The organism is Pseudarthrobacter ribosi (assembly GCF_055412865.1).
Genome location: NZ_JBVAYZ010000025.1, coordinates 1 through 57671, shown reverse-complemented (window position 1 = coordinate 57671; position 57671 = coordinate 1). Strand labels below are relative to the sequence as shown.

At 66.8% G+C, this 57671-nt stretch carries 45 protein-coding genes and 1 pseudogene; 16 read left to right on the top strand and 30 right to left on the bottom strand.

Annotated features, from left to right (window positions below; translation table 11 throughout):
- Positions 1-41: 41 nt before the first annotated feature.
- Together ACZYZ5_RS18395 and ACZYZ5_RS18390 are read left to right on the top strand one after the other, a co-directional pair.
- Positions 42-1019, top strand: a complete 978-nt coding sequence (locus tag ACZYZ5_RS18395) for a glycosyltransferase family 2 protein (RefSeq protein WP_463903663.1) — start codon at positions 42-44, stop codon at positions 1017-1019.
- A gap of 62 nt (positions 1020-1081) precedes the next feature.
- A complete protein-coding gene (locus ACZYZ5_RS18390) occupies positions 1082-1942 on the top strand; it encodes a glycosyltransferase family 2 protein (protein WP_463903662.1) in 861 nt (286 codons plus the stop codon).
- A 371-nt stretch (positions 1943-2313) separates the two neighbouring features.
- Here ACZYZ5_RS18390 and ACZYZ5_RS18385 read toward each other — a convergent pair whose 3' ends face one another.
- Positions 2314-2895 carry a dihydrofolate reductase family protein gene (locus ACZYZ5_RS18385; protein WP_463903660.1) on the bottom strand — a complete coding sequence of 194 codons (582 nt, stop codon included), beginning with the start codon at positions 2893-2895 and terminating at the stop codon, positions 2314-2316.
- Between the two features lie 566 nt (positions 2896-3461).
- Here ACZYZ5_RS18385 and ACZYZ5_RS18380 point away from each other — a divergent pair.
- A pseudogene (locus tag ACZYZ5_RS18380) lies at positions 3462-3623 on the top strand (transposase); the annotation flags it as partial.
- 18 nt (positions 3624-3641) lie between these two features.
- Here ACZYZ5_RS18380 and ACZYZ5_RS18375 read toward each other — a convergent pair.
- Genes ACZYZ5_RS18375 through glf form a run of 5 tightly spaced genes read right to left on the bottom strand, consistent with a single transcriptional unit; the run spans position 3642 to position 10621 of the window.
- A complete protein-coding gene (locus ACZYZ5_RS18375; RefSeq protein ID WP_463903658.1) occupies positions 3642-5804 on the bottom strand; it encodes a glycosyltransferase family protein in 2163 nt (720 codons plus the stop codon).
- Positions 5801-6559 carry an ABC transporter ATP-binding protein gene (locus ACZYZ5_RS18370; RefSeq protein WP_463903657.1) on the bottom strand — a complete coding sequence of 253 codons (759 nt, stop codon included), beginning with the start codon at positions 6557-6559 and terminating at the stop codon, positions 5801-5803. The genes ACZYZ5_RS18375 and ACZYZ5_RS18370 overlap by 4 nt, the downstream gene beginning before the upstream one ends.
- Positions 6560-7429: an ABC transporter permease gene (locus ACZYZ5_RS18365; protein ID WP_463903685.1), complete on the bottom strand. Its 870-nt coding sequence runs from the start codon at positions 7427-7429 to the stop codon at positions 6560-6562. It abuts the gene before it with no gap.
- A 13-nt stretch (positions 7430-7442) separates the two neighbouring features.
- Complete coding sequence (locus ACZYZ5_RS18360) at positions 7443-9437, bottom strand: glycosyltransferase (RefSeq protein ID WP_463903655.1); 1995 nt, start codon at positions 9435-9437, stop codon at positions 7443-7445.
- Entirely contained in the window at positions 9434-10621 is a 1188-nt protein-coding gene (gene glf / locus ACZYZ5_RS18355; RefSeq protein ID WP_463903654.1) for a UDP-galactopyranose mutase, read from the bottom strand. The genes ACZYZ5_RS18360 and glf overlap by 4 nt, the downstream gene beginning before the upstream one ends.
- 243 nt (positions 10622-10864) lie before the next feature.
- Between glf and ACZYZ5_RS18350 the strand changes: the two genes are divergently transcribed.
- Entirely contained in the window at positions 10865-14806 is a 3942-nt protein-coding gene (locus ACZYZ5_RS18350; RefSeq protein ID WP_463903653.1) for an FtsK/SpoIIIE domain-containing protein, read from the top strand.
- 68 nt (positions 14807-14874) lie between these two features.
- Here the strand turns inward: ACZYZ5_RS18350 and ACZYZ5_RS18345 are convergent, their stop codons facing one another.
- Positions 14875-15366: a hypothetical protein gene (locus tag ACZYZ5_RS18345; RefSeq protein WP_463903651.1), complete on the bottom strand. Its 492-nt coding sequence runs from the start codon at positions 15364-15366 to the stop codon at positions 14875-14877.
- Positions 15367-15607: 241 nt separating this feature from the next.
- Between ACZYZ5_RS18345 and ACZYZ5_RS18340 the strand changes: the two genes are divergently transcribed.
- The gene (locus ACZYZ5_RS18340) at positions 15608-15856 is read left to right on the top strand and encodes a WhiB family transcriptional regulator (protein WP_003804966.1); all 249 of its coding nucleotides are present in this window, start codon (positions 15608-15610) and stop codon (positions 15854-15856) included.
- Between the two features lie 153 nt (positions 15857-16009).
- On the opposite strand, the gene ACZYZ5_RS18335 is transcribed toward ACZYZ5_RS18340, so the two are convergent.
- The 4 genes from ACZYZ5_RS18335 to ACZYZ5_RS18320 are packed head-to-tail and all read right to left on the bottom strand — an operon-like array spanning position 16010 to position 24446.
- Positions 16010-17479, bottom strand: a complete 1470-nt coding sequence (locus ACZYZ5_RS18335) for a sensor histidine kinase (RefSeq protein ID WP_463903650.1) — start codon at positions 17477-17479, stop codon at positions 16010-16012.
- A 36-nt stretch (positions 17480-17515) separates the two neighbouring features.
- Positions 17516-22390, bottom strand: coding sequence for an NAD-glutamate dehydrogenase (locus ACZYZ5_RS18330; protein ID WP_463903649.1), 4875 nt, complete (start codon positions 22388-22390; stop codon positions 17516-17518).
- 59 nt (positions 22391-22449) lie between these two features.
- Positions 22450-23805 carry a CpaE/TadZ family protein gene (locus ACZYZ5_RS18325; RefSeq protein ID WP_463903648.1) on the bottom strand — a complete coding sequence of 452 codons (1356 nt, stop codon included), beginning with the start codon at positions 23803-23805 and terminating at the stop codon, positions 22450-22452.
- Positions 23802-24446 (bottom strand): CpaB family protein, encoded by a 645-nt coding sequence (locus ACZYZ5_RS18320; RefSeq protein WP_463903647.1) that lies wholly within the window; start codon positions 24444-24446, stop codon positions 23802-23804. The genes ACZYZ5_RS18325 and ACZYZ5_RS18320 overlap by 4 nt, the downstream gene beginning before the upstream one ends.
- Before the next feature lie 148 nt (positions 24447-24594).
- Between ACZYZ5_RS18320 and ACZYZ5_RS18315 the strand changes: the two genes are divergently transcribed.
- Positions 24595-24810: a helix-turn-helix domain-containing protein gene (locus ACZYZ5_RS18315; RefSeq protein ID WP_307459933.1), complete on the top strand. Its 216-nt coding sequence runs from the start codon at positions 24595-24597 to the stop codon at positions 24808-24810.
- 33 nt (positions 24811-24843) lie between these two features.
- Here ACZYZ5_RS18315 and ACZYZ5_RS18310 read toward each other — a convergent pair whose 3' ends face one another.
- Positions 24844-25452, bottom strand: a complete 609-nt coding sequence (locus ACZYZ5_RS18310; RefSeq protein WP_463903684.1) for a hypothetical protein — start codon at positions 25450-25452, stop codon at positions 24844-24846.
- A 169-nt stretch (positions 25453-25621) separates the two neighbouring features.
- On the opposite strand from ACZYZ5_RS18310, the gene ACZYZ5_RS18305 reads away from it, so the two are divergent.
- Together ACZYZ5_RS18305 and ACZYZ5_RS18300 are read left to right on the top strand one after the other, a co-directional pair.
- Positions 25622-26398: a LysM peptidoglycan-binding domain-containing protein gene (locus ACZYZ5_RS18305; RefSeq protein WP_463903646.1), complete on the top strand. Its 777-nt coding sequence runs from the start codon at positions 25622-25624 to the stop codon at positions 26396-26398.
- A 103-nt stretch (positions 26399-26501) separates the two neighbouring features.
- A complete protein-coding gene (locus ACZYZ5_RS18300) occupies positions 26502-26993 on the top strand; it encodes an Rv3235 family protein (protein WP_463903645.1) in 492 nt (163 codons plus the stop codon).
- 153 nt (positions 26994-27146) lie between these two features.
- On the opposite strand, the gene secA is transcribed toward ACZYZ5_RS18300, so the two are convergent.
- The 7 genes from secA to mtrA form a co-directional block, all read right to left on the bottom strand.
- On the bottom strand, positions 27147-29882 hold the full coding sequence (gene secA / locus ACZYZ5_RS18295; protein ID WP_463903643.1) for a preprotein translocase subunit SecA: 2736 nt from the start codon (positions 29880-29882) through the stop codon (positions 27147-27149).
- A gap of 70 nt (positions 29883-29952) precedes the next feature.
- The gene (locus tag ACZYZ5_RS18290; RefSeq protein ID WP_463903642.1) at positions 29953-31221 is read right to left on the bottom strand and encodes a winged helix-turn-helix domain-containing protein; all 1269 of its coding nucleotides are present in this window, start codon (positions 31219-31221) and stop codon (positions 29953-29955) included.
- Between the two features lie 32 nt (positions 31222-31253).
- Positions 31254-31979, bottom strand: coding sequence for a ribosome hibernation-promoting factor, HPF/YfiA family (gene hpf, locus ACZYZ5_RS18285; protein ID WP_463903641.1), 726 nt, complete (start codon positions 31977-31979; stop codon positions 31254-31256).
- A 162-nt stretch (positions 31980-32141) separates the two neighbouring features.
- Entirely contained in the window at positions 32142-33089 is a 948-nt protein-coding gene (locus ACZYZ5_RS18280; protein WP_463903640.1) for a ComF family protein, read from the bottom strand.
- Positions 33090-33165: 76 nt separating this feature from the next.
- Positions 33166-34842, bottom strand: a complete 1677-nt coding sequence (locus ACZYZ5_RS18275; protein WP_463903681.1) for an LpqB family beta-propeller domain-containing protein — start codon at positions 34840-34842, stop codon at positions 33166-33168.
- 3 nt (positions 34843-34845) lie between these two features.
- Positions 34846-36645 carry an MtrAB system histidine kinase MtrB gene (gene mtrB / locus ACZYZ5_RS18270; RefSeq protein WP_463903680.1) on the bottom strand — a complete coding sequence of 600 codons (1800 nt, stop codon included), beginning with the start codon at positions 36643-36645 and terminating at the stop codon, positions 34846-34848.
- 340 nt (positions 36646-36985) lie between these two features.
- The gene (gene mtrA, locus ACZYZ5_RS18265; protein WP_024365603.1) at positions 36986-37660 is read right to left on the bottom strand and encodes an MtrAB system response regulator MtrA; all 675 of its coding nucleotides are present in this window, start codon (positions 37658-37660) and stop codon (positions 36986-36988) included.
- 183 nt (positions 37661-37843) lie between these two features.
- On the opposite strand from mtrA, the gene ACZYZ5_RS18260 reads away from it, so the two are divergent.
- The gene (locus tag ACZYZ5_RS18260) at positions 37844-38557 is read left to right on the top strand and encodes a DUF4166 domain-containing protein (protein ID WP_463903639.1); all 714 of its coding nucleotides are present in this window, start codon (positions 37844-37846) and stop codon (positions 38555-38557) included.
- A gap of 31 nt (positions 38558-38588) precedes the next feature.
- On the opposite strand, the gene ACZYZ5_RS18255 is transcribed toward ACZYZ5_RS18260, so the two are convergent.
- The 7 genes from ACZYZ5_RS18255 to mnmA all read right to left on the bottom strand — a co-directional run bounded on the left by ACZYZ5_RS18255 (position 38589) and on the right by mnmA (position 47386).
- Positions 38589-39626: a uroporphyrinogen decarboxylase/cobalamine-independent methonine synthase family protein gene (locus tag ACZYZ5_RS18255; RefSeq protein WP_463903637.1), complete on the bottom strand. Its 1038-nt coding sequence runs from the start codon at positions 39624-39626 to the stop codon at positions 38589-38591.
- 2 nt (positions 39627-39628) lie between these two features.
- On the bottom strand, positions 39629-40111 hold the full coding sequence (locus ACZYZ5_RS18250) for a chorismate mutase (RefSeq protein WP_463903636.1): 483 nt from the start codon (positions 40109-40111) through the stop codon (positions 39629-39631).
- Between the two features lie 176 nt (positions 40112-40287).
- The gene (locus ACZYZ5_RS18245; protein WP_463903635.1) at positions 40288-42015 is read right to left on the bottom strand and encodes an ABC transporter ATP-binding protein; all 1728 of its coding nucleotides are present in this window, start codon (positions 42013-42015) and stop codon (positions 40288-40290) included.
- On the bottom strand, positions 42012-43037 hold the full coding sequence (locus ACZYZ5_RS18240) for an ABC transporter permease (RefSeq protein WP_463903634.1): 1026 nt from the start codon (positions 43035-43037) through the stop codon (positions 42012-42014). Before ACZYZ5_RS18240 ends, ACZYZ5_RS18245 begins: the two co-directional genes overlap by 4 nt.
- Position 43038: 1 nt before the next feature.
- A complete protein-coding gene (locus tag ACZYZ5_RS18235) occupies positions 43039-44130 on the bottom strand; it encodes an ABC transporter permease (RefSeq protein WP_463903632.1) in 1092 nt (363 codons plus the stop codon).
- A gap of 130 nt (positions 44131-44260) precedes the next feature.
- The gene (locus tag ACZYZ5_RS18230) at positions 44261-45895 is read right to left on the bottom strand and encodes an ABC transporter substrate-binding protein (protein WP_463903631.1); all 1635 of its coding nucleotides are present in this window, start codon (positions 45893-45895) and stop codon (positions 44261-44263) included.
- Between the two features lie 336 nt (positions 45896-46231).
- Positions 46232-47386 (bottom strand): tRNA 2-thiouridine(34) synthase MnmA, encoded by a 1155-nt coding sequence (gene mnmA / locus ACZYZ5_RS18225; RefSeq protein ID WP_463903679.1) that lies wholly within the window; start codon positions 47384-47386, stop codon positions 46232-46234.
- A gap of 261 nt (positions 47387-47647) precedes the next feature.
- Here mnmA and ACZYZ5_RS18220 point away from each other — a divergent pair, with 261 nt between their 5' ends.
- Positions 47648-48892: an NAD(P)/FAD-dependent oxidoreductase gene (locus ACZYZ5_RS18220; protein ID WP_463903677.1), complete on the top strand. Its 1245-nt coding sequence runs from the start codon at positions 47648-47650 to the stop codon at positions 48890-48892.
- A 16-nt stretch (positions 48893-48908) separates the two neighbouring features.
- On the opposite strand, the gene ACZYZ5_RS18215 is transcribed toward ACZYZ5_RS18220, so the two are convergent.
- Complete coding sequence (locus ACZYZ5_RS18215; protein WP_463903630.1) at positions 48909-50156, bottom strand: cysteine desulfurase family protein; 1248 nt, start codon at positions 50154-50156, stop codon at positions 48909-48911.
- A gap of 50 nt (positions 50157-50206) precedes the next feature.
- Between ACZYZ5_RS18215 and ACZYZ5_RS18210 the strand changes: the two genes are divergently transcribed.
- Positions 50207-51103: a DMT family transporter gene (locus tag ACZYZ5_RS18210; protein WP_463903628.1), complete on the top strand. Its 897-nt coding sequence runs from the start codon at positions 50207-50209 to the stop codon at positions 51101-51103.
- Here ACZYZ5_RS18210 and ACZYZ5_RS18205 read toward each other — a convergent pair.
- Positions 51100-51849 carry a helix-turn-helix domain-containing protein gene (locus tag ACZYZ5_RS18205; RefSeq protein ID WP_463903627.1) on the bottom strand — a complete coding sequence of 250 codons (750 nt, stop codon included), beginning with the start codon at positions 51847-51849 and terminating at the stop codon, positions 51100-51102. The two genes, ACZYZ5_RS18210 and ACZYZ5_RS18205, sit on opposite strands and share 4 nt — an antisense overlap.
- 88 nt (positions 51850-51937) lie before the next feature.
- Here ACZYZ5_RS18205 and ACZYZ5_RS18200 point away from each other — a divergent pair, with 88 nt between their 5' ends.
- Positions 51938-52351, top strand: a complete 414-nt coding sequence (locus tag ACZYZ5_RS18200) for a hypothetical protein (RefSeq protein ID WP_463903625.1) — start codon at positions 51938-51940, stop codon at positions 52349-52351.
- Between the two features lie 138 nt (positions 52352-52489).
- Here the strand turns inward: ACZYZ5_RS18200 and ACZYZ5_RS18195 are convergent, their stop codons facing one another.
- Together ACZYZ5_RS18195 and ACZYZ5_RS18190 are read right to left on the bottom strand one after the other, a co-directional pair.
- Complete coding sequence (locus ACZYZ5_RS18195; RefSeq protein ID WP_463903624.1) at positions 52490-53224, bottom strand: hypothetical protein; 735 nt, start codon at positions 53222-53224, stop codon at positions 52490-52492.
- Positions 53225-53400: 176 nt separating this feature from the next.
- A complete protein-coding gene (locus ACZYZ5_RS18190; RefSeq protein ID WP_463903623.1) occupies positions 53401-54303 on the bottom strand; it encodes a diacylglycerol/lipid kinase family protein in 903 nt (300 codons plus the stop codon).
- 125 nt (positions 54304-54428) lie between these two features.
- On the opposite strand from ACZYZ5_RS18190, the gene ACZYZ5_RS18185 reads away from it, so the two are divergent.
- The 4 genes from ACZYZ5_RS18185 (at position 54429) to ACZYZ5_RS18170 (ending at position 57602) form a co-directional block, all read left to right on the top strand.
- A complete protein-coding gene (locus tag ACZYZ5_RS18185; RefSeq protein WP_463903622.1) occupies positions 54429-55385 on the top strand; it encodes a J domain-containing protein in 957 nt (318 codons plus the stop codon).
- 21 nt (positions 55386-55406) lie between these two features.
- Complete coding sequence (locus ACZYZ5_RS18180; protein ID WP_307460005.1) at positions 55407-55874, top strand: tRNA (cytidine(34)-2'-O)-methyltransferase; 468 nt, start codon at positions 55407-55409, stop codon at positions 55872-55874.
- Positions 55875-56104: 230 nt separating this feature from the next.
- Positions 56105-56710, top strand: a complete 606-nt coding sequence (gene sigK, locus ACZYZ5_RS18175) for an ECF RNA polymerase sigma factor SigK (RefSeq protein WP_463903621.1) — start codon at positions 56105-56107, stop codon at positions 56708-56710.
- A gap of 1 nt (position 56711) precedes the next feature.
- On the top strand, positions 56712-57602 hold the full coding sequence (locus ACZYZ5_RS18170; RefSeq protein ID WP_463903619.1) for an anti-sigma factor: 891 nt from the start codon (positions 56712-56714) through the stop codon (positions 57600-57602).
- Positions 57603-57671: the final 69 nt, after the last annotated feature.

Below are 57671 nucleotides of genomic sequence, written 5' to 3'. Positions count from 1 at the left end.
GCTAGAATTTGCTGGAGTGTCTGCCCGTCAAGGAGAAAAGTTTGAGCCGCATCATGTTGTCTGTCGTTGTACCTATGTACAACGAAGAAGAGGTCCTTTCAGCTCTCATCGACCGACTTCGCCCAGCTCTCGACTCCATCGGAGAAGTCTACGAGGTCGTGGCCGTGGACGACGGAAGTCGTGATTCGACCGCGCATTTGGTTGAGCAAGCGCGCCAGGCGTGGCCCGAACTCCGGCTGATTCGACTACTTAGCAACAGTGGCCACCAGGCCGCGATCACGGCTGGAATGACTTCGGCTGAGGGCGACTACATCGTCACCATCGACGCAGACCTGCAAGATCCGCCCGAGGTGATCATCTCCATGCTCGAAACTGCCCAGCGAGAACACGTCGATGTCGTGTACGGCGTGCGTCATGATCGTTCGTCGGACACAGTATTCAAACGGTCCACCGCCAGCCTCTATTACTGGACCATGCGAAAGATTGCTGGTCCGAATGTCCGCTCCCACGCTGGCGACTTCCGACTAATCAGCCGAAGAGTAATGGAGGCGGTCAGCAAGCTACCTGAAGATGGCCGCGTCTATCGACTTCTCATACCGTGGTTCGGGTTCCCTAGCGCCCAAGTCGAGTACCAACGCGAGGAACGAGCAGCCGGAACCAGTAAGTACCCCTTGGGCAAGATGCTGCTGCTGACCACTGAGAGCATAGTCACGTTCTCCGGGGGGCCACTGCGGCTGGCGATATGGACGGGTGTCTTTAGTGCTCTGCTTTGCATAATTGTGGGCATATTTGTCATCGTCGGGGTAATTCTAGGAAGCACCGTACCAGGTTGGGCATCCACAGTCCTGGCGGTCGGCGGAATCGGGGCTGTGCAGCTTTTCTGCCTCGGAATTATGGGAGAATATATAGCCAGAATTTTTGCTGCATCGCAGCAGAGGCCTTTATATCTCATCGGGTACGACAGCAACAATAGCGGCGGCACTACGGGTGCCGCCCGGAAGCCAAATTCAAATACTTAGATTCGCGATACTATTCGTTCCGACTCCCCCGCCAGACTTTTACTAGCCAGGAATCGTAGACAATGACACCTAAAGTTTCAATAGTAATCCCTGCGTACAACAATGAACAGTACATTGCCGAAACGCTCCGCTCCGTACTCGACCAGGATTTCGAGAACTACGAAGTTGTGATCGCTGACCACTCATCCAATGACCGTACTGCCGAGATTATTGAATCCTTTGCAGGACATCCGAAACTACGAATACTGGAGCCGACACCAGCGGGCGGAGGCGCGGTTGCCAACTGGAATCGGGTCAGCCAATTCGCCACCGGGGAATACATCAAGCTCGTCTGCGGGGACGATCTCATCACGCGCGACGCCCTCCGCCTGCAAGTGGCAGCTATTGAAGCACATCCGTCGGCCGTCCTTGTTAGTTCACGCCGCGACCTGATTGATGCAAATGGCGTCATATTCGTCCGGAACAGAGGCCTTCAGGGCATTGAGGGTCTCACTTCCGGCACCGCGGCAATCCGCGCGACGGTCCGGTCCGGGACGAACATTTTTGGTGAGCCCGCATGCTCCCTATTCCGCAGGGACCTTCTTGGGAAGATCGGCTGGTGGGATGACACAAACCCGTATCTGATAGACGTTGCGACTCTCGTACGAATTTGCCGGTACGGGGATATGGTGGCAATACGCCAGAGCCACGCTTCGTTCAGAGTGAGCGCCAGTCAGTGGAGCGTCCGCCTCGCAAACCGACAAGCAGGGCAAGCGTGGGCTTTTCAGCAGGCTCTTAGAAGCGAGGATCCGAGGTCGGTCAAGCGAAGCGATGTAGCCCTCGGCCATATCAAAGCCCTAGCGCTCTCCTTTCTCAGAAAATTCGCGTACGTGCAGCTGAAACGACGGATGGGACACGAACATGCAGTTCGGAGCACGACCTAGGACGGTGGACAATTCCCGACGTGTGGGCTGGGATCGCCGGACCAGGGTCAACAGCTCTGACCGTGCTGGGCGCCGAGCACCCCCGCCGGCGTTGGCCCCGACACGGGGGCCTGGAGCCGCGCCCACTTCGTCGACACGTCCGCCTTCGACAGAACAAAGGGCTCTCGGCGGTTGGTGGTGATTTCCGCTGTGCGGTGGATGATCAGGCCGCTCTTCCGGAATTTTTCAAGCTCTTCACAGTTGAGGGTGTAATCGGTGGCTGGATGTTGGCTGGCGCGTCGGTCCCGGGGCAGCGATGGGCAACCGCAGCCCGAGGCCCGATCTTGTGTCACCGTTCGCAGTGGACTTCTTCGCGTACCCGCTCAGATCGGTCAACGGCGCACCCGATAGCGCAGGTGAAGCACCCGGTTGCCCTGAATCACCACGTCGGGATCCTCCAACAGGTGCTGTGCGTGGACCGACCCGAAGAAGCGCTTGCCGGACCCGAACACGACGGGTACGACGTCCATGCGCACCTCGTCGACCAGGCCCGCGGCAAGCACCTGGCCACCGACGTCGCCAGCGGCGACCTCGACGATGCGGTCACCCGCGAGCTCCTGCGCCTTGGCCACGGCTGCCTCGACGCCGTCGACGAAGTGAAACGGCGCCTCGGGGTCCCAGCCCTCGGGCTGCGGCCGGTGCGACACGACGACCACGTGGTCGACCCCGCCCGGAGGCTTCCCGTCCCAGCCGTCCGTCATGTCGAAGACGTGGCGGCCGACGATTGTCGCCCCGATCTGGTCCCAGTACGGCCGGGTGTAGTCGTAGGACGTCTGCGACACCTTCACCTCGCCGCTCTCGTCCAACGGGACGTCACCGCTGGACAACCAGTCGAACAGCGGTCCGGGCTGGTCGTTCTCGTCCGCGACGAAGCCGTCCACCGACACCGAGCTGTACATAACCACCTTGCCCACGGGGCTCTCCTTTGCTTTGGGGTGCCCACATATTAGCAAGTCGTGAGTTGTCGCTCTTGTAAGAATACAATCGGCCGTCAGCGGCCGGCCGTCCAGCGCGTGGCCGGGATGTTCGCGCAGGAACCGCCGCCTGACTTCGACGAACCGGGCCGGCGTGAGCCCGGTGAAGCCCGGAACTCGTGGCCGAAGTGGGCCTGGTCGAAGTAGCTGCGCCACCGGCGGGGTCACCCCAGTCGATCGGTCCGGCGGAGTTGATCGAGAACACGGTGGCGGCGAAGCGGTAGGTGCGGGCCAACCGCTTCGGCGTGACGCCGATAAGCTCCTTGAACCGCTGTGCCAGATGAGAGCTGCTGACACCGGCTGCCACGCTCAGGTCGCCGATCGCCACCGCCCCGCTGGTCGCCGCGAAGGTGGTCCCGTGGCGGGGCCGGTTTCCGGTTCGCGGTCGTCCCGGAAACACCAGGCAAGAATGCCGCCCGGCGCGTGGAGACCTTCAGGTCCAGCATCGACCGGTAGGTGGCCATCAGCGTTTCTTGGACCGGGGCCCGGCCGGCATCTCCGCTGAGGAAGTCGCCCGGCGCGGCCGGACACTCAAACAATGGAAAGCGGCGACCCTGGCCTATTTCGACACCAACGGCGCTTCCACCGGACCCACAGAAGCGATAAACGGAGTTATCGAAACTACCCGCCGAATCGCCCGCGGCTTCCGCAATTGTAGAAGTGGTTGAATCTCCTGTGCCCACGCGCTATATGTTGCGCCGCCGGCGATGCCGGACCAGTTCTGCGACACTCCACGCCGCGATAATCCCCACGCCCAGAATGATACAGCCGACAACAACAGGCCAACCCGGCGGATCGAACCGCACTGTGATGGTTTGTCCCGCCGAACCGGCGGGGACGTCCAGTTCGAGAAGGTAACCGCGGAGCGGCGCCGCGACAGCTGCTCCGTCAACGTCGTACCCGGGCCACGCCAGCCGGCTGAGCACGGCCTTGCCCGGGGCATCGCCGATCCGGTCCACGCGGATCACAACCTCCTGGTCGCTTTCCGAGACCAGTGAAAGGGCTGTTCCCTCTGACGTCCAGACAAGCTGGCCGGTGTTCAGCAGGGGGTGGTCCCGTACCCACATCACCGAGTTTGCTGACCTGCTGGCTTCGTGCCACCCGTTCGGAGGGGCGCCCCTGAAGGCTCCGTTGGACGCGGGGTCCGGATCGCGAAGGATCTGGACCGTGTCGATGGACAGGAGATCAGCGAGGACCTTGCCCGTCGTCGCGTCCGTCTCGAAGAGCTTCCCGGCGGCCCCTCCACAGGTCCATCCGTGGCTCGTGATACACAGATCTTCAGCGTATTTGGCGAACATGATTGGCGTATACAGGTTCTGGACTTCCGCAGAATTCAAGTACCAGGCGTTGGATGCGAGCGTCTCGTTCCAGATCTCGGGGCCATGACTCACGGGATTTCCCACGACGAAGGTGCCACCCTGTGCGCCGGGAAGCTGACGCGAGTAACTCTCCGGAGTGTCAGGCATCTGGAAGTCGGGCAAGGGGGCCCCTTTAAAGGCCACGTGCTGTCCCGCCGCTATCACCATGCTGACGAGCAACACCCCTCCTGCCAGCACTACCGGCCCCTTGAAGCGGGGCCGCAGTCGGGGAGCATAGAGAACGCAAAGAAGGCCCGCGACACCGACGCCCGCCAGCAGTCCGAAAAGCGCCGCCAACCGGACGGTCGGAAACTGGCTCCAGGCGAGGTAGAGCCCGGAGAGCACAATGGCAGCGGTGACTATCATGCGTCCGCGGCTAAGAACGGGCACCCTGAAGCGGGAGACCATCACCGACAGCGCAAGGAGGACAGCCAGGGAGACATACGGCATGATCCGGACGGGAAAGCGGAGGGGTCCCAGATCACTCGGCGCCAGCGTCAAAGCCAGCGACACCAGCCCCACAACCCAGATTGCTGTCAGCTCCCTGCTGGCTTCCTTCACCTTTGCGTAGTCCACAATCGCGAGTACCGGGAGGAACCATGCCACATAGAGCAGTGGAACCGTGGCAAAAGTGCCCCACCATCCGGCGATTTGCGGCAGGCTGCCCGGAACCCAGGCTGTGAACATCCCGGTCAGGTCGGGCGTCAGGAAGCCGCTGTTGACAATTCCGCCGGAGCGTGCCGTCACGGGAGCCGTCAGGACGCCGGGGAGATACACAGCCATCGCGATGAGCCCGCAAACCAAGCCCGCAAGGAGCAAGCGGAGCGAGTTCCTTCGTCCGCCATGCAGCAACGACTCCAACAGCAGACCCACAAAGACGATGACCAGCATGAGCGTTCCATGAACATAGCCGATCGTTATCAGCACATAGGCCGGAGCCAGTGCAAGAAAGGGATTGCCTTCCTCAAAGGCCATCCGGCGCAGGCCATACCAGGTCAGAGGCAGGAGGCAGAACACCATGAGCCCGGTGACCCAAGACGCGGCGTCCATATAGACAGTGAATCCGGTCAGTGTTACCGACACTCCGGCGATGGCCGACCATTCCGGACTGGCCTTGTAGCTCCGGGCCAGCAGGAACGTCCCAGCTGCCAATAGGCATAATAACGTTATCTTTAGAATCGTTGAAAAAACGACAAGATTCGCCGAAGTGCTGGCGATCCAGCCGAGGAAGAGAATCAGCGGATTCCAGATCCCCCATTGGCCCTCGGCCGCGTAGTTGCCGGCCCCCCACGCACTGTCGCTGAAGAGCGGCCACTCCCCTGCGCTGAGTTTGGTTCCAATTTCGAACCAGATGCCAAAAGCGCCGGTCTGGGTATCGTCATAGTAGTAAAACCTGTTATTGGTCATGAGCGGAATCAACGAACCGAGGAAAGCGGCGAGGACAGTCGCCGCCAGCCATTTGAGATCGCTGCGCGCATGCAAGTGCTTCACAGACTTCCCTCGGGTTCCGTGTGCGCGGAACGCCGCCTCAGTTCTGCCACGACAGCATGCACTTCGCCGTCCATAACGACTTCGCCGTGTTCAAGCAGCACGCCCCGCGAACAGACACGTGACACAAGGTCCAAGTCGTGGCTCACAACGACGAGCGTCTTGCCCCTCGCTGCCAATTCCTGGATCTTGGCAATACATTTGCGTTGGAACGGTTCATCGCCCACCGCCAGGATTTCATCGATCAGGAACACCTCCGGGTCCGTGTGAACGGATACCGAGAAAGCCAGCCTGAGATACATTCCGGATGAATAGAACTTCACCTCGGTGTCGATGAACTGACCGATCTCGGCAAACTCAACAATGGCGTCGAAACGCTCATTGACCTGCTTCTCCGTCATGCCGAGAATGGCGCCGTTGAGGTACACATTGTCCCGCCCGGACAGGTCGGGGTGAAATCCAGCTCCGACTTCAATGAGGCCCGCGACACGACCTCGGGTCCCGACGGATCCGACGTCGGGCAGCATGACGCCCGAGATGTGCTTCAGAAGCGTGGACTTTCCCGAACCGTTAAGGCCCAAGAGAGCCACCGACTCGCCGGCCTCCACGAAAAGAGACACATCCCTGAGCGCGTGAAACTTCTCAGAAAGATCTCCTTTCCGGCCTTTGGCAAGCCAAACGACCGCTTCCTTAATGGAACGTGTATGGCGCAGAACAAACTGCTTGCTGATTCCACGTACTTCTATTGCGTTGACCACTTACAGCTCCTGCGCGAAACGGCCCTCAAGCCGTCGAAAGGTAAATTGGCCGAAGACGAGGACCAAAAGTGCGATGACCAACCCGATCGGCAACCAGAGGGTGAAGAGGTTGGGCGGCATTGCTGCAGTACCGTCTGTCGTTGGCAGCCAGAAGGCGTAATGAAACAGCTCCACCCCCACGGTGACTGGGTTTGCCTGGTAGACGGCAAAGGCCGTCGGACCAAGCTTCTCTTGCACCATGGTCCATGCATACATCACCGGGGAAGCCCACGTGGCTATCATCAGCAGCATATCCACCAGGTTTTCCGAGTCCCGGTAGTAAACGTTAGCGGCGCCGAACAATAGCCCAAGACCTGTTGCCAGAAAAGCCACGATGATGAATCCGAGCACCGCCGCGAGCAGTTGGAATGCATCAGGGTGCCAGCCCGCGAAAACGCACGCGACAACCAACACGAGAAGCTGGGGGAAGAAATGAACACCAGAAACCCACACTGACGCCACGGGAAACAATTCACGCGGGAGATAGATCTTCTTGATTAAGTTTCCATTATTCACAATTGACCGGGCAGAGTTCCCCAAGGCCTCAGAGAAGAAGTTGATAAGGACGATGCCCGAGAAGAGATAAACCGCATAATTGGCCAACCCGTCGGGATTTCTGGGACTCTTTTCCAGGCCCAGGAAAACGCCCAAGGCGATGTAGAACACCACAAACTGCACGCCCGGCTTGACGTACGACCATAGGAGGCCAAGAACCGAGCCACGGTAACGGACCTTCAGCTCCTTGCGAACCAGTAATTTCAGCAGGAAGCTGGACTGGCGGATGTCCCGAAGTCCGCTGCCGAGACCCGGCCGCGTCATCTCGCTGGACATCGTGGCCGTCACGTCACTTGACTTCACTATGCGTGTGCTCTTCAAAGATCTTCTTCCAACTATCCAGAGACGTCAGTTCCGGCACCGCCGCCTTGTACTCCAGGCTCAGCGACTGCCAGTTCTTGAGCAGCAAAGCGTGCAGGCGGCTGCTCTCGGCGAGCATTTCCCGTACGCGTTTCGGATCCCGCTTATACCAGGAAGCGCCCGTTCCTTCGGCGTTGGAGACAACGGCGCTGTCGAACTGAGCAATCCGCCACCAGCGGTTGTCCTGATGGGCAACGGCCGTTTGTGGACGTTCGGAACTCGTCGCGGAGACCGGGCGGAGAAGTTGGCGTGCAACGGTCTTCGCGGCCCACGGCAGCAGAGTCACCCTGGACGGCTGGGACACACCATGACCCCGGCGCGGGGGCTTGTCCATCTTGGGTGTCGGGAACTCGTCCGGGTCCGAGTGAAAGACGGAGTCGGAATACCCGGCCATCATTGTGCGGATCTCGGGCAGCTTCGTCGGCAGCAACTCCGCCAGACCGGACGGACCCTCGAGCACGTCCCCGAGCGCCCATTGGCGGCCGTGGGCGGTCGCATACTGCATCGACACAAGATGCTTGATGTCGGCATACTGCGATTCGCGGACTACTCGGCCCCCGTGCTCGTACGGGCTGTGCAGCAGGGCAGCAACGATCCGGTTGCGGGCGTGGAAGTAGGCCTGCCAGCCGACCAAGTCATCCTTGTCGATCCAGGACACGTGCCAGACTGCCGAGCCCGGCAGGGAAACCGTCGGGATGCCGTGCGCCTTGGCGCGCAACCCGTATTCCGAGTCGTCCCACTTAATAAAGAGAGGTAGCGACAGGCCGATCTCCCGGATGACCGAGGTTGGAATCAGGCACATCCACCAGCCGTTGTAGTCCACGTCGCAGCGGCGGTGCAGCCACGAGGTCTGCCGCAGGTTCGAGGACAAGAAATCATGGCCAAGGACCATATCCTCGCTAGGAAGGGACGGCTGGAAGCGATACGGATTCACGACCTCCCCGAACGTGTGCAGTACCGTCCGGTTGTAGAGGTCGAACATGTGGCCGCCGACTATGGTCGGCGTCTTGCAGCGATCCGCGAACGTCAGGAGACGGATGATACTTTCCGGCTCGACCACGATGTCGTCGTCCATCAACAGGACATAGTCACTGCCATTTTCGACTGCTTCAAACATTCCCCGGGCAAATCCACCGGAGCCGCCGAGATTTGACTGGTTGATGATCCGCAATTTGCCGCCCAGGGAGTCCCGGACTGCGTCGAAACCATCGGCATCTTCGACCTTGTGCGTGCCCTGGTCAACCAGCAGGATCTCCTGGACATGCGTCAGGGCGTCGGGGTTCTCGGCCAGCAGCCGGAGATTGTTCAGGCAGAAGTCGGTCTTGTTGAGCGTTGTGATCTGCAGGGTGACTGAACCCGGCGTGCTTTCAACTGCGGCGCCCTGCCACTCCGCGTCGACCATGACCAAGGGTTCGGAACCCGCCACGAGGTCAAACCAGTACCAGCCACCGTCGCCAAACGGTGCCAGAGACAGCTCGAAGGTGTTCTCCGCCGCACCCTCCACCCGCCTGGTGTCGACGCGCTGAAGGGAACCGCGGGCGTTCGACTTATAGACGATGACGGATCCGACGCCCTGCGTGCGTACCTGAAGCCGGACTTTGTCTACGGTCGTCCAGCGCCGCCAGTAGCTGGCCGGGAAGGCGTTGAAGTAGCTGCCGAACGAAACCCGCTCCCCCGCACGGACTTTGGTGGAGCTGCGGGACAGGAAGTCTTCAACGTGGGCTTCCTTGCTGGAACTGATGAAGGACCGTCCCGCCTTCTGGCCGTCGCCGTCGCCGACCGTGGGCAACTGGATGCCGGTGGCGGTGCCCATGTCCATGTAGAGGGGAACGGTGTCCATCTGGCTGGCGCTGGGAAGGATGACCCGCTGCAGGGTGTCCCACTTTTGGGCGGACCCAACTGAGCTGTCGGTTACATCGCTCATGCGTCGACTCCTCCGCTTTCAATCTTCGTGCCGGCTTCGAAATGCGGGCGGATCTTGTTGTCGAACATGGTCAGGGCAGACCCGATGGCCATGTGCATGTCCAGGTACTTGTAGGTGCCGAGCCGCCCACCGAAAAGGACGTCCTTCTCGGCCGCCGCCAGGTCACGGTACTTGAGCAGGCGCTCACGGTCCGCGGCGGTGTTAATCGGGTAGTACGGCTCGTCACCCTTTTCGGCAGCCCGGGAGAATTCGCGCATGACGACGGTCTTCTCCGTCTGGTAGTCGCGCTCGGGGTGGAAATGGCGCGGCTCGATGATCCGGGTGTAGGCCACATCCGCGTCGTTGTAGTTGACCACTGACGTTCCCTGGAAATCCCCGACGTCGAGGACTTCTTCCTCGAAGTCGATGGTGCGCCAGGAGAGGTCGCCCTCGGCGAAATCGAAGTAACGGTCCACCGGTCCGGTATAGATGACCGGAATGGTGCCAACGACCTTGTCCTTGCTGTACTCCTGTGACTCGTCGAAGAAGTCGGTGTTGAGCCGGATTTCGATATTCGGGTGGTCCGCCATCTTCTCGACCCAGGCGGTGTAGCCGTTCGTCGGAAGGCCCTCGTATTTGTCGTTGAAATAGCGGTTGTCGTAGTTGTAGCGCACCGGGAGGCGAGAGATGATTCCCGCTGGCAGGTCCTTGGGATCGGTTTGCCACTGCTTGCCGGTGTAGTGCTTGATGAAAGCCTCGTACAGCGGCCGCCCGATCAGCTGGATGCCCTTGTCATTGAGGTTCTGCGGATCGGTCCCGGCGAGTTCCCCGGCCTGTTCCTTGATCAGTTCCTGCGCCTGTCCCGGCGTCAGGTTCGCCCGGAAGAATTGGTTGATCGTGGCCAGGTTGATCGGCAGGGAATAGACCTCGCCCTTGTGGACGCCGTAGACCTTGTGCACATAGTTCGTGAACGTCGTGAAACGGTTCACGTACTCCCAGACGCGCTCGTTGGAGGTGTGGAAGAGGTGCGCCCCGTAGCGGTGGACCTCGATGCCGGTCTGCTTGTCCTTTTCGCTGTAAGCGTTGCCCCCGATGTGGTGGCGGCGGTCGATGACGACTACCTTCAAGCCCAGCTCAGTGGCGGCCTGTTCTGCGATTGTCAGGCCGAAAAAGCCTGACCCTACGATGACGAGGTCAGCGGTCACAAAATCTCCTGGTTCGAATGGGGGCAGCGCAACGTTGTGCATTGTCTGCTGCTCCAGCCTACCCGAGACAGGGTGGAAACCAGCGAATCGCAGACCCTGGGAGGTCCCGGCATCAGCTCCATCCTCCTCCGGTTTGCCGAGGTCGGAGCGCCTTTCCACATAGGCCGAGTCCCCCGCCTCGGGTCAGAGAGACCACGCCTACCGTGGGATCCAGACGACGCCGCGGGAAAGGACTCTTCCTCGATGATGCTGCACTGCACCCTTGTGGCGGCTCCGGGGTCTGCACTCCGCTCTGGACCGGTCGAACTGGCGATAGAGCTGCCCGACAGGTGCCCCGGCGCGGATCTCCAGGCGGCACTTTCCCGGCGTTACGGCACCGGGATCCTGTCGGTGGGCCGGGTGCCGGTGGATGCTTTGAGGGTCGGGGAGGGCCCCCTCGTCCAGGGCGCCGTTCTGGTGGACGGCGCTGCCCCGGCCGCCGCAGCCCCGTTGGCCGCCCGTACCATGGCACCGCTGGCACTGGCCGTGCACAGCGGACCGGGAGCCGGGCTGCTCTTTCCGTTGCGGCGGGGGCGGTTCAGGATCGGCCGCAGCGGAACCGGGATCGTCATTCCGGATGCCGAGTTGTCCCGCGACCATGCGCAGCTGGAGGTGACTGTTTCCGCTGTCACCATACTCGATCTCGGAAGTGCCAACGGCGTCAGGGTCGACGGAAGAAGGGTCCAGGCGGCGGTCGTCTCCACGAGTTCCTTGATTTCATGCGGCGGCTCGTCCATGTCCCTTGTCTTCGGCGGCAGCGTGGATCCCGGCAGCCTGGCCGCTGCCGGGTCCGACGTCACGGCGCCCTTGGTGGTCAGCAACCCGGAGGCGCACAGCAACAGGGTGGCGCTGCTGCTGGCCGCGGCGCTGCCGCTGGCCATCGGAGTCGGGCTGGCCATCCTCACCGGGATGTGGATCTTCCTGGCCTTCACCGCGGTGTCCGCCGTTTCGGTTCTCGTGCCCGTCGCCGCAGGCAGGAGGCAGCGCCGCGAACTCCGGGCCGCCGTCGCCGCGGCAGCGCAGGAGGACAAGGAACGACGACGGCGGGCCGCACCGTCCGCCGGTGAGCTGTCGCTAGGAGTTTGGTCCGAGGAGCCCGGCCCCCTGGGAGTTTCGGCCCCCGCCGGCCCGGTCTGGCTGCGGCTCGGACTGGCACAGCAAAGCGCGAATGTCGGGCTGGACCCGCCGGACCCCGGATTCCGTCCACCGCTGCTCGGCACCATGCCGGTGTCCCTTGATCCCTCGACGGCGGTGACGACCCTGCGTGGCCCGGAATCCTCCGTGGCCGGGCTCGTCAGATCCTTCGTACTGCAGCTTGGCGGCTATGCCGCGGCCCGGCGGACCAGGATCCTCATCCACGGTCCTACCCCGCCGCTTCTTGCCGCACGCTTCCTGCCGGCCGCAATTCTCTCCGTACAGGAGGCTTCCACGCTGGAGACCCTGGCTGCCGGCCCGGGCCGGGACTATGAGCGCGGGGTCCTGATCATCGTCAGTGCCCTTCGTACGGCGGCGCTGCGCTCCGCGGCGGTCCGCCGCGGCTGGCAGGTGATCGACTGCGCCGGCGATCCCGCCCCGGCTGCCGGTGCGGCACTGGTCCTGACCGCGGGCACTGCGTGGCTGTCATCGGCCGGCCCGCCGCTGCCGTTCACGCCGGATCTTGTGCCCTGCGGCGTCTTCGACCGCAATTGCCGCCGGCTGGGGGCCCGGGCCCCTGCGTCAACCCCCGGAACGGAGATCCCCGGGGCCTGTTCCCTCGGCGGGCTGCTTCCGGTCTCGGCGGAGGACCTATCCTCGCGTTGGGCCGCGTCCACGGCCGGGCGTGGCCTTCCCGCCCTGGTCGGCGTCGGAGGATCCGGCCCCCTGCAGCTGGATCTCATAACAGACGGTCCCCATTTCCTGGTGGCGGGCACCACCGGATCCGGCAAATCGGAGTTCCTCCGCACCCTCGCGGCGGCCTTGGCGGCCGCGCATCCCCCAGACCGCATCAATCTGCTGTTCATCGACTTCAAGGGCGGATCCGGTCTGGGGCCGCTGGCCGGCTTGGCCCACTGCGTAGGGCTGCTGACGGATCTCGACCTTGATGAGGTGGCACGCACCCTGGTGTCCCTGGGCGCCGAAGTCCGCCGCCGGGAAGTGCTCCTCGCCGCGCACCAGGCCGCCGACCTCACGGCCTACGAGGCACTTGATCCGCCCGGGCCACCGCTGCCCCATCTGGTCCTCATCATTGACGAATTTCGAATGCTCGTCGACGAGGCGCCGGACGCGCTGGCCGAGCTCATGCGGATTGCTGCGATCGGGCGCTCACTGGGGATCCACCTCATCATGGCCACCCAGCGTCCGCAGGGGGCCGTTTCCGCGGATATCCGGGCGAACGTGACCAGTTGCATCGCCCTGCGGGTTCAATCCGAGCTCGAATCCCTCGACATCATCAATTCCCGACTGGCGGCCGCCATCCCGGTGACGACTCCGGGACGCGGCTACGTGGTCCGCGGAAACGGGGCGCCGGAGGAGTTCCAGACGGCCACCCTCACACCACCCGTTTCCGCGACCGCCCGCGGCCCGACCGTGACCGAGGCGATGGAACTGCTCAATCGCCCGGCAGCGGCCGGGTCCCCCGGCAGGGCGGGCGGCGCTGCGCCGCCGTCCGCGGCGGTGGCCCGGCTGGCGGGAGCGGTCGTGGCAGCCTGGGCGGCCACCGGCAGTCCGAACCCGCGCCGTCCTGTCGCGGCGCCCCTGCCCCGGCAGGTGCCGTTCCCAGCCGACGGGAACCCCAGCCGGATCAGGCTGGGGCTGCTGGACCTTCCCGAAGAACAACGCGTGGCCGAATTCGGCTGGAATCCCGGCGCGCACGGCCACCTTGGACTGGTCTCGGGGCTCGCCGGTGGTGCCGACGCTGCCCTGGGACTCATCGTCGAGCAGCTCCTCAACGGCGACGACGAATCACATCTGTACCTTCTGGATGCCGCCGGTTCCTTCAGCACTGCGGCCGCCCACCCCAGGGCCGGGGCCGTCGTGGGACTGCACGACCTTCGCCGGTCGGCGCGGGTGCTGGAACGTGTTGCCGAGGAGCTGACCCGGAGGCTGGGCACCGCCCGGGCTGCCGGCACGCCTGCCCTCGTCCTCGCACTCTGCGGATGGGGGTCCTGGGTGTCGGCGTTCCGGGCCGGCCCGCTGGCGTGGGCCGAGGACCTGGTCCATGACATCGTCCGCGACGGCGCCCGGGCGGGGATCACCGTGGTGGCGGCGGGTGAACGCGAACTGGTCACCGCACGGTTCTTTGCCGCCGTTCCCAACCGGATCTTCCTGCCCGCCGGTTCAACGGAAGAAGGGCGGCTCGCCTGGCCCCGGCTGCCTGCCACTGCGGCCGTTGCAGGCCGGGTGGTGGTCTTCGGGCCGCTGACGGCCGCATCCTCTCCATCCGGCCACGTGGGACAGCTCTTTGAACCCCGCTCCCCCGCCATCGGCGACCCGGCCCCGGCCGCCCGGCATCGGCCGTTCCGCGTCGAGCCGCTTCCCGCGCGGGTGACGGTCGCCGACGTCAGGTCGGGTGCCTCAGCTGGTCCGGGTGCGCCGACAGGCCAGCTGCGCCTCGGGGTCGAAGGCGATGAACTTGTGCCGGCGTACGTGCCGTTTCCTGCCGGCGCCGTCCTGGTCGTCCTCGGTGGTCACCGTTCGGGGAAAACCTCGCTGCTGTCGGCCCTGCCGGGCCTCAATCCCGGCGCCGGGTGGCTTCGGTGCCCGGCGGCAGCGGATCCGGAGCGTTGGTGGGCCGTGACCCATAGCGCTGCGCTCGACGGCGCCCTGGACCCTGCGGCAATTCTCCTCGCGGACGACCTCGATCTGCAGCCGCCCGAAACCAACAAGCGGCTGCTCCTGCTCAACACCCTCGGCTGGCGCGTGGTCCTGACCGCGGGCTTCAGCCCGGGCCTTCGCCTGCGGGTGCCCCTGGTGCAGAATGCGGCGGGCCCGGGACGGGGCGTGCTGATCGCCCCGCGGGCGTTGATGGACGGAGACTTGTTCGGAGTCCGGTTCGAGCTGGAGCAGAACCCTCCCCCGGGCCGCGCCGTCCTGATTTCGGACGGGCGGGCACGGGCGGTGCAGTTGGCGTTTGATCCGGGTGCCGACTCCGAGGCCGGCGGCCCATGAAAACGCACCGTGATCACGGACCGTGAACACCTGGCACCGGCCGGGCTGTGTGCACGCTATAGGAACGTCTATAGGGCGGGCGGTGCCCCGCCGGCGCGTGAAGCGAACGCGATAACACGCTTGTCGAACAGCAGGACAATGGCGAGAACCGCCGGCACCAGCATGGCCAGGCCCGCCAGGGGGTATCCGCCCGTCAGTGTTGGAAAGCCGATCGTGAGTGTGAACAGCTGCGCCACCAGGGCCCCGGCACGCGGCCACCGGTAGCCCCGGAACAAGAAGGTGGATACCGCATAGAGCCAGGCGGAAAAGGCCAGCAGGAGCCCCAGCGTGAACACGGCCCCCCAGAAGGAGAGGACCGGGGCGCCGGTCAGCAGTTGGCTTCCGTACCAGATGGCCGCCCCTAGCAGCGCGGTCGCCTCCAGGGCCACGACGACCGCGATCACCAGGATTCCTGCGGGCCGTGCAGGAGCGCCGGTCCCGGCGCCGCCTGCCGGGGTCCCTGCGGAGTCGGCGTCGCGGTTTTCGGCAGGTTCGGAGGGATCTTCAGGGGCTCTTGACACACTGGCACAGTACCGGACATAGTCGACCAGATGTGAGGCCACCGCCAGCCAATGTGATGCATCGCTCACGATCCCAAGGTATTTTGCAGGTAAGAACCCCTTGTTTACGCAGCGTTAACATGACACGCTTAATCCAGATGACCGAGGGGGCCCCAGAGGGCCCCTTTCTTATGAAGCCTCTAGTGAATAATTTCACAAAGGCCTTTTAACGTGTTCCCAGGAAATGGAGTGACTGATCAGCATGGATTGGCGTAACCGCGCAGCGTGCCTTGACAAGGACCCGGAGCTATTCTTCCCGGTAGGAAATACCGGCCCAGCCCTCCTGCAGATCGAGGAAGCAAAAAGTGTCTGCCGTCGGTGCCCCGTCGTCGACACGTGCCTGCAGTGGGCACTTGAGTCCGGGCAGGACGCCGGCGTCTGGGGCGGCATGAGCGAGGACGAGCGCCGCGCCCTGAAGCGCCGCGCTGCCCGCGCCCGCCGCGCCTCCTGACACCAGGTTCCTGTTGCCGGCCCGCCGGCGATCCGCCGTGAGCGGCAGGACAGCAATGGCCGCAGACGTCCGTCTGCGGCCATTGCTCGTTAACGAACCGAGCGGACAGGCGGCCGGCAGGCGAAGGATTCAGCCGCCGACCCCGCCCCCGCGTTACCGTTTCGCCAAACTCAGGACAATCTGGACAGCCGTACCGCCGCCCTCCCGGGCCTTCCATTGGATGCTGCCGCCCAGTTCGCTCGTCACCAGGGTCCGGACGATCTGCAGGCCAAGTCCCTCCACATAGGGGGTGGCCGGGATGCCGACCCCGTCGTCCGCCACGGTCACGGTGAGCAGTTCCTCGCCGTCCTCGCTTTCGGACCGATCCGCGATCAGCCAGACGGTGCCGGTCCGGCCCTCCAGGCCGTGTTCGACGGCGTTCGTCACCAGCTCGTTGATCACCAGGGCCAGCGGCGTGGCAAAGTCGCTCGGCAGCTCGCCGAAGAGGCCGGAACGCGCCGTCTTCACCTGCTGTGACGGGGAAGCCACCTCGGCCGAGAGCCGGAACTGGCGGCCGATGAGCTCATCGAAGTCGACGCTCTGGGTCAGGCCCTGCGACAGCGTCTCATGCACGAGGGCAATCGTGGCCACCCGACGCATCGCCTGCTCGAGCCCCTGCTTGGCCTCGTCGCTGACCATTCGCCGCGACTGCATCCGCAGCAGCGCAGCGACGGTCTGCAGGTTATTCTTCACCCGGTGGTGGATCTCGCGGATCGTGGCGTCCTTCGTCACGAGTTCCATCTCCCGCCGCCGCAGCTCGGAGACGTCGCGGCAGAGCACCAGGGCGCCAAAGCGCTGCTGCTCGTCCCGCAAAGGAATCGCCCGCAGCGACAGGCTGACCCCGCGGGACTCGATTTCACTGCGCCACGGCATGCGTCCCGTCACAACCAGCGGCAGGGTCTCGTCCACCATGCGGCGGTCCCTCAGCAGACCCGCGGTCACCTCGGCCAGGCTCCGGCCCTCGAGGGATTCGCCGTCGCCGAGTCGGCGGAACGCCGAGACACCGTTGGGGCTCGCGTACTGGACGATGCCTTCGGCGTCGAGCCTGATCAGGCCGTCACCGACGCGGGGCGCGCCGCGGCGGGACCCGGTGGGCGAGGCGAAATCCGGCCACAGCCCCAGCGTCCCCATCCGCAGCAGGTCATAGGCGCACTGCCGGTATGTCAGCTCCAGCCGTGAGGGCATCCGGGAGCTGGAGAGATCCATGTGGGTCGTGACGATCGCCAGTGTCCGGCCGTTGCGGACCATCGGCACGGCCTCGACCCGCAGCGCCATGTCGCTGCTCCAGTTGGTCTCGTTGGAGCGTTCAATGGAGCGGCTCTCCCACGCCTTGGCGACGAGGGGCTGCAGATCCGACCTGATCCCCTCCCCCACGAAGTCGGCATGGAACACCGTATGCGTGGTGGAGGGGCGGACGTGGGCCAGCGCCACGTAGCCGAACTCAGGGTGCGGAAACCACAGCGCCAGGTCCGCGAACGCCAGGTCCGCGACCATCTGCCAGTCGCCGACGAGGAGGTGCAGCCATTCGGCATCCCCCGGCCCGAAATCAGCATGCTCCCTGATAGGGTCCGTAAAGATTGCCACAGCACCTCCATTTGCGACGCGGGCAGCCCAGCTGCCTTAGCGTCGGACGATTGACCTCAAGAGCCTCAATGCTACCGACAGCGAGGCCATGTCATCGGCCTCGAGGGCGTTCACCTCGTCAAACATGCTCTTCGCCCGGTCCAGCTGCTCAACATTCTGGCTCTCCCAGACCAGAAGCCGTTCCTCAGCCGGCAGTTCCGCAGACGTAGTCTCCAGCACCGCCGTCGTCATATCCGAAACGGTCGAGTAAAGATCGTCACGCAGGGCCGCCCGGGCCAACGCCTGCCAGCGGTCCCTCCGGGGCAGCTTCGTGATGCGCTCGAGCAGCGAGTCGGCGTGGAAGCGGTTGAACACCGTGTAGTAGACATGTGCGATGCTCTCCACGGGTTCCGGGCTGACGTGGACGATCTTGGCGATGTCGAGCAGCACGAAGCTCTCGAACAGTTCCGCCCAACGATGGGCAAGGTCCTCGGGGAGTTCCCAGCCGCGCGCCTTCTCAAGCCATTCGGCCACCCGGGCACGGTCGTCGCCGCGCAGGTAGTCCAGCAGGCGTGCCCGCATCGGATCCATCAGCGGCTTGAACTCGCCGACGATCTCGGCAATGGGCCTGGAGGCGTTGCCCTGGCTCAGGATCCACCGCACGGCCCGGTCCAGCAGCCGGCGGATGTCCAGGTGCACGGTGCTCCAGTGCTCCGTCGGGAAGGACGCAGGCAGCTCGTTGAGTTCCGCGACCATGATGTTCAGCTCGTACACCTCGCGGAGTGCCACGAAGGCTTTGGCGACGGCGGCCTCGGTGGCCGAGGTCTCTTCCATGGCGCGGAACACGAAGGTGATGCCGCCCATGTTGATCATGTCGTTCGCCACCACCGTGGCGATGATTTCGCGCCGCAGCGGATGCGTGTCGAGCTCGGCGTCGAACCTGTCGCGCAGCTGCTGCGGGAAGTAGGCCCGCAGGGTCTGCCGGAACCATGGGTCCTCGGACAGGTCACTGTCCCGGAGTGCCGAGGCGAGTTCGATCTTGGCGTAGGCCGCCAGCACCGACAGCTCGGGCGAGGTCAGGCCCTGGCCCTGATCCAGCCGCTCGCGCAGTGTCTCCGTGGTCGGCAGCGCCTCGAGATCGCGCTTTAGATCGCCGGACTTCTCCAGCCAGTCCATCAGGCGCTCGTAGCTGGGGCTCCATTCGGAGACCCGCATCCGGTCATTGAGCAGCAGGATGTTCTGGTCGACATTGTCCTCCAGCACGAGGCGGCCGACTTCGTGGGTCATCGATGCCAGGAACTCCGAACGCTCCGCAGGATCCAGCTTCCCCGCGGCAACCATCCGGTCGACGAAGATCTTGATGTTGACCTCGTGGTCCGAGCAGTCCACGCCGGCGGAATTGTCGATCGCATCGGTGTTCAGGATGACGCCCTGGAGGGCTGCCTCGATACGTCCGCGCTGCGTCATGCCCAGGTTTCCGCCTTCACCGACAACCTTCACGCGCAGGTCGCGGCCGTCGACGCGGATGGAGTCATTGGCCTTGTCGCCGACCTCGGCGTTGGTTTCGCTGCTGGCCTTGACGTAGGTGCCGATGCCGCCGTTGTACAGCAGGTCGGCCGGGGCGAGCAGGATCGCGCGCAGCAGCTCGGGCGGGCTGAGCTGGGTGGTCCCGTCAGGCAGTCCGAGCGCGGACCTGACCTGGTCCGAGACCGGGATGGACTTGGCCTGGCGGGCAAACACGCCGCCGCCCTCGCTGATCATTGCCTTGTTGTAGTCGTCCCAGGAGGAACGGGGCAGCTCGAAGAGCCGCTGCCGCTCGGCGAAGGAGACGGTCTCGTCCGGGGCGGGATCGAGGAAGATGTGCCGGTGGTCAAAGGCCGCCAGCAGGCGGATGTGCTTGGACAGCAGCATTCCGTTGCCAAACACGTCACCGGACATGTCGCCGACGCCGACGACGGTGAACGGCTCGGCCTGCGTGTCCAGGTCCAGCTCGCTGAAGTGGCGCTTGACGGATTCCCAGGCACCGCGGGCGGTGATGCCCATGGCCTTGTGGTCGTAGCCGACGGAGCCTCCGGAGGCGAAGGCATCGCCGAGCCAGAAACCGTATTCCGCGGCGAGGCCGTTGGCGATGTCGGAGAAGGAAGCCGTTCCCTTGTCGGCCGCGACGACGAGGTAGGAATCGGCGTCGTCGTGCCGTACGACGTCGGCCGGCGGGATCAGCTGCTCGCCCTCCGGCGTCGTGACGAGGTTGTCGGTGACGTCCAGGAGTCCGCGGATGAAGGTCTTGTAGCTTTCCACGCCCTCCGCCATCCATGCGGTGCGGTCTGCCGCCGGGTCCGGAAGCTGCTTGGCGTAGAATCCGCCCTTGGCGCCGGTGGGCACAATCACGGCGTTCTTGACCGTCTGGGCCTTGACCAGGCCGAGGATCTCGGTGCGGAAATCCTCGCGCCGGTCCGACCAGCGCAGCCCGCCGCGGGCGACCTTGCCGAAGCGCAGGTGCACCCCCTCGACCCGGGGCGAGTAGACCCAGATCTCGAACATGGGCTTCGGGAACGGCAGGCCCTCCAGGGCGGAGGGGTCTAGCTTGAAACTGAGGTGCGGTTTGTTCTGGTAATAGTTGGTCCGCAGCGTCGCCAGGATCAGGTTCTTGAAGGTCCGCAGCACGCGGTCGGCATCGAGGGTCGCGACCTGTTCGATTGCGGCGTCCAGGCCGGTGAGGACATCGTCCTGCCTGATCCGGCGTGCCTCCTCGTCCAGCGAGGGATCGAAGCGGGCTTCGAACAGGGCACTGAGCCCGCGGTTGACATCCGGGTTGGCCAGCAGGGTGTCGGACAGGAATCCGTAGGAGTTGGTGTTGCCCATCTGCCGCATGTACTTGGCATAGGCGCGCAGCACCACGACCTGGCGCCAGTGCATTCCCTCGCGCAGGACCAGCCGGTCGAAGCTGTCCGATTCCACCGCACCGGACACCGCGGCGCCGAAGGAGTCCGCGAGCAGCTGCCCGGTCTCGATCGGGTCCACCCCGGCCGGGTACTTCAGGCCCAGGTCGTAGAGGAAGTAGTCCCGGTGGTCGGCGGTTTCGATCTCGAACGGGCGCTCGTCCAGGACTTCCAGGCCCAGGTTGTGAAAATAGGGCAGGATCTGGCTCAGGCTCTTGGGCTCGAGCATGTAGAGCTTGACGCGGGCGTCCTCTTCGAGCGTCGCGCCGGCGCCGTCCGGGAGGTAGACGTGGACGCCGGGATGTTCCTTGACGGCTTCCCCGGCCCTTTCGGCGGCGGCACCGTACTTCTCGAAGCGGGCGATGTCCTCAAGGGCATCCTCCACCTCGTAGTCGACGCGGTAGCTCGCCGGGAAGGCCTCGGCCCACACGGCGGCGAGCTCCTTGGCGCCGTTTTCCTTGATGCCGCCGGCGCCGTCGGCGCGGGTGTGCAGGACTTCGGCGATGCCTTCGCTCCACGAGCGGGCCGCCCGGACTAGCCGCTTTTCGAGATCATCGGTGTTGACGTTGCCGACATCGGCGTTCTTCGGAAGCCGGATCCGAAAGAAGAGCCGCGCCAGGGCGGATTCGGTCATCCGCGCCTCGTAATCGATGGACACGGCATCGAAGGTCTCGCGCAGTTCCTGCTCGATGCGCAGGCGCACGTTGGTGGTGTACCGGTCGCGCGGAAGGTAGACGAGGGCTGACATAAAGCGGCCGTAGATGTCCGGCCGCAGGAACAGCCGGGTCCGGCGGCGTTCCTGCAGCCGCTGGATGCTCGTGGCAATGGCGGCCAGGTCGGGGATCTCGATCTGGAAGAGCTCGTCGCGGGGGTAGGTTTCGAGGATGCCCAGCAGGTCCTTGCCGGAGTGTGAATCCGGCGGGAAGCCGGCATCCCGCAAGACCGCGGCGACCTTCTCCCGGACCACCGGGATGTCACGCACGGATCCGGCGTATGCGGTGGTGGCGAAGAGTCCGATGAAGCGTCGTTCGCCGTTGACGTTGCCGGCTGCATCGAAGCTCTTGACGCCGATGTAGTCCAGGTAGGCCGAGCGGTGAACGGTGGAGCGTGAGTTGGCCTTGGTGATGACGAGCGCGCGCTTTTCGCGTGCCTTCTTGCGGCCGGTCTCCGTGAGGTGCTGGATCTGGTGCGGTGTGTCGGCACTGGCGCGCAGCAGCCCGAGTCCGCTCTCCTCCCGGGGTTCCAGGACATCTTCGCCGGATTCGTTCTTGAGGTCGTATTCGCGGTAGCCGAGGAAGGTGAAGTTCCCGTCGTCCAGCCAGCGCAGCAGTTCCTGCGCCTGGCGGAGTTCGGCGATCTGCGCCGGATTGGCGAGCTCGTCCAGGTCCCCGGCAATCTGGATGGCCCGGTTCCGCATCTTCGGCCAGTCCTCGACGGCGGCGCGCACATCGTTGAGCACCCGGTCGATGCCCTCAGTCAGCGCCGCACGCTTCGCTTCGTCGACGCGGTCGATTTCGACCGCGATCCAGGACTCCATGTGGGAGGCGTTGTCGCCCTGGGCGATCAGGTGCGACAGGTTGGGCATCGCTGCCGTGTCGCCGCTGGAGATGCCCAGGTGCGAGGGGACCCGGGCGACCCGGACCAGCTCCCCGGTCTCACGGTTGCGGGTCACGACGAACAGCGGATGCATCACCAGGTGGATGGGGGCGTGCTGCCGGACCAGCTCGGCGTTGACCGAGTCAACCAGGAAGGGCATATCGTCGGTGACGATGTAGACGACACTGCGGTCGGCCTCGTCGGAAATGGTGATGTTGGCGTTGCCCGGGAAGCGCTGCGCCGCCGTTTGGCGGTGCGTCTGCGCCCGCGCCGCGAGCAATTCCGCAGGAAAAGCCCGGGCGTCTTCCCCTGCGATGTGCTCGTAGTAGTCCCGCAGGTAGCCTTCTCCGGCACCGATCGAAACGGGTTGATCCTCCACGCTGGACCCAGACGACATCGACAAACGCCTCCATCAAGAAAGTTCACGGCCGCTTCGTTGCGGCCCTCATGGCGAGCCTAGCCCTTTAGTCGGCGCTTTGCTGTGGTGAAAAAGACAGAGGATCGGCTGTTCTGCTGGACGGGTGCACAAACCAATGCGGCGATGGCCTTCCGGAGCGGGGAATCCGGGGCAGCTTCGAGCAGCAGTGATCCGGAGAGCAGGGCCGCATCGCTCGAGACCGGATCAGCGGGGAGGAACGCCGACAGCGGGGCGGCGGGGCCGTACCGCTCCCAGGCGTCGCGCAGTTGCCGCTCCGGAGAGCGCCCCACCGCGGACTGGCGGACCTTGTTCAGCACCACCCGCGGGGACGCCTGCGGAACGGCCGCTTCAAGTTCGGCTAGCCCCCGGACCAGCCGCGGGACGCCGATCGAGTCTGCGGCCCCGACGGCGAACACGGTGTCCGCCAGTTCAAGGCTCCTCAGCGTCGCGGCGTTCCGGCGGGGCGCCATCGTGTCGAAACTCAACTCTTCGTCGCTTTCGAGGCAGAACCCCGTATCAACGACGGTGACGTCCGCGACCTGCCGGGCACGGGCGAGGACGAGGGACAGTGCCGCGGAGCGAAGTTCAGTCCAGCGGTCCGCGCGGGTGATTCCGGTCAGCACACGGAAGGTGCCCGCCCTGGTCACCACGGGCGCCGCAATCCGGAGCAGAGCTTCGGCGTCAAGGAGGCCCTGATCCGCCAGGCGGCAGGCCTGCGCCAGGCCTGCGGCTTCATCCAGGAGTCCAAGCATGGCTGCGACGCTGGCACCGTAGCTGTCAGCATCCACCAGCAACACCGATTTGCCCCCGGCCGCGAGTTCGGCCGCCATGTTGGCAGCGAGCATGGTCCGGCCCGGCGAACCGGCCGGGCCCCACACCGCAATGATCTGCCCGGCGCCGGATCCTTCCGGTCCCTCCACGGCAGCACGCCCGGAGGGGCCGGGGGTCGGGCCTAGTCCCGCCGCGGCAGCACCGGAGTGTCCGGGCGTCGGGCCGGCGTCGGCCAAGCCGGGGCCTTCTGCCCGCCGAAGCCGCCGGTCAGGTCCGGCCAGGCGTGCCACCGCCCCCGTGATGCGGCTGGCGAGGGCCGCGGCGTCGACCCCGGTGATGTCAGCATCCACGCCGATCCCCTGCAGCCGGGCCTGTTCCTCCGGACTGTCGGTCAGGGCAAGGACAGCCACACCCACGGCGGACAGCCGGTCGACCAGCGACGCGGTCAACTCCTCGCTGCCCTGCGCCACGACGGCTGCCCGGGCCAGTCCGCCCTGGCACGCCGCCAGCAGTTCCGCGAGTTCGCTGCAGCGCCGGACGACGGATACCGGCCCGTGGAGCCGTTCCAGCCTGCCGACCAGGTCTTCGCGCGAATCCCCGACAGTGACGACCGGGATGCTCATCGGCCCGTGCCTCCCGGGTTCCAGACCACGGAGATCTTTGCCTTGTTGGCCTGCGCGCCCAGCAGGTTGGGCATCTGCCCGTCCGTTACCAGCACCATCACGACGGTGGACCGGGCAGACCCCAGCGCGCTGCTGCCCGGGGTGATCTGGGCGATTTCGGCGCCCGGCAACAACAGGGTCGGCTGCATGAACCCGTTCCGGTCGTCGGGCAGCGCAACCCAGACATCGACCCGTGAGCCGGCAACCGCCTGCGGCGGCAGCGCCTCATCGATGGTGACCGCGACCGGCTTCCGGTCCAGGCCATCGACCTGCCCGAAGCTCCCGCGCGGCACCAGTTGGTCCTTGCCGATTCTCTGGACGGCAACGAGTCCGTCAGGCACGCCGGACGCGGGCGTCAGATACTGCTGCTCCACATCGCCCAGCCGGACCTTGACGCGGTTCAATTTGTCCGGGGTCAGCTTTTCGCCCACGGCGATCGCCTCCCGTGCGGTGTAGGCCTCGGCAGTCTGGTCCGCGGCGGCGACCAGGGAGATGACTCCTGCAACGGAGGCCAGGACGAGCAGGATGCCGATGAGGAGCCTGGGATCTTTCCAGGATGGTTTCTTCAGCCGCGCCCCGCCGGCCACCGTGCTCCCGCTCATGCGACTGCTCCCCCCGTAGTCGGCGCCCGGCACCGGCCGGGCCTCATCATTGTTACGCCTTCGCGCGCTGACGGGAAGGTGCCGGAACAAAGAAGTGCAAACTGTGGATATCGGCCTCAGACGAAGCCATTGGTGGCAAAATGTAGTTATGCCCCGATTCCTGACCCTTGCCGACGTCGCAGAGCAGCTCCAGATCAACGCCCCGGCTGCCTACGCGCTTGTGCGCAGCGGTCAGCTCAAGGCCATTCAGGTGGGTGGCCGAGGCCAGTGGCGTGTCGAGGAAAAGATGCTTGAGCAGTACATCGAGGAGCGGTACGCCGAGGCAAGCCGGATGATCGAAGAGGCCAAGTCCAAGACCCGCTGAGCCCGGCGTCCCGCGTGCGCTGCGCGCCGGCCCTTATCGTGCCTCGTAGCCCGGAGCCCGGGCCGACCTGATGGCGGCCAGTGCGGCAAAAGGGATGGTCGCCAGCTGCCGGACGTTGGCCGCCCGCCGGTCCTCGCCTTCGCCGGTGACCGCCAGGTCAAGGTAGTCGCGACCGACCCGGTCAATCACCCCGTGCAGCGTCGTTTCACCCGTTGAGCCGCCGGAAATCAGGACGGCGAGGCCGGTGCGGTCCCGCGCCAGCCCGCGCAAGGCGCTCGCCAGGCCCAGTCGCTGCCGGACCTTGGACGGCTCGGGCACGGCGAGCCGCGAGAGCCCGAGATAGCGTACCGCCGAGGCATAGGGAACCAGCACCTGGTGCGTCGGTTCATCCAGCACAAGCGCCTGGCTCCCGGCGTGGCTCAGGGTTCCTCGGAACGTCGATCCGGACGCAAGCCCAACCACGATCTGTAGCCCCAGCGAGCCGCGCAGCCGGTCCGCGAGTTCCACCGCCGCCGACTCCGACCGGGTCCGCTCCGCGATTTCCGCGTCGAGATCCAGCCGCTCGCTGGCGGCCAGCTGTGTCTCCAGGTCGTCAAACAAGGCATCCCAGCGCATGGCGTCAGCGTAGGCGTGCCAGGCCACAAGGGTCAACCACGCCTTTTTGAATTGTCTCTGGACAAATGCCTCTTTCAAGGATCAAACTGTGCCTAAGAGCATCAAACAGCATCAAACAGCATCAGTTGTCAGTCACTTCCGGTGAGGCGGTAAGACCATGCGGGCAGCAGAATTCGCACATCCCAGGCGCCGGCGCGTGTTCCCCGCCGACGCGGCCATGGCAACCGTCATCCTGTTGCTCGGCCTCTTCCTTGCCGCAAACGGAGGGAGTAGCGTCCAGCGCTGGCGGTCATCCCCCGGCCGGCAGCTGCCCCTCGGGTTCGAGGACCAACTTGGCGTTGCGGCCAACACGGCCGGCCTGATCGTCATCGTCTGGTGGGCGATGTCCTTCGTCATTGCTGTTGCGGCGGCAACCCTCGACCGTTGCGGAAACGCCCGCGCTGCCTCGGCTGCTGGTAAGTTCACCCCCGCTTTCATGCGCCGGCTCGCCCTGGCTGCGGTCGGACTGCAGCTGGTCACCGCACCACTGGCCGCCGCCTCTCCCCTGCCGGCTGGCCATGGATCCCTCGGGGCCGCACCGGCAGCATCCGCCGCGTGGACGCCGCCGGCGCACCCGGCCACAACCGGCACTCCGCTGCCAGCCGTCATTTCAACCCCCGGACCGGCGCCGCTGCCGGGCGCTCCGGCCGTAGCCCACCCACAATGGCGGCCGCTTGGCCCGGTCGTCGCACCCGGCCCCCTGACGGGTCGCCCGCTGCGGCAACAGCAGCCCGGGGCCGAGTCCGCGGAGGTGACGGTCCGTTCCGGAGATTCGCTGTGGAGCCTGTCGTCTGCCCGGCTGGGGCCCTTCGCCTCCGACGTCGACATCGCCCTGGACTGGCCCCTGATCTATCAGGCCAACAGGGACATTATCGGCGGGAACCCCAACCTCCTGAGGCCGGGCCAGGTGCTCCACCTGCCGCCCGGGCACTGATTCCGCAGACGCGGCGGGACGACATCAACGGCTCCGCCGAAACCACCAGCAATGTCAGGGCCGCACAGCGGTCCCAACCGCCAGCCCCAGCAAAGGAAGCAACATGAGCGCCCTGCCCAGCCCCCGCACCGCCGCGGAAGCCCCCGCACCCACTGCCACGCCCCTGCGTCTGGTGCCCGGAGGCGCCGATCCGGCCAATCCCGTGTCCGGTCCGGGCATTCCGGCAACCCTGCCGCGCGTGACCGATGAGGTCCGCGAGATCTGTGCGATCTCCCGCAGCACGGTTCAGGCCGCCATCGAGGTGCTGGCCGGCACCCGGCCGGCGCAGCAGCTCGCCCGGCGGCTCGACGAACGCTGCTTGGCGGCCCTGCAGCACCGGGCCGCCCTGACCCGGAGGGTGCCGTGCGGGGCATCACCGACCGCCGGACGCCTGCACCGTAACCCCGCGGTCCGCTCGGTCCGGGCCTGCCGGGTCTCCGCTGACGTCTATGAGGCCAGTGCCGTCGTGGTCGAGGAGCTGCGGGTCCGGGCGGTCGCGTTGAGGCTGGAGCGAAGCAGGCTTGCCTGGCGGGTCACCGTGCTGGAAATCGGCTGACAGCCAGGGTAATCCGTCCTTGGAAAACCGCTGGGGGCCGGCTCACGGAACCGAGGAAAGGAGGAGGATGCAGCAACGAAAGAGGACCGGAGCTCGCTCCGGTCCTCTTTCGTTGCTGCGCCGTTTGCGCTGGCGGCCGCAGGCGGCAGCCGGTTAGCGCCGCTTCTTCTTGTTGGCGCGGCGGGCTGAGTCCTGCGCGGCCTTGGCCGGGTTGCCGGAGCGGCCGGAGGCCTTGGCCTCGACGCGGGTCTGGGCCGAACCGTCCTCGCCCGGTGCCGTGTACTGCAGCTGGGCCGGCTTTTCGGGAGCTTCCAGCCCGGCAGCCCGGATCTGCGGCTCGTGGTGTTCGGTGTGCTGACCCGCGGCGTCCGCCACGACGACGTCCTCGGCGGGCGTCACCTCGACCTCAAGATTGAACAGGAAGCCGACGCTCTCCTCCCGAATGGCCTCCATCATGGACTGGAACATGATGAAACCCTCGCGCTGGTATTCCACCAGCGGATCGCGCTGGGCCATCGCACGCAGGCCGATGCCTTCCTTCAGGTAGTCCATCTCATAGAGGTGTTCCTGCCACTTGCGGCCGATCACGGATAGGACAACCCGGCGCTCCAGTTCGCGCATGCTCTCTTGGCCGATGGCTTCTTCGCGTGCCTGGTAAACCAGGCGCGCATCGGAGAGGATCTCCTCCCGGAGGAAGTCCACGGTGATCCGCGACTTTCCGCCGGCCTCGTCGATGAGGTCGCGCGGGGTGACGCTCACGGGATAGAGGGTTTTGAGGTTGGACCACAGCAGGTTGAAGTCCCAGTCGTCACCGGTGCCCTCCGCAGTGGCTTCGTCGATGAACGAGTTGATTGTGTCTTCCAAAAAGAACTGGACCTTCTCGTGGAGGTCATCGCCCTCGAGGATGCGGCGTCGGTCACCGTAGATGGCCTCGCGCTGGCGGTTCAGCACGTCGTCGTACTTCAGGACGTTCTTCCGCTGTTCGGCATTGCGGCCTTCGACCTGGCCCTGGGCCGAGGCGATGGCGCGCGAGACGAGCTTCGATTCGAGCGCGACGTCGTCGGGCACGGAGCTGTTCATCAGCCGTTCAGCCGCGCCCGAGTTGAACAGGCGCATCAGGTCATCGGTGAGCGAGAGGTAGAACCGGGACTCACCGGGGTCGCCCTGGCGTCCGGAGCGGCCGCGCAGCTGGTTGTCGATGCGGCGTGATTCGTGCCGTTCAGTGCCGAGCACGTACAACCCGCCGAGGCTGAGGACCTCCTCGTGCTCGTCCTTGACGGACTGCTTGGCCGCTTCGAAGGCTGCGGGCCAGGCTCCTTCGTATTCCTCGGAGTTTTCTTCCGGGTCAAGGCCGCGCTTGGCGAGTTCGGCGACGGCGGTGAACTCGGCGTTGCCGCCGAGCATGATGTCGGTACCGCGGCCCGCCATGTTGGTCGCCACGGTCAGGGCGCCCTTGCGGCCGGCCTGGGCGACGATCGCGGCCTCACGGGCGTGGTTCTTCGCGTTCAGGACCTCGTGCCGGACGCCTTCCTTAGCCAGCAGCCTGGAGAGGTATTCGCTCTTTTCGACGCTCGTGGTGCCGACCAGGATCGGCTGGCCCAGGGCGTGCCGTTCGGCGATGTCCTTGACGACGGCGTCGAACTTGACGGCCTCGTTCTTGTACACGAGGTCCGCCTGGTCGATGCGCGTCATGTCGCGGTTGGTGGGGATCGCAACGACGCCGAGCTTGTAAGTGCTCATGAACTCGGCGGCTTCGGTTTCGGCCGTACCGGTCATACCAGCGAGCTTGTCGTACATGCGGAAGTAGTTCTGCAGCGTGACCGTGGCGAGCGTCTGGTTCTCGGCCTTGATCTCGACGCCTTCCTTCGCCTCAATCGCCTGGTGCATGCCTTCGTTGTAGCGCCGGCCCGCGAGGATACGGCCGGTGTGCTCATCAACGATCAGCACCTCGCCGTCGAGGATGACGTAGTCCTTGTCCCGCTTGAAGAGTTCCTTGGCCTTGATGGCGTTGTTCAGGAAGCCGATCAGGGGGGTGTTGGCGGACTCGTAGAGGTTGTGGATTCCGAGGTAGTCCTCGACCTTTTCGATGCCGGCCTCCAGCACACCGACGGTGCGCTTCTTTTCGTCGACCTCGTAGTCCTCCTCCGGCTTGAGCCGGGTGACGACCTTGGCGAACTCGCTGTACCAGCGGTTCGTGTCGCCCTGGGCGGGGCCGGAGATGATGAGCGGAGTCCGTGCCTCATCGATGAGGATGGAGTCCACCTCATCGACGATGGCGAAGTGGTGGCCGCGCTGGACGAGCTCGGACTTGTCCCACGCCATGTTGTCGCGCAGGTAGTCGAAGCCGAATTCGTTGTTGGTGCCGTAGGTGATATCCGCGGCGTACTGCTCGCGCCGCAAGGCGGGGTCCTGGTTGGACAGGATGCAGCCGCTGCTGAGGCCGAGGAACCGGTACACACGGCCCATGAGGTCCGACTGGTATTCGGCCAGGTAGTCGTTCACGGTGATCACGTGCACACCCTGGCCGGCAAGGGCGTTGAGGTAGGCCGGAGCGGTCGCCACGAGGGTCTTTCCTTCACCGGTCTTCATTTCGGCGATATTGCCCAGGTGAAGGGCGGCGCCGCCCATCAGCTGGACGTCGAAGTGCCGCATGCCAAGGGTGCGGGAGGAGGCTTCGCGGACGGCGGCGAACGCCTCGGGCAGGAGATCATCGAGCTGCTCGCCGTCGACGTGGCGTGCGCGGAGACGGTCGGTCTCCTCGCGCAGTTCGGCGTCGGTGAAGGTCTGGAAGGAGCTTTCAAGGGCATTAATGGAATCGGCATAGTTCCGCAGTTGCCTCAGGGTTTTCTTGTCACCCGTGCGGAGAAGTTTTTCGATAAGTGATGCCACGTGAAGTTGCTCCCAGTCTCAAGCTGCCGAATTCTGGCGTTTTTAGTCTACGGGAGAGACGCAGGGCCGGTTACGCCTGTTCCCTCTGAGCGGATACACCGCTTCCTGCCCCGGACACGGCGTCCGCGAGCGCCGGCGCCAAGTCCCCTTTGGGGGAGACAACGACCCGGTCCAGTTGCAACCACTCTGCCATGAGCTGCAGTTCCGCGGCGAGTTCGACGGCGGTGTCGTCGGGAGCGCCGGGCTCCGCGTGGGCGGCCCTCGCCAGCAGGAGGCCGTGGGTCCGGTCGGCTTTGAGGTCGACGCGGGCCACGATCCCGTCGCGGAGCAGGAACGGCAGCACGTAATAGCCGAAGCGGCGCTTCGGCTCCGGGGTGTAGATCTCGAGGCGGTAGTGGAACCCGAACAGGGCCTCCAGCCGCCGTCGTTCGAAGACCAGCGAGTCGAAGGGGCTCAGCAGGGCCCGGCCGGTGGCCGTGCGAGGGAGCTTCGCCTCGATATGGCGGTAGACCGGCTTGTTCCAGCCGGAGACTGTGACGGGGAGCAGCCTGCCGGCGTCGGCGAGGTGTTCGACGGCGATGGCGGACGCACGCATTGGCGTCCGGAAGTAATCAGCAAAGCACCGCAGCGTGCCGATCCCGTGGGCCCGGGCGGCGGCGTCGATCAGGCGGACCAGCGCGGCCTCCTGATCCGGCCCGGCGTCCGCGGCGGGCGCCGCGTCGGGATCCGCGTCCGGCCGTCCGGGCAGGACCTTGGCGGTGAGCGTGTAGCGCCGTTCAAAGGAGTCGGTGCGGGAGGCGGCCGAGATGAGGCCTGCTTCGAAGAGGTGCTCGAGAACCCGCTTTACGGCGTTCCAGTTCCAGCCCCAGTTGTCCTGTTGGCGGTCCTCCACATGGCCCAGCCTGGCGGTGAGCTCGGCAGCGGTCATCGGCCGGCCGGCGGCGAGCGCTTCAAGCACCCGGGCGGCGACGCCGCTGCGCAGCTCGGGATCCATGGAGTGGGCCCCCACCCATCTCCGACTCTGCCACAGGAGCAGGTCCTGGAAATGGTCGGGACGGATAAAGCTGGCTTCGTGGGCCCAGTACTCCATCATGCGGCGCGGGTGGTGCCCCGCCATCCGGTCCAGGATGGTGCGGTCATAGTTCCCCAGCCTTGAAAAGAACGGCAGGTAGTGGCTGCGGGACAGCACGTTGACGGAGTCGATCTGGACCAGCTGGAGTCGGGCAAAGGTACGGCCCACCGCCCGTGCAGTCACGGGTCCGGCGGGCCGTACCTTGTCCAATTCCTGGGCTGCCAGTGCGATCCGCCGGGCCTGCTGGAGGCTCAGCGATTCCTGCACGTCAGTCCCTTCGTTGGATGGTCAGCACCAGCTTATGCGCTGGCCGGCGCATCCTCGGAACGGTACGCAAGGATCTTTTCTTCCAGCGGAGCCTCACCCGGCTCGCAGGTCTGGTCGAGGGAGATCACTCCGTACGTCCACCCGTCGCGGCGGTACACGACTGACGGCGCCTTGGTCTCCTTGTCCACGAAGAGGTAGAAGTCGTGACCCACGAGTTCCATGTTGTCGACCGCGTCGTCGAGCGTCAGGGATGCGGCGGGGAAAACCTTCCGGCGGATGAGCACGGGCGAGTCTCCGGCCGGGATATCGTTCTCGACCTCATACGGTGATTTCTCGGCGGGGGCTTCCTTGGACTCCAGCCAGTGGTTCGCCTCGACGTAGATGGGCTCACTGGTGCTCGCCGGCGCGAGCGTTGCCGTCGCCTCGGTGACGGACTTGGGGGTATGCCTGCCGTGGTGGACCTTTTTGCGGTCCTTCGCCCGGCGCAGGCGTTCAAGAAGCTTGTTGTAGGCGAGGTCGAACGCGGCAAACTTGTCCGCGGCGCTGGCTTCGGCACGAATCACGGGACCCCGTCCCAGGACGGTCAGCTCAACCGTGAGCATCTCGTCGGTCTGCCGGGCCTTGGTCTCCTTGGAAACCTTCGCGTCCACCCTCTGGACCTTGTCCCCCAGCGACGCGATCTTCGAGATCTTCTCGTCGGCGTACTCGCGGAACCGGTCGGAGACCGTCAAATTACGTCCGCTGATCATGAACTCCATGGTGCCCTCCAAATGACTTCGGTGACACGACGGCGGCACTTCCCGGGGCTGGTCTGACTGACAGTCGAGCCCCTTTCCGAGCCGCTATCGACAGGTACATCTATTCTTGGTACCCATCTCCGACGTTAGTTCATAGCCCCCTCTTATTCATCCTTTTTTGGTTTATTTTTTTCCTTGACGCGGCGGTTCCCCTGCCACCGCACGGTCCGCGGCGCCGATGTCGAGTGCGCCGGGCGGGCGTGTCGCAGCAACGACGACGGCGCCCCTCACCACGGCGCCGGCCGCCCGCAATGCCCGTGCCGCCTCGGCCACCGTGGCCCCGGTGGTGAGCACGTCGTCAACGATGACGCACGGCCGGCCGTGCACCTCCCGAGCGAACAGCCCGCCGCGGACCCGCATGGATCCCCGCACCCGCTGTGCGCGGTCCCCGCGGCCCAATCCTTTCTGTCCGCCGCGTGCTCCCCGGGTCGTCGTGGCAGCGGCCCGGAGCCCGGTCTTCCGGAGCGCATGAACGGTCGTGAACCCGGCGTAGGGCCCGCATCCCGGGGCCCTGATCCGCCGCATCCTGCCCAGCAGCACGTGGACCGGGCTGAAGCCCCGCTTCCGGTACGCACCGCTGCTGGTGGGCACGGGGACGAGCAGCAGCCCCGGGGCGTCCCCGGCAGCGGCCCGGATGGCCCGGGCCAGTCCGTGCGACAACACCTCCGCCAGCTGTCCCTGGCCGTGGCTCTTGAAGGACAGGACGGCCTGCGCCAACTCCGCCCGGTACGCGCCGGCGGCCACGACCGGAAGGAGCACGGAGCCGTCCACATCCATCAGGGCCGGCGCCTGGGCCTCCGCCCGGAACGGCCGGCGCATCAACTGCCGGACCTGCCGCTCGCAGCCCCCGCACAGCGCCAGATCCTCAGCCCCGCAGCAGACGCAGTCCACCGGCGCCGCGAGTGCCAGCACTTCGGCCGCGGCAGCAGCCGCCCCGTCCGCCAGCCGCGCCAGTGGCCGGCGGTAGTCACCGCGGTGCCTGGCCGCTGCCGTTGTCGCCGGCGCCAGATCAGGGTCGGTGATGGAAGGGGCCCGGCGGTAGCGGTCGCGGCGTTCTCTGGAGGTCCCCACAGACCCTAGTGTTCGCCCACCCGGGCCTGCAGCGTCAGGGCCGCGGCGCGCCATGTGGAAAAGTCGGCCCCGGTCCCTACCCCGGATAGGACGGGTCGGTCGGCCCCTTGAGCTGCGGCGACCAGCCGTTGCCGAGCCGCTGGAAGATCCCTTCCGCGGACTGCGCGTAGATCTCCTCAGCGCCGTTCCCGGCGCTGAGGACGGTGAGTCCCGGCCATGGCGCAAGCTGCTGCGGCTGGGACGATGTGAGGGAGAGCAGTTCAGGGGTGACGGTTTCGCTCGGGGAGCCCTTCATCACGGCGACTGTCGTGTCATCCACCCACACGCCCTGGTCCGGATCGTTCGTCGCCAGCAGGGTCATTGGCACGGTGAGGTCCTTGGGTGTGCCGTCCGCGGCACGGACTATGCCCGCGACCTGGACCTTGGTCTTGCCGTTCTGCTCCGTGAGGACGAGGGCGCGCGTGCCCTCGCGGGACACGCGGAGCTCCTTGACGGACCGTCCGGCGAGCCAGGCCGGGGACAGCGTCACCGCGGGGACGCCTGAGCCTTCCGCCACGCCGACGGGCCGGTGCGCGATGATTTCCGTGGCGCCGTTGGCCCCTGGCCCCGCGGTCCAGACCCAGTCGTACCGGTCGAAGGACGGGCGGGTCAGTGTGGAGCGGGTGGTCAGCGCCCTGGCGGGCTGCCCGGGCACCACGGAGTACAGCGTGCCGCGACCGGCGTTGAGGAAGGCCGCGGACTGCGAGACGGGAGACTCAGCAGGGGCCCTCGGCCCAAGGGCCGAGACGGGCTGAATGTCCGGAAGCGGCGAGATCCGGTTGTTCTCATACCGGACCAGGTCGTTGTCGCTGACGGCGATCTGACGGGCCGGGACGTTCTTGTCCCGGATCGGCGGAAGTACCGAACCGTTGTCCTCCACACGCACCAGATCCTGGTTGGCCCGGAGTTCAACGTTGATGACATCGGGCTGGCTGCGGAAGGTCAGGGCAAGCTGGGTCTGCATCCGCAGCCGGTCCTCGTTGGACGCCTCCACGAGGTCCTTTGCCGTGAGGTCCACTTGGGCGGCGCCGGAAACCACCGGGACAGACTCCCGGGCCAGCTTGATGCCGGAGGGGAAGGCGCTGACGACGGCACCCTTGAGGTACGGGGCCGGACCGCCGAGGAGTGCGCTGGTCATGGCCTTGACGGTCTTCTTCTTGATGAACCACCGGACATCGGGCACCGCGTAGGTGAACGTCGGGTCGTAGAAATAGATCGGATAGGCGCCGTAAATGACCTTGAACGTCTCTTCCGGGATCGCCGTCCCGTCCGGGAGTTCAGCGATCCGCCATTCACCGTCCACCTGGGTCAGCGTGGCGGGGATGTTCTCCTTGGTGCCCTCCGGCAGCTGGGTCGCCACCCCGTCCGCGTCGACGGAGTAGGACACATCCAGTTCATAGTTGAAGACGTTTTCGACGCCGGTCGGCACGACGCGTGCGGCACGGAAGACGAGCGCGCGCTGGTCCGGCTTCCAGGTGACCGACGAGGCCTGGGTCAGGTACTGGCGTGCCACCGCGTAGTCGTCCTCGTAGCCGCTGCCGGCGAGGTAGAAGTCCTCGATGACAGCTTCCGGCGCGGCGCCCTCCCGCGGCGCGGACGGGAAGAAGACGGGGGCGTTCTTCGGGTTCCCGGCGCTCTCGTCAGTGCTTTTTCCCACCGGACCCGAGCGGGGGATCTGGGCGCACGAGGTCAGCAGAAACAGCAGTACCGCCANCGTTCATGACCCGCCCTTCGTTCCGGTTTCGGCTGCTCCCGGGACCGCTCCGGTACCGGCCGCGCGGGCGTCCCGCGTCCCGGCGTCGGACGCTCGGGCGATGTCGTCCCCGTTGTCGTTGTCGGTGCGCGGCGCCGGCGAGTGGTCCAGCAGCAGCATGGTCCGGTCGCTGCCGGCTCCCTGAAGTCCGACGTCGACCGGCTCCAGCTGGAGGGGGGACTTCGTGATGGTCTCCCCCTGGCGCAGCGCGAGGGTGAGGCGGAAGTTGGCGCCGCCGCCTTTCCTTCCCCAGGCCTGGAGCCAGCCGTTGTGAAGTTTCGTGTCCTCGGCGGCGATGGACAGGCCAAGGCCGCTGCCTCCCGTGGTGCGTGCCCTGGCCGGATCGGCACGCCAGAACCGATCGAACACGCGGGCCGCTTCCGCGGGGGTCATGCCGATGCCGTGGTCGCGGACGGCCACGGCCACGGCATTGTCGTTGGCGGCCACGGAAATGTTCACCGTGCGTCCCTCGCCGTGTTCGAGGGCGTTCAGGACGAGGTTGCGCAGGATCCGGTCGATCCGGCGGTCATCCATGTCCACGATGATGCTGCCCGAGGGCGCGTTGAGGGTGACCTCGGAGCCGTATTCGGCGGCCACCGGGGCCACGCCTTCCATCACATGCGAAACGAGCTGCACGATGTCTCCCGGTTCGGCGTCGAGCGTGGCCACCCCGGCGTCGAAGCGGGAGATCTCCAGCAGGTCGGCCAGCAGGGACTGGAAACGCTCCACCTGGTTGTAGAGCAGCTCCGCGGAGCGCTTGTTGATGGGGTCGAAGTCCCCGCGCGCGTCGTAGAGCACCTCGGCGGCCATCCGCACGGTGGTGAGCGGGGTGCGCAACTCGTGCGAGACGTCGGAGACGAACCGCTGCTGCATCTGGGACAGCGTGGCGAGCTGGGTGATCTGCTCCTGGAGGCTGGCGGCCATGTGGTTGAAGGAAGCTCCGAGCCGTGCCACCTCGTCCTCGCCCTTGACCACCATGCGTTCCTGCAACTGCCCCGCGGCGAGCTTCTCGGAGACGAGCGCGGCATGGCTGACGGGACTGACGACGTTCCGGGTCACGTACCAGGCCACGGCGCCGATGAGCAGCGCCAGCACCGCGCCGCCGGCCAGGAGAACGTTCTGGATCTCGTCGAGGGTCTTTTGGGCCGTATTGAGGTCATAGATCAGGTAGAGCTCGTAGACCGTGCCATTGAAGGTGACCTTGTTGCCGACGGCAATTCCGGGCCGGTCCTGGGTGCCGACCGGGAACTCCGTGGAGGCCCAGAACTGCTCCTTGCCGGAATCCTGCACGGCCTTGCGCAGTTCGGGCGGAATGACGCTGATGGTGAGCTGGTCCGACGCCCGCGATTCGACCCAGCGGTTGCGGGGTTTGGTTTGTTCGGGCATCGCCTCAAAGACGTACCGCCGCTGGATCACGGAGCCGCGGCCCTCGACGGCGTTCAAGGTGTCATAGACGAGCGTGATGACGCTGGACTGGTCGGTGACCTGGGCGCCGTCGAACGTGTCCTGGATCTGCTTGACGTTGTAGCGCGTCTCCGACTCGGCCTGGACGAGCCGTTCCTGGAAGAGGTGGTTGGCAATCTGGTTGGACAGGTAGGCGCCGACGACGGCGAACGACAAGATCGCAAGCATCAGGGTCGTCAGCACGGTCCGGAACTGCAGCGACCGCCGCCACTTGCGGTGCAGTGAGCGCAACAGGTAGCGGATACCCGGAAGCAGGCGCGAGGCTCCGATGCTGACCAGCCGCGCCACCCGTACGCCCACGATCCGGGCGCGCTTCACCCACAGCCGGGTGCGGAAGCGTATGGACAGCCACCCGTCGGCAAGGCCTGTGGGGCGAGGGGCGGGCGGTGCCGCAGCGGGTCCCGCGCTGCCGGGTTCGACGGTGCCGGGTTCGACGGTGCCGGGTTCGACGCCCGCGGGCCCGGACGGGCCGCCCGGGACCCTGTCCGCCTCCGGGGCACTGCCTGCGTCCGGGGCAGCGGAAGCGGGCGCCGTCACGCCCGGTTCGTGGAGGTCAACTGAGCTGCGGGCGGCGTTCTCCGGAGCGCCCCGTTCCAGCGGGGCGCTCACCGGACCGGCTCCGGGGCGGCCGTCCCGAGGTTCAGGAACCTGCTTTGTAGCCGACACCACGGACCGTCAATACAACTTCGGGGGCTTCCGGGTCGCGTTCGATCTTGGACCTCAGCCGCTGGACGTGGACATTGACCAGCCGGGTGTCGGCGGCGTGCCGGTAGCCCCAGACCTGTTCCAGGAGCAGTTCCCGGGTGAAGACCTGCCAGGGCTTGCGTGCCAGCGCGACCAGCAGGTCGAATTCCAGGGGCGTGAGCGAGATGCGCTCGGTGCCGCGGCTGACGAGGTGTCCCGCCACGTCGATCGTGACGTCGGCGATGCGCAGCGTCTCCGGTGCCTTTTGGTCGCCGGGCCGGAGCCGGGCCCGGACACGGGCGACGAGTTCGGCCGGTTTGAAGGGCTTCGGAACGTAGTCATCGGCCCCGGACTCAAGTCCGCGGACCACGTCCGACGTGTCCGCCTTGGCGGTCAGCATCACGATCGGCACGTCGGACTCGGCCCGGATCTGGCGGCAAACTTCAATGCCGTCAATGCCCGGGAGCATGAGGTCGAGCAGCACGAGGTCCGGCTTGGCGGAGCGGAAAACTTCCAGCGCCTGCCCGCCGTCAGCGCAGAAGACGGGTTCAAACCCGTCATTGCGCAGCACAATACCGATCATCTCGGCCAGCGCCTCGTCATCGTCCACTACCAGAATGCGTGCCTTCATATGTATATATTCCCCTATTGAAATGGCTTTGTCGTATTCGGCGGCGCCCCGGCATGGCGCCGCCGGCACCCGGGCCGCACCTCCACGCTACAGCGCGGCGTGCTGCCGGCTGTGACAAACCCCGCTCCGTCCCGCATGCTGTGGACAGGAACACGTCAGCCGGCCAGGCCCCAGGAGGATTCTGTGAGCACCCCGATCTACCAGCGCGCCCTCGGTACCGACTATGCCCGACTGCAGCCGGAGCTGCAGGAATACTTCTCGCTCGCGCCCGGCTCCGGCCACTTCGGCGTCGGCGAGGGTGTGTTTGAGGTGGTCGGCTGCCGGCAGAAGTGGCTCCGACCCCTGCTCAGCCTCGCCAGCGGGGAGGAGTCCTTTTTCCCGGAGTACGGCGAGGGCATCCGGTTCCGGATCGAGAACCACGCCCACCTGGACCCGTTCGGCCGGTCCAGCCTCACAGCCCGGCGCGAGATCTTTTTCCCGGGTACGACGCGCGTGTTCCACGACACCACGAGCTTCGATGATTCGGGCAGCCGGCACGGGCTGGTGGATTATGTCGGGCGGTACCGGCGGCTGGTCACGGACCTTAATCTGAGCTTCACCGCCGGCGGCCGGCTGCGCGGGGTGTCGGAGGCATCACGGCTGTTCCTCGGGCCGCTGCGGATTCCCCTGCCCGGCATCCTCGATGCCAAGGCCTACGCCGAGCAGTGGTGGGCGCCGGAGGAGGGCTCGGCCGGCAAGCACCGGATCCAGGTGAAGGTGATCCAGCCACAGCTCGGGCTGGTCCTGGTCTACGCCGGTCATTTCGACTACCGGCTGGAGCCCTATCCCGGCGGCGTGTCCGCCCCGGGCTACCTTCCGGACCACGCCAGGCCGGACCGCTGGGAAGCCCGCAGCTGACGGCCGCGCGTGCCGGCTCTGCGTCCCGGCGCTAGCCGAGCGCGAGCTGGTTGAGTCCGTCGGCGACTTGGGTCAGCCGGGTCAACACCGCCGTCGCGGACGACGGCGAATACCGGGCCAGCCCGTCCGAGGGCGTCACCCGCAGGGCACCAAGGGTCGAGGCCGGCAGTCCCAGCTGGCGCCACGGCCGCCAGACGGTTTCCACGACGTCGGCCACGCGGGGCAGCGCTGCGGCGGGGTTGGAAACGTCGAGCGCACCGGCCCAGAGCCGTTTGCCCCCCTCCACCGCGCCGGCAAGTTGCTCCCACTGGCGGGACGTCAGGGCCCGCAGCGGCACCGCAATCCCATCGGCCCCGGCGGCCACGATCCGGTCAAACGGCGCCTCGACTTCCGGGACGCAGACAACAACCTCGACGGCGCCGGCCGCGCGCAGGGCATCGATGACCAGCTGCCAGGCGTCGGTAGCCTCCCTGCCCGGCACGGAGCGCAGGGTCCGGTAGCCGCTGGAGGTGGGAATTGTGCCTGCCAGCACGGACGCGATCTCCGGCTCGTCGATCTCGACGACGATCCGCGCCCCGGGGGCCGCCGCAGCCACCCGGCTGAGGTAGCCGCCGGCACCGGCCGCCAGTGAGGCCGCCAGGTCCCGACGGGCGCCATGGTCGATGAGGGCACGTTCCCCGTTGTGCAGGTGCAGGCCTGCGGCGAGGCTGAGCGGACCGCGGAGCTGGACCTTGATGTCCTGCGCCGGGGTGTCCTCGGCGCCGATCACATCGGCGAGGATGTTGATGTCGGTGGACAGGGCCGAACGCGCCCGCTTGAAATCCTGCCCGGGCCGGTCCACGATCCGCCACCCGTGGGGCTGGACGTCCACGGCCAGGTCCACCAGCAGGGACGCTGTCCGGCCAAGCGCATCGGAGCCGACGCCCCGGTCGGGAAGCTCGGCCAGAAAGGGCAGGTGCGGGCTGCCGAGCTCGCCGCGGATGATCCGCGCGGCCTCGACCGGGTCTTCGCCGGGCCACGTGCCCAGGGCGGTGGCGGTGACCTGTTCCGGCTCTATTGGTGCGGCCACGGCTAGGCGGTGGCGGAGACGGCCGGGCCGGCCGCTCCGGGGACATGGCCGGCGGAGCCGGAGCGCCCGGAATCCGCGGCCTGGTTACCAGCGATCAAGTTACCGGCGGCCAGCGAGGCTTCGTGGTCCTCGGCAATGGCATCGTGGTGCCGGATGACCTCGCCGATGATGAAGTTGAGGAACTTCTCGGCGAACGCCGGATCCAGGTGGGCCTCCGCAGCGAGCCGCCGCAGCCGCGCGATCTGGGCGGTCTCCCGGCCGGGGTCTCCGGCGGGCAGCTTGTGGGTTGCCTTGAGGAACCCAACCTTCTGTGTGGCCTTGAAACGCTCGGCGAGAAGGTACACGAGGGTGGCATCAATGTTGTCGATGCTGGAACGGATCGACAACAGCTCCGCCATCACGGCGGGATCCACCTGACCGGCCAGCGAGCTGGCCCCGGGGTCATAGGAATCGGCGTCGGGATGAGTCTGGTTCTGCTCGGTCATTGACCCAGTCTAGGGGCACCGGCGCTAATCACTTCTGCTGTGAAGCGCCGGCGGCACGGCCTGCTCCCGGGCATTCGGCCCGCCGTCGGGCGCCCTTTCTGTGGGTGCACGAAAGGACATGCCCACCGTTGGCTGCGAACGATGGGCATGTCCCTGGGTGCTGCTGCCGGTGCGCCCTAGCCTAGAAGCACAGCCCGGAATTCGTCCCGGCGCCGGGCTTGCTCATCCGGATCCGGAACCGGGAGGGAGGCGATCAGCTTCTTCGTGTATGCATGCTGCGGGTTGCCCATGACCTGGTTCCCAAGCCCCTGCTCCACCATCTTTCCCTTGTAGAGCACACCCACCCAATGGGACAGGATGTCCACCACGGCGAGGTCGTGGCTGATGAACAGCGCTGCAAAGCCGAACTCGGCCTGGATGTCCTTGAACAGTTCCAGCACCACGGCCTGCACCGACACGTCCAGGGCCGACGTCGGCTCGTCGGCGATCAACAGCTTCGGGTTCAGGATCAGCGCCCGCGCCAGCGAGGCGCGCTGCCGCTGGCCACCGGAGAGTTCATGCGGGAAACGGTCGGCGTAGGCGGCCGGCAGCTGCACGGCCTCCAGCAGTTCCCGGGTCCGTTGCCTGGCCTGCGCCGGGGTCGGTTTGGTGTGGATGATCAGGGGTTCCGCGATGCAGTCCCCGATGGTCAGCTGCGGATTGAAGGAGGCGGCCGGGTCCTGGAACACGAATCCGATCTCTTTGCGCAGCGGTTTGAACGTGCGCTCCTTCAGGTTGAGCATTTCGTAGCCCAGCACCTTCAGGCTGCCGCCGGTGGTGCGGTTCAGGCCCGCGATGGCCCGCCCGATCGTTGTCTTGCCGGACCCGGACTCCCCCACGAGGCCGAAGACCTCGCCCTCGGACAGGGTGAAGTTGACCCCGTCCACGGCCTTGAAGGCGGGGGTTCCCAGCCGGCCGGGGTACTCGATCGTCAAGTTCCTGGCCTCGACGAGCACCTTGCCGCCCTGGTGCGCCCGCTGGGTCATGCCCTCGGAGGCGGAGTTCCTGCCCAGGTGCGGGACCGCGGCCAGGAGCTTCTTGGTGTAGTCCTGCTTCGGCTCGGCAAAGAGCACCCGCGAAGGCGCCTCCTCCACGACGTCGCCCTGGTACATCACCACGACACGGTCGGCGAGGTCCGCCACCACGCCCATGTTGTGGGTGATGAGCACGATCGAGGTACCGTACTGGTCCCGGAGGTCCCGCAGCAACTCGAGGATTTCCGCCTGCACGGTGACATCCAGCGCGGTGGTGGGCTCGTCGGCGACGATGAGCCCCGGGTTCAGGGCCAGCGCGGCGGCGATGACCACGCGCTGTTTCTGTCCGCCGGAGAACTGGTGCGGGTAGTAGTTGACCCGTGTCTCCGGGTCAGGGATGCCCACCTTGCGGAGCGCCTCAATGGCGCGGGTTTTGGCTTCCTTGGCGCTGACCCGCGCCCCTCCCCCGTGGCCGGCATGGGAGCGGATGCCTTCGGCAATCTGCCAGCCGACCGTGAAAACGGGGTTGAGGGCGGTGGACGGTTCCTGGAATACCATGGCCACGTCGCGGCCCCGGATCTGGCGCAGCTGCGCCGGGCTGACGCTGATGACGTTGTTGCCGTTGATCAGCACCGCCCCGGAGCTGATCGCGGTCTCCGGCAGCAGGCCAAGGATGGTCTTCGCGGTGACGGTCTTGCCGGAGCCCGATTCGCCCACGATCGCCACGACCTCGCCGGGGTTGACCTGGAGGCTGACGTCCTTGACGGCGTACACGTCGCCGGCGTCGGTGGCGAAGGTGACCTTGAGGTGGTCGATGTCCAGGACGGGGCCGGCGCCGGTGCCCTGGCCGGGGCCGGCGGCGGTGCCGGGCTGGTCAATGTTGATGGTCATGAACTTCTCGCTTCTGATTCGAGTGCAGCCTGGGCGCCGGTGGTGGAATCCGGGCCGCCCTTGCCGGTGGCGGCCTTCTTGCGGCCCCGCAGGCGGGGGTCGTTGAGGTCGTTGATGCTCTCGCCGACGAGCGTCAGGCCCAGGACGGTGAGCACGATCGCGAGGCCCGGGTAGACGCCGGTCCACCAGATGCCGGACGTGGTGTCCGCCAGGGCCTTGTTGAGGTCGAAGCCCCACTCGGCGGCCGACGTCGGCTCAATGCCGAAGCCGAGGAAGCCCAGGCCGGCGAGGGTCAGGATGGCCTCGGACGCGTTGAGCGTGAAGATCAGGGGCAGCGTGCGGGTGGCGTTCTTGAAAACGTGGAGGCGCATGATCCGGATGTTCGAGGCGCCCACGACCTTGGCCGATTCCACGAACGGTTCCGCCTTGAGCCGGATGGTCTCGGCCCGGATGACGCGGAAGTACTGCGGGATGAAGACCACGGTGATGGAAATCGCCGCCGCGAGGATGCCGCCCCAGAGGCTGGACCGGCCGCCGCTGATGGCGATCGCCATCACGATGGCAACGAGCAGCGGCGGGAAGGCGTAGATCGCGTCGGCAATCACCACGAGGGTCCGGTCCAGCCAGCCGCCGACGTAGCCGCTGACCAGGCCCAGGATCACGCCGATGAAGATCGACATGAGCACGGCCACAATGATCACTAGGACGGCGGTCTGCGCGCCCCAGACGACGCGGGAGAAGACGTCGTAGCCGCCTACGGTGGTTCCCATCAGATGCTTTCCGCCGGGCGCTTCCTGGGCCGGAAACCCGCCGTCGGCGTCGGAAATCTGGGAGAAGCCGAAGGGCGCGATCAGGGGCGCGAAAATCGCGGTCAGCAGGAAGGCCGCGGTCAGGACGAGTCCCGCGACGAGCATGCCCCGCTGCAGGCCGACGCTCTTGTTGAAGTGCGAGATGACCGGCAGGCGCCGGAACCACGGTCCCCGCGGATCTTTGATGGGTTCAATAACGGCAGTGGTGCTCATATCAGTACCTCACGCGGGGGTCGATCAGCGCGGCGAGAATGTCCACGAAGAAGTTGGTCACGGCCACGATCACTGCGAGGAGGACCACGATGCCCTGGACAGCCACAAAGTCGCGGGCTGTCAGGTAGGTCGCGAGCTGGAAGCCAAGGCCCTTCCATTCGAAGGTGGTTTCGGTCAGGACCGCGCCGCCCAGCAGCACGGCGATCTGGAGACCCATCACGGTGATGATGGGAATGAGGGCCGGCTTGTAGGCGTGCTTGGTGACGAGGCGGTATTCGCTGACACCGCGTGAGCGGCCGGCCTCGACGTAGTCCTTACCGAGGGTGCCGATCACGTTGGTCCGGACCAGGCGCAGGAAGATGCCGGCGGTCAGCAGGCCAAGGGCCAGGGCGGGCAGGACGGCGTGGGCCATCACGTCAGCCAGTGCGGTCATATTGCCGCTGCGGATGGCGTCCAGCCAATAGATGCCCGTCGGCGATTCGAGCGCGGTCAGGGCCAGCTCGTTGGCGGGCGTGGCCCGGCCGGCGACCGGGAGCCAGCCCAGCCAGACGGAGAACGTGAGCTTGAAGAGCAGCCCGGAGAAGAAGACCGGTGTGGCGTAGCAGAGGATCGCGAAGACGCGCAGCCCGGCGTCCGGGCCCTTGTCGCGCCGGTGCGCGGCGACCAGGCCCAGCGGAATGCCCACGACCAGGGCCACCAGCAGGGCGTTGATGGTCAGCTCCAGGGTGGCTGCGCCGTACGTGGCGAGCATCTCCGCGACCGGGCGGTTGTCGGACAGGGTGGTGCCGAAGTTGCCGGTGATGAGCTGGGCCAGGTACTCGAAATACTGCACCAAGATGGGCCGGTCGTAGCCGGCGGCGGTGATCCGCTCCTGGAGCTGTTCCGGCGGAAGCCGGCCTCCCAGGGCGGCGGTAATGGGATCACCGGTGGTCCGCATCAGGAAGAACACCATGGTGACCAGGATGAGGATCGTCGGGAAGATCAGGAAGAACCTGATCAGGATGTAGCGGCCCAGTCCCCCACCGGACGTTTTTTTCTTTATCGGCAGAAGGCCTTCGCCGTCGGTCGGCGGTGCCTCGATAAGTGTTGTCATTGGTACCTAAATGTGTGTTCCGCGAGCCTCGTGAGCCGTGGAATCGGTTGTCCTGTATCAGCACCAAAGGCGGGGCGCCGTGTGGGCGCCCCGCCTCGTTGGCTGGTCAGAACCGGATGGGGAGGGTGACCTACTTGGAGATAACACCAAGACGGGTCTTGAAGGAAGCGTCCAGGGTCTGGTCGACACCCTTGACGTCCTTGCCGGCGACCATAAGCTGGGCGCCCTGCAGCAGCGGGAGCGTGGACAGGTCCTGGGCGACGGCCGTCTGGGCCTCGCCGATGACCTTTTCGCGCTCCGCCTTGTCCACGGTGGTCAGCTGCTTGTTGATCAGCTCCGTGACGGTGGGGTCTTCGTAGTGGTTCTTCAGGAAGTTGCCGGGGACGAAGAACGGCGTGAGGTAGTTGTCGGCGTCGGAGTAGTCCGGGAACCAGCCGAGCTGGTAGACCGGGTAGGCATCCGCCGTGCGGTCCTTGGAGTAGGTGACCCACTCGGTGGACTGCAGTTCAACCGTGAACAGGCCGGACTTCTCGAGCTGTTCCTTGATCATGGCGTATTCGTCGCCCGAGGACTTGCCGTAGTGGTCCGGGTTGTACTGGAGCTTGATGGTGACCGGAGCGGTGACGCCGGCGTCTTCGAAGGCCTTCTTGGCCTTGTCGAGGCTCGGCTTGCCGCTGCCGTCGCCGTACATTTCCTTCAGCGGCTGGATGGCGCCGACGAAACCGTCGGGAACGACGGAGTACGCCGGCAGGTACGTGCCCTTGTACACCTGGCTGGCGATCGCGTCGCGGTCGACGACGTTGGCCATGGCCTGGCGGACGGCAAGCGCCTTCGCAGGATCGGCGTCGGCGGCCTTGGCGCCGAACGGCATGGTGTCGAAGTTGAAGACGATGTAGCGCAGTTCGCCACCCGGGCCCTTGTAGACCTTGACCTTGGAATCCTTTTCCAGGTCGGCGGCGTCGGTCGCCGTCAGGCTCCGGCCGGCGACGTCGATGTTGCCCTGCTGGACATCCAGCTTGAGGTTGTTCGAGTCGGCGTAGTACTTGATCGTGGCGCCGGCGTTGGCCGGCTTGCCGAGCAGGCCCTGGTAATCCGGATTGGCCTTGAGGCTGACAAGTTCGTTCTTCTTGTAGCTTTCGATCGTGTACGGGCCGGCGAACGGCTTGCCCTTGACGATTTCGTCGTCGGTCATCAGCTTGTCGGCCGGGAAGACCTCTTCGTCGATGATCGGACCCGCGTTGGCGGCGAGGACGCCCGGGAAGACCTGGTCGTTGCCGGCCTTCAGCGTGAAGACCACGGTGCTGTCGTCCTTGACGGTGACCGAATCCAGGTTCCCCAGGAGGGACGCGGGGCCGTTGTCGTCGGCGATGCTGACGACGCGGTCGATCGAGAACTTCACGTCGGAGGACGTCAGCGCGTGGCCGTTGGCGAACTTCAGGCCGGGCTTGAGCTTGACGGTGTACTCGGTGGGGCTGGTGAAGGAGGCAGACTCGGCAATGTCGGGAGTGGAGTCGGCAGTGCCCGGCTTTGAGTTGAGCAGGAACGGGTAAATCTGGTTCATCACCATGAAGGACCCGGCGTCATAGGAACCGGCGGGGTCGAGGGTGACGACCTTGTCGGTTGTGCCGTACGTAATGGTGCCTCCGCCGGCGGCGCTGCCGGTGGCCGTAGCGCCGCCGGAGGGGCCGGTGCAGGCGGTCAGTGCGAAGGCGGATACCCCGGCGAGCGCGATGGCGCTCTGCAGGGCCTTTTTGTTCATTGCCATCTGTGAACTTTCTGTTCGATGAGTACTAGTGCGTTGCCCGGAATAGATGTTGGTCACGACTCGGGGGCAGAACACTGTCCTGATGGACTGATTCAACCAGACGACCAACGGGTGAATCGTTACATCTTGTGAGATGAGACACAAAATTTACACGAACGCGCCGAACTCCTCATTATCTTCAGGAATCACCGCTGATTGTCGGCAGGGTGCCCGGCGGGCCGCAGGCGCGCAGGCGCGGATCAGAAAACCGATGCAAAAAGCCGCACACCGGCGGTGTGCGGCTTTCAGCCCGGCGCGGGGACGCGCGCCGGGCGGGGTCGTGCGATACCGGGTGGTCTAGAGAGCGGCCCGCTGCAGCGATCGCGCCGCATCGATGGTGGCCTGGCCCAGCACGCGGCTGCCCTGGTAGAGCACCACGGTCTGGCCGGGGGCAACGCCGCGCAGGGGCTCCGTCAGGGTGACCAGGAGGCTGCTGTGTCCGCCGGTGCCGCCGCCATCCGGTCCTTCAACCGGAACGCCGTCCTCCGCAGGCAGGCGTTCCATCCGCGCCGTGGCGGGCACGGGGTCGCCGTGGGCGCGGACCTGGGCATAGCAGTCGAATTCCTCGCCGGTGGCCACTTCGGCGATCGGCAGCCCGGCCCAGGAGACCTTGATGCCGCGGATCTCGTCGATGGCCAGGAGTGCCTCCGGACCTACGACGACCTTGTTCTCCTTCGGCCGGATTTCCAGGACGAAGCGGGGTTTGCCGTCGGCGGCCGGTGTGCCCAGCTTCAGCCCGCGGCGCTGGCCGACCGTGAACGCGTTGGCACCGGGGTGCTCGCCGACCTTTGCGCCGGACTCGTCCACGATGTCGCCGGTGGTCATCTCGATCTTCTCGGCCAGCCAGCCGGCGGTGTCACCGTCCGGGATGAAGCAGATGTCATGGCTGTCCGGCTTGTTGGCCACCGACAGGCCGCGGCGTTCCGCTTCGGCGCGGACCTCGGCCTTGGACGGTGTGTCCGCGAGCGGGAACATGGAGTGCTTGAGCTGTTCATGTGTGAGCACGCCGAGGACGTAGCTCTGGTCCTTGGCCCAGTCAGCGGCCCGGTGCAGTTCGGGATTGCCCTCGGCGTCGTTGATCACCTTGGCGTAGTGGCCGGTGCAGACGGCGTCGAACCCCAGGGCGATCGCCTTTTCCAGCAGCGCGGCGAACTTGATCCGTTCGTTGCAGCGCATGCAGGGGTTGGGGGTGCGTCCGGCGGCGTATTCGTCGATGAAATCCTGGACCACGTCCTCCTTGAAGCGCTCCGAGAAGTCCCAGACGTAGTAGGGAATCCCGAGCACGTCGCAGGCCCGCCAGGCGTCGCGGGAGTCCTCGATGGTGCAGCAGCCGCGGCTGCCGGTGCGCAGGGTACCCGGCATCCGGGACAGCGCGAGGTGGACGCCGACGACGTCGTGTCCCGCCTCGACGGCGCGGGCTGCGGCAACGGCGGAATCGACGCCGCCGCTCATGGCTGCAAGAACTCGCATACTGACTTTCTTTGGGGTTCGGGGGTAGGTGCCGGCACCGGCCGCTGCTGGACGCAGGGAATAACACAATGCCCGCACACCAGTCTATCGCCACGCCGAATTCTCACCCAAAAGGCCTTGACGGCCCGGGCCCGCACTTCTAAAGTCAAAAGTAGTCGTTTTAGATTTCAGTACGGGTTTGGATTCACTACCAGCAACGCGGTGCCACCGGTGGTGCCGGCGGCCCCAGGAACCGAGCGCATGATGGCCACTGACAACATCGTGATCGTGGGCGGAGGACTCGCCGGCGCCACCGCGGCCAAAACTCTCCGCACCGAAGGGCACGGCGGGCCGGTGATCCTGCTGGCAGAGGAGCGGCACCAGCCGTACCTGCGCCCGCCGCTGTCCAAGGAATACCTGCTGGGCAAGGCCGACGACGACGCCCTGCCCGTGGTTCCGGACGGCTGGTACACGGAGAACGGGGTCGAACTGCGGCTGGGAGTCCCTGTCACGGGGATCGATCCGGCCGCACGCACCGTGGCGCTGGGGGACGGCCGGACGCTGGACTACGCCTCGCTGCTGCTGGCCACCGGGGCACGTCCGCGGCGCCTTCCGCTGCCCGGCAGCGGCCTGGCGGGGGTCGGGACGTTCCGGACCGTGGATGACAGCCTTCACCTGCGCTCCGGCCTGGCTGGCGGCGGCCGGAACGTGGTGATGATCGGCTCGGGCTGGATCGGTATGGAACTGGCCGCGGCGGCGAGCGCCTACGGAAACTCCGTCACCCTGCTGGGGCTGGAGGACGTGCCGCTGGGCGCGGCGATCGGGCCCGAACTGGGCGGCTTCTTCCGATCACTGCACGAGGCGAACGGCGTCCGGTTCCGGCTCCCCGCCTCGGCCACCGGGATCACAGGAGAGTCGGGTCGTGCCACCGGCGTGGTGACGGATGCCGGGGAGGTCCTGCCCGCGGATCTGGTGATCATCGCCGTGGGCGTGGTCCCCGAGGTGTCGCTGGCCGAGGCGGCGGGCATGGAGGTGCGGAACGGCATCCTCACGGACGCCTCGCTGCGGACCTCCGCGCCCGGTATCTTTGCGGCCGGCGACGTTGCCAACGCCCTGCATCCCTTCACCGGCGAGCACCACCGCAGCGAGCACTGGTCCAATGCGCTCAACGGCGGCAAGGTGGCGGGCCGGGCAATGCTCGGCCTGGACGCCGCGCTGGACACCGTCCCCTACTTCTACACCGACCAGTTCGACGTCAGCATGGAGTACTCCGGCTACCCGACCCTCACCGCAGGCCGGCCCACGATCCGCGGTTCGCTCCAGGAGAAGGAGTTCCTCGCCTTCTGGCAGCGGGACGGCCGGGTAGTCGCGGGAATGAGCGTGAACTGGCCCCGGTCCGCCAAGCCCCAAAAGACCATCAAGCAGCTCATTTCCGCGAAAATCCCCGTGAGCCCCGATGTCCTCGCCGATCCCGACGTCCCGCTGGACCGGCTCCTGCCGGAAGCCTGAAGGCGCATAGCCCGTCCTAGTTTGTGCCGCCGGCGTTTGTGCCGCCGGCGGCGTGGCGGGCCACAGTTCCGGCGGTCTGGATGCTGGACTCGTGCCCGGCCATGCCGGCCTGGCGCGCGCGGGTGAAGGCGCCGGGCAGTGCAGCCAGCAACGCATCGACGTCGGCCGCGGTGGAGGAATGCCCCAGGCTGAAGCGCTGGGCGCCCCGGGCGGTGTCCTCGTCCAGCCCCATCGCCAGCAACACATGGGACGGCCGCGGAACCCCCGCGGTGCACGCGGATCCCGTGGAGGATTCCACTCCGGCCAGGTCCAGCAGGAACAGCAGCGAGTCGCCTTCGCAGCCGGGGAAGGTGAAGTGGGCGTTGCCTGGCAGCCGTCCCGCGCCGGGAGCCCCGCGCAGCACGGCGTCGGGCACGGCTGCCCGGACGCCGTCGATCAGCCGGTCACGGAGCGCGGCGATGCGCGCCGCTTCCTCCGGAAGTTTGGCCGTGACGGCTTCGGCGGCCGCGGCAAACGCTGCGATCGAGGCGGTGTCGAGGGTTCCGGAGCGGACGTCGCGTTCCTGTCCCCCGCCGTGCTGGACCGGGGTCAGTTTCACGGCCCGGCCCAGCAGGAGGGCCCCGACGCCGACCGGGCCGCCGATCTTGTGCCCGGAGACGGCCATGGCGTCGAGTCCGCTGGCACGGAAATCCACGGGCACCGACCCGAAAGCCTGGACCGCGTCGGAGTGGACGGGGACACCGGCCCGGTGCGCCAGTTCGACGATCTCCGCGATGGGCTGGAGGGTTCCGACTTCGTTGTTGGCCCACATCACCGTGACCAGGGCGATCGACGCCGGGTCCCGGGAGAGCTCTGCCGCCAGCACGCCCAGGTCGACGACGCCGTCTGCGTCCACCGGCAGCCAGCAGACCTCGGCACCCTCATGCCGCTCGAGCCATTCGACGGTGTCCAGCACGGCATGGTGCTCGACGGCGGAGCACAGGATCCGGGTGCGGGCGGGGTCCCCGGCGCGCCGGGCCCAGAACAGGCCCTTGACGGCAAGGTTGTCGGCCTCGGTCCCGCCCGAGGTGAAGATGACTTCGGAGGGATGCGCCCCGGCCGCGGCCGCCAGCACCTCGCGGGCGTCCTCGACGGCGCGCCGGGCACGACGGCCGGATCCGTGCAGGGAGGACGGATTGCCGGTCCGGGCCAGTTCGCGGGTCAGCGCAGCCAGGGCCTCCGGGGCGAGGGTGGTGGTGGCAGCATGATCAAGGTAGACGGGCACAGGGCAATTCTACCCGCGTGCACCGCACGGCCCTGGTGTAGATTCGAGCGGTGAAAGCGTCCCTGTACCTGGTCCTGGCCACCCTGTTCTGGTCCGGGAATTTCATCGTCGGCCAGGCCGCCGTCGCCTCAATGACCGCCCTTGACCTGACGTTCTGGCGCTGGACGCTGGCCGCCGTGCCACTGCTGCTCCTGGCCCACTTCGTGGAGAAACCCGACTGGCGTGCGGTCCTGAGCCGCTGGCCTGTGCTGCTGCTCCTGAGCGCGCTCGGCATGAGCGGTTACACGCTCCTGCTGTACGGGGCGCTCGGCCACACTTCCGCCGTGAACGCCGCCCTGATCACGGCGGCCAACCCGGCCCTGATCGTGGTGCTGGCCGTCGTGCTGCTCGGCGAGAGGACCACACGGCTGGGCTGGCTCGGCATCTGCCTCGGCCTGCTTGGCGTGCTGCTGGTGCTGACCCGCGGCGAGCTGCAGCGTGCCCTGAGTTTTTCCCTCAATCTCGGTGAACTCATGATGATCGGCGCCATCATCGTCTGGGGCCTCTACACGATCATCGCCCGCAGGCTGGGCGTCCCCGCCATCACAGCCACCGCCGTGCAGGTGGCGATGGCGACCGTCACGCTGGCACCCTTCGCCCTCGCCCTGAATGTGCGGCTTCCGGAGACGCCGTCCGAAGCCTGGTCGCTGGCGTACATCGTCGTTTTCCCGTCGCTGGGCGCCTACCTGTTCTGGAACATCGCGCTGAAGACCACCCCGCCCGGGACTGCCGGGAACTACCTCAACCTGATCGTTGTGTTTACGGCGATCATCACCGTGGCTCTTGGGACGCCGCTCACCCTCGTCCAGATCGCCGGCGGCATCATGGTCATTGCGGGCGTGCTGCTGACCGGTCGGAAAGGGCAGCCAAAGCCCGCGGTGGCCGCCACGCCACGCCTTGCCGCCTAGGCTCCGGGTTCCTGGGGCCTGATCCGGGCGCAGCACTGCGCCGGCTGCGCGGTTCCCTGCGCGCGGAGGTCTTTGATGGCAAGAGCCTGGACCCGGTCCGGGTCGATGCCGCAGCCTGCCGCGGCCCCGGCCAGGAAGGCGCCGTTCATGGCGCAGACCACGTCGGTGTGGCCTTCGGCGATCCGGTGGAAGGGACAGTTGAGCAGCACCAGGCCACCCGCGCCGTCGTCCTCGGGACGGTAGCCCTCAGCGGCGAGGAACCCGGCGAACGCGGCTCCCCCGGCTGGCGCCCCGGGATCCGCCGGCCCCGCCGCCCCGCCCGCGGCCCGGGCGGCGGACTCCCCCCTCGCGTAGGCCGTGCGCACCAGCGCGTCGCGCGCGGTACCGCCGTCGGCCGTTGACTCCTCGATGGCCGAGACGAGCAGCTCGGCGGCCAGATCGTAGTTCCGGTCCGGCACCGACGCCGCAACCTCCCGGACAGCTGCCAGGTACAGCTTGGCCGGGCGGCCCGAACCGGGCCCTCCCCTGCCGCCCAGTTTCCGGAACTCCACGGCCAGGAGCCCGTCGTGCACCAGCCGGTCCAGCTGGAAGGAAGCCGTGCTCCTGGGCAGCCCGAGGGCGCCGGCGGCGTCGTCGCGGCTGACGGCGCACCCCGCCGAGGCGACGAAGTCGAACAGCTTCCGGCGGTTCTCGTCCCCCAGCGACGCTACGGCCGCAATCCTGCGGTTCCAGGGGGGTCGGATCATGGATTCAGCCTAACTCTAAAAACAAGATTCATTGCTAATCCTCCCGGCCCTTCTAAAATCAAGATATCAACTTTTAGAAGGAGTAGCCATGAAATCCCCTACAGCCGTGAACAGCACGGCCGGACCGCTCGCTTCGGCTCCCGAGCGGCAGGCATTCCTGCTGCTGCGGACGGTCTTCACCGTCGCCCCGGTGATCTTCGGCCTGGACAAGTTCACCAACGTGCTCACCGACTGGACCATGTACCTGGCGCCCATCGTCACGGATGTTGTGCCGCTCCCGGCGCAGACCATCATGTACGTCGTCGGCGTGGTGGAGATCGCCGCCGGTCTGGCCGTGGCACTGAAACCGCGGTTCGGCTCGCTGCTCGTGGCGGCCTGGCTCCTCGGAATCATCATCAACCTCATCCTCCTCGGCAGCTTTTTCGACGTGGCCCTGCGCGATTTCGGCCTGCTGGTCGGGGCGCTTGCCCTGAATCGGCTCTCCCAAACAAAGCAGGCGTGAACGGTTCCGCGCCGACGCAAGCCGGACGGATCCGGCCCGGCCTGCCCGGACGCCGGGTTCGGCCGGACGGGGTTCGGCCCGACGGGGATTCGGCCTCGCTGGGATCCCGCCTCGCTGGGATCCCGCCTCACCTGGGCCTCAGCCGGACGGGGGAACGACGGCGATCCACGCTTCGGCGTCGGTCCGCGCCGCGGCCAGAGTCGCGGCGTCGGGGCACGAGGCGGACAGGTACACGGACGAGCCCGAGGTGCTGAACAGCCGGGCGTAGATCGCCGTGGCCCGGGCGCCGGCCCGCTCACCGCCCGTGTACACAAGAACCTCGACGCGGGGAGCCGGTTTGCCGGGTTCGCCGCCCCAGCGCAGGGTCTCCGGTTTCAGGTAGGTCGGAAGAATGCTGGCATCCAGGTACTGGAAGAGCGCTTCGGTGGACGCCTTGTCGTCTCCGGAAACGGCGAGGGCTGCCTGGTTGCTCCGGACCTTCGCCGAGACCACACAGCCGTCCTCCTTGAGGTACTCGCTGGTCCCGGCCACGTTTTCCTTGCCCGGCGTCCACCGCGGCACCTCACGCAGCCCGTCGGACAGCTGGACGGGCACGCCGGCTGCCAGCGTGCCGCCGGCGGCGAAGGGCATGTCCCGCGCCGCGACCGCCGCGGCATCGTGGCCGGGAGTGATGGTGGGCGTGGCCAGGGTCGGAGTCGCCGGAGCCGCCTTGGGTGCGGACGGGTCCGGAACGCCGACGCTGCAGCCGGCCAGCGCGGCCGAGACCGCGAGCGCCAGAAACGCGCGGCTCCCCTGCTGTCCGCCGAGGACGCGGCGGGAACCGGGGCTCATTCCGGTCATTGCCGTGCCGCCGGTTTCCCGCTTGCTTCCCATGCCTCGCTCCGCCCCAATTCGCCATCCCGGCTCCGCATTCCTGCCCGGGCCCCCGCACGAGTCTAGACTCTCGCCGAAAGCATCGCCGGGTGACCCGGCGACCTGCCCCCCTGCCACCAGCCATCAGGCAGCAGGCAGCAGGCACCAGGCCCGGACACCGGGCAGCAGGCAGCAGGTTAGGCCAGGGCCCGCACGGCCCCGGGCACCACCTCGATGGTGAGAGGCAACGGCCCGATCCGCTCCCCGTCCGCATAGGCCACCACCGAGTCCGCGGACAGCTCCACCGTGCGTACCCGCCGGATGTGCACCGCCGGATGGCCGAGGCGGCCGCCGGAAAAGACCTTCGGAAAGACCGTCAGCCGGCCGAGCCGGGACAGCGGGGCGACGATGAAGAGGTCCAGGTAGCCGTCGTCGAGCACCGCGTCAGGCGTGATTTTCATGCCGCCGCCGGTCGATTGGCCGTTGGCGACCGAAATCAGCATCGCGCCCTGCCGCCAGCGCTCGCCGTCGGCCGTCACGGTGTAGCTGATCGGCCGGAACGAGGCGAGTTCGCGGAGCATGGCAAGGTGGTAGCGGGCTTTGCCGCGGGGCCAACGCCAGGCGTTGGCCCGTTCGTTGACGGCTGCGTCGAACCCGGCGGACACCACACCGGCGAACCAGCGCGACGTCCCGGGCGACGAGGCCCGTCCGGCGTCGATCAGCCGCCCGCCGGAGGCCAGGGCAGCGAGCACCGCCGCGCAGGCGCCGGGAACGTTGTGCGCCGGCACGCCGAGCGCCCGCGCCAGGTCGTTTCCGGTCCCGGTCGGGACAATCCCGAGCGGGACCGTGCCAAAGGGCAGGCCCGATCCGGCGAGGGCGTTGACGCCGAGGTGGACCATTCCGTCGCCGCCCACCACCACCAGGGCGTCGTCTCCTGCGGCCAGGGCTTTGTCCACGGCCCGTGCCAGCGCGTCGTACGAGTCCTCGCGAAGGACCATTACCTCCGCCCCGGCGGCCCGGAAGCACGCGGCGGCTTCGTCGCCGGCGTGCCGCCCGCGGCCAAAGGAGGCCCTCGGGTTGACGGCGACGGCGATCATCATGCGCTGAATTATTCCAGTGGTCGGGAACCTTCCGTGCCGGTACGCTCGTTCTTCCCCTTGCCGGTTAAACTGGCCAGGCCGGACGTCCAGGATGGGCTGGCACCACCGAGGCAAAGGATTCGTGCTTGACGCAGGGCAACAGCTCGCATTACCAGGTCCTCCGGATCCCCGTCACGGCGACGGAAAAGGAAATTAAAGTGGCCTACCGCAAGGCCGCCCGCACCGCGCACCCCGATCACGGGGGCGACCCGGCCGCATTCCGGCGCGTCACGCTCGCGTACGAGACGCTGATCGATGCCAAGAGCCGGGCCGACTACGACCGGTCCTACGGCAGCGGCCGCGGCGCTTTCGCCGGGCCGGCCCCCGACGAAGGGGCCCACTTCGATGCCCCGCCGGCCGGCAGCCGCGCCTCGGCCAATGTCCGGCGCCCCAACACGCCCCGGAACACGGCCTCCGACGCCCCGGTCTTCATCCCGCCCTTCGAGCAGTACGCCGGGACGGGCGAGGTGCCGCTGATCCCGGAGGGACTGGCCAGCCAGCAGGTCCACGGGCTGCCCCGCAAGCGCGGCATCTTCGGGGCCGAGGCCCGGATCCAGCGGGAGATGCGGACGGTGCAGCTCATCAGCCGGCAGATCCTCCCCGCCATCCCGGCCGCACGGCTGATCAACGGGCTGCAGTCCCCGGCGGACAACAGCCACATCGACCATGTCGTGCTCTCCGGCTACCGAATGGCAATCATCGGCTCGATGCTGCTGCCGCCGGGAGCCTATGCCTGGAACGGCAGCGCCCTGACCCACGGCGGACGGTCCATCGCACCGCCCCAGCTGGCCCACGTGGTGCGCCGCATGCAGGACATCTTTCCGGAACTGAACGTCACCGGCTGGACCGTGGTCCACAGCACCGACGGCAACCTGCACGAACCGGTGATCGACCGGCACCGCCGCTCGGGGACGCACGAGACCGTGCAGGTGGTCAACGCCGCCGGGCTGGCCCGGGGACTCAAGCAGTTCCTGAGTTCCGGCCCGGCCCCCAACACGGTCATCGTCCCGGTGCTGGCCCGGCTGCTGCGCGGGATGCACTAGCAGGCTCGCTAGGATGGGACCGTGTTCCGCATCCTCTTTCACGCCCCAGAAATCCCCGGCAATACCGGCAATGCCATCCGGCTGGCCGCCATCACCGGAGCCGAGCTGCACCTGGTCGAGCCCCTGGGCTTCGATTTCTCCGACGCTAAGCTGCGCCGGGCCGGCCTCGACTACCACGACCTCGCCGTCGTGACCGTCCACCCGGACATCGGCGCCGCCTGGGCCGCCCTCGCCCCGGAGCGCGTCTTCGCGTTCACGTCCGACGGCGAGGCGTCCTACACCGATATCAGTTACCGGCCCGGGGACGTACTGCTGTTTGGCCGGGAATCGGTGGGCCTGCCGGAAGAACTCAAACACGACCCCCACGTCACGTCCCGCGTCCGGCTGCCGATGCTGCCCGCGCTGCGCTCGCTGAACCTTGCGAACGCAGCCTCGATCGCGGTCTACGAGGCTTGGCGCCAGAACGGATTTGCCGGCGCCAGGCTGTAGGCACCGCAACTTTTCCCCCGCCCGGCCCATCCGGTTGCCCGGCCGTCCCGAATTACTGCTGAGGCCCAGTTCCATCCACGGGCGCAGCGTACCGGGAAGGGAGCGAGGAGCGGCAGGTGACAACCATGCAGGTGGATAGATGTCCATCCCGGCGTGTTGCGGGCGACCACGACCCAGCAGCAGTCCGGCCTGACCCGCGATCGGCGGCGGGCACCTTATGCTTGAAGGTGATGGACACTCCCAACGCCCCGATTCCCGAGGCCGCCGCTCCCCCTGGCACGCCGGCCGATGTGAACCGCCGCCTCGGCGCACTGCTGGAGCAGATCGCCGCCGGCGACCAGGCAGCCTTCGCCGAGTTCTATGAACTCACGTCCCGGCGCGTTTTCGGCATGGCCCGGCGGGTACTGATCGATCTGGAACTCAGTGAAGACACCACCCAGGAGGTCTTCCTCCAGGTCTGGCAGAACGCTTCCAAGTTCAACCCCGAGGCCGGCAGCCCGCTCGCCTGGCTCATGACCATCTCGCACCGCAGGGCGGTGGACAAGGTCCGTTCCACCCAGTCCTCCACCGACCGGGAAGCGAAATACGGCGCCAGCAGCCAGGACATCGACCACGATTCGGTCTCCGACGAGGTCGGCAGCAGGCTTGAGGCCGAAGCTGTGGTCCGCTGCCTGGCAACGCTGACCGATACACAACAGGAATCCGTGCGGCTGGCCTACTATGGCGGCCTCACCTACCGGGAAGTCGCAGAAAAGCTCAACGCTGCGGTACCCACCATTAAGTCCCGCATCCGCGACGGACTAATCCGACTGAAGACCTGTCTGGGGGTGAGTTGAGATGACCGACATCAACGCACAGAACAACGGCCGCGTCCCCGGCGGCTTTGCCGCCGATATCGCCACTGACCTCGCGTCGGGACGGGCGGCAGACCTCGCCGAGGTGTATGCCCTGGACGCCGTGGACGACGCAGAACGCGCGGCGATCGAGGGTTACCTCCGCTCGGCTCCCCAGCCCGAACGCGCCGCCTTCGACGAGCGCGTCCGCCAGGCCCGGGAGACCCTCGCGACCAGCTTCACCGCCGAGGAAGAACCACCGGCCGGCCTGCTGGACCGGATCATGGCGTCCCTGCCCAGTCAGGAGGCCCCCGCAGCGCCGGGCGCCCACCCGTCCCACGAGCCGTCGGCGGTCCCGTCGGTCGTCGCCCGTCCCGTCCGGGAGTCCTCCGGGCCCTCTGTCACTGACGAACTCGGCGACGCCCGCAAGCGCCGCGAGGAACGACGCCGACCGCAGGGAATGCGCGGCTGGCTCGTCGGCGTCGCGGCCGCAGCCATCATCGCCCTGGGCGGTGTCGGCGTCGGTGCCTACGTGGCGAACCAGAACGATCCGCTGAATCAGGTCCTGCAGGCCGGCGACGTGAGGCAGGCGACCGTCAACGTCACCGGCGGCGGCACGGCCACGGTGTCCCTCTCGCCGTCGAAGGACGCGATCGTCGTCAAGATGAACGACGTCCCGGCGCCGCCGGCCGGCAAGGTCTACCAGATGTGGCTGATCCCCAAGGACGGCTCGGCCCCGGTGTCCCAGGGCCTGATGGACGCGGAGGCGCTGTCCAAACCGGCCGTCGTCAAGGGCATCAGCACCGCGGCAGCCCTCGGCATCACGGTGGAACCGACCGGTGGATCGACGTCGCCGACCACGCCGGCCGTGGCCGAGGCCCCGCTGGGGGCCTAACGGACCGACAGGCCGGAACACATATAAACACAAGCCGCGCAGGTCGTGAACCTTCAAGAGGTTCACGAC

What these genes read in the sequence shown, in the direction of transcription:
- ACZYZ5_RS18390 (WP_463903662.1), top strand. Translation starts at nt 1,082, where the DNA reads ATGACACCTAAAGTTTCAATAGTAATCCCTGCGTACAACAATGAACAG.
- ACZYZ5_RS18365 (WP_463903685.1), bottom strand. Translation starts at nt 7,429, where the DNA reads ATGTCCAGCGAGATGACGCGGCCGGGTCTCGGCAGCGGACTTCGGGAC.
- ACZYZ5_RS18360 (WP_463903655.1), bottom strand. Translation starts at nt 9,437, where the DNA reads ATGAGCGATGTAACCGACAGCTCAGTTGGGTCCGCCCAAAAGTGGGAC.
- ACZYZ5_RS18350 (WP_463903653.1), top strand. Translation starts at nt 10,865, where the DNA reads ATGATGCTGCACTGCACCCTTGTGGCGGCTCCGGGGTCTGCACTCCGC.
- ACZYZ5_RS18340 (WP_003804966.1), top strand. Translation starts at nt 15,608, where the DNA reads ATGGATTGGCGTAACCGCGCAGCGTGCCTTGACAAGGACCCGGAGCTA.
- ACZYZ5_RS18330 (WP_463903649.1), bottom strand. Translation starts at nt 22,390, where the DNA reads ATGTCGTCTGGGTCCAGCGTGGAGGATCAACCCGTTTCGATCGGTGCC.
- ACZYZ5_RS18325 (WP_463903648.1), bottom strand. Translation starts at nt 23,805, where the DNA reads ATGAGCATCCCGGTCGTCACTGTCGGGGATTCGCGCGAAGACCTGGTC.
- ACZYZ5_RS18320 (WP_463903647.1), bottom strand. Translation starts at nt 24,446, where the DNA reads ATGAGCGGGAGCACGGTGGCCGGCGGGGCGCGGCTGAAGAAACCATCC.
- ACZYZ5_RS18315 (WP_307459933.1), top strand. Translation starts at nt 24,595, where the DNA reads ATGCCCCGATTCCTGACCCTTGCCGACGTCGCAGAGCAGCTCCAGATC.
- ACZYZ5_RS18300 (WP_463903645.1), top strand. Translation starts at nt 26,502, where the DNA reads ATGAGCGCCCTGCCCAGCCCCCGCACCGCCGCGGAAGCCCCCGCACCC.
- hpf (WP_463903641.1), bottom strand. Translation starts at nt 31,979, where the DNA reads ATGGAGTTCATGATCAGCGGACGTAATTTGACGGTCTCCGACCGGTTC.
- mtrA (WP_024365603.1), bottom strand. Translation starts at nt 37,660, where the DNA reads ATGAAGGCACGCATTCTGGTAGTGGACGATGACGAGGCGCTGGCCGAG.
- ACZYZ5_RS18250 (WP_463903636.1), bottom strand. Translation starts at nt 40,111, where the DNA reads ATGACCGAGCAGAACCAGACTCATCCCGACGCCGATTCCTATGACCCC.
- ACZYZ5_RS18245 (WP_463903635.1), bottom strand. Translation starts at nt 42,015, where the DNA reads ATGACCATCAACATTGACCAGCCCGGCACCGCCGCCGGCCCCGGCCAG.
- ACZYZ5_RS18240 (WP_463903634.1), bottom strand. Translation starts at nt 43,037, where the DNA reads ATGAGCACCACTGCCGTTATTGAACCCATCAAAGATCCGCGGGGACCG.
- ACZYZ5_RS18235 (WP_463903632.1), bottom strand. Translation starts at nt 44,130, where the DNA reads ATGACAACACTTATCGAGGCACCGCCGACCGACGGCGAAGGCCTTCTG.
- ACZYZ5_RS18230 (WP_463903631.1), bottom strand. Translation starts at nt 45,895, where the DNA reads ATGGCAATGAACAAAAAGGCCCTGCAGAGCGCCATCGCGCTCGCCGGG.
- mnmA (WP_463903679.1), bottom strand. Translation starts at nt 47,386, where the DNA reads ATGAGCGGCGGCGTCGATTCCGCCGTTGCCGCAGCCCGCGCCGTCGAG.
- ACZYZ5_RS18220 (WP_463903677.1), top strand. Translation starts at nt 47,648, where the DNA reads ATGGCCACTGACAACATCGTGATCGTGGGCGGAGGACTCGCCGGCGCC.
- ACZYZ5_RS18205 (WP_463903627.1), bottom strand. Translation starts at nt 51,849, where the DNA reads ATGATCCGACCCCCCTGGAACCGCAGGATTGCGGCCGTAGCGTCGCTG.
- ACZYZ5_RS18200 (WP_463903625.1), top strand. Translation starts at nt 51,938, where the DNA reads ATGAAATCCCCTACAGCCGTGAACAGCACGGCCGGACCGCTCGCTTCG.
- ACZYZ5_RS18195 (WP_463903624.1), bottom strand. Translation starts at nt 53,224, where the DNA reads ATGGGAAGCAAGCGGGAAACCGGCGGCACGGCAATGACCGGAATGAGC.
- ACZYZ5_RS18190 (WP_463903623.1), bottom strand. Translation starts at nt 54,303, where the DNA reads ATGATGATCGCCGTCGCCGTCAACCCGAGGGCCTCCTTTGGCCGCGGG.
- sigK (WP_463903621.1), top strand. Translation starts at nt 56,105, where the DNA reads ATGGACACTCCCAACGCCCCGATTCCCGAGGCCGCCGCTCCCCCTGGC.
- ACZYZ5_RS18170 (WP_463903619.1), top strand. Translation starts at nt 56,712, where the DNA reads ATGACCGACATCAACGCACAGAACAACGGCCGCGTCCCCGGCGGCTTT.